Source organism: Streptosporangium sp. NPDC050148 (assembly GCF_055586505.1).
In genome coordinates, this window is the sequence record NZ_JBVJIA010000005.1 from 283,043 (window position 1) to 337,926 (window position 54,884).

The 54,884-nt window shown below is 72.5% G+C and carries 43 protein-coding genes (1 of these 43 cut by a window edge); 24 read left to right on the top strand and 19 right to left on the bottom strand.

Annotation, left to right across the window (positions count from 1 at the left end):
- The 8 genes from ACZ6RT_RS07670 to ACZ6RT_RS07705 all read left to right on the top strand — a co-directional run.
- Window positions 1-555 carry the 3' portion of an RsmD family RNA methyltransferase gene (locus ACZ6RT_RS07670; RefSeq protein WP_470152583.1) on the top strand. Its footprint begins 84 nt before the window's first position, so 555 of the gene's 639 nt are visible here — the last part of the coding sequence; the start codon falls outside the window, past its left edge; its stop codon occupies window positions 553-555.
- Between the two features lie 15 nt (window positions 556-570).
- Window positions 571-1,047 (top strand): pantetheine-phosphate adenylyltransferase, encoded by a 477-nt coding sequence (coaD, locus tag ACZ6RT_RS07675; protein WP_344894246.1) that lies wholly within the window; start codon window positions 571-573, stop codon window positions 1,045-1,047.
- A gap of 66 nt (window positions 1,048-1,113) precedes the next feature.
- Complete coding sequence (locus tag ACZ6RT_RS07680) at window positions 1,114-1,668, top strand: YceD family protein (RefSeq protein WP_470152584.1); 555 nt, start codon at window positions 1,114-1,116, stop codon at window positions 1,666-1,668.
- Between the two features lies 1 nt (window position 1,669).
- Entirely contained in the window at window positions 1,670-1,849 is a 180-nt protein-coding gene (rpmF, locus tag ACZ6RT_RS07685; RefSeq protein ID WP_012894381.1) for a 50S ribosomal protein L32, read from the top strand.
- A gap of 228 nt (window positions 1,850-2,077) precedes the next feature.
- On the top strand, window positions 2,078-2,809 hold the full coding sequence (rnc, locus tag ACZ6RT_RS07690; RefSeq protein ID WP_344894252.1) for a ribonuclease III: 732 nt from the start codon (window positions 2,078-2,080) through the stop codon (window positions 2,807-2,809).
- Window positions 2,810-2,831: 22 nt separating this feature from the next.
- Entirely contained in the window at window positions 2,832-3,698 is an 867-nt protein-coding gene (gene mutM, locus ACZ6RT_RS07695) for a bifunctional DNA-formamidopyrimidine glycosylase/DNA-(apurinic or apyrimidinic site) lyase (protein ID WP_470152585.1), read from the top strand.
- 53 nt (window positions 3,699-3,751) lie between these two features.
- Window positions 3,752-4,096 carry an acylphosphatase gene (locus tag ACZ6RT_RS07700; RefSeq protein WP_399186667.1) on the top strand — a complete coding sequence of 115 codons (345 nt, stop codon included), beginning with the start codon at window positions 3,752-3,754 and terminating at the stop codon, window positions 4,094-4,096.
- A gap of 191 nt (window positions 4,097-4,287) precedes the next feature.
- Complete coding sequence (locus ACZ6RT_RS07705) at window positions 4,288-4,482, top strand: hypothetical protein (protein ID WP_344894261.1); 195 nt, start codon at window positions 4,288-4,290, stop codon at window positions 4,480-4,482.
- Between the two features lie 82 nt (window positions 4,483-4,564).
- Here the strand turns inward: ACZ6RT_RS07705 and ACZ6RT_RS07710 are convergent, their stop codons facing one another.
- Entirely contained in the window at window positions 4,565-5,269 is a 705-nt protein-coding gene (locus ACZ6RT_RS07710; RefSeq protein WP_399186448.1) for an alpha/beta hydrolase-fold protein, read from the bottom strand.
- Between the two features lie 402 nt (window positions 5,270-5,671).
- Between ACZ6RT_RS07710 and smc the strand changes: the two genes are divergently transcribed.
- From smc to ACZ6RT_RS07730, 4 genes are all read left to right on the top strand, one after another.
- Entirely contained in the window at window positions 5,672-9,355 is a 3,684-nt protein-coding gene (smc, locus tag ACZ6RT_RS07715; protein WP_470152586.1) for a chromosome segregation protein SMC, read from the top strand.
- 169 nt (window positions 9,356-9,524) lie between these two features.
- Window positions 9,525-10,709, top strand: a complete 1,185-nt coding sequence (ftsY, locus tag ACZ6RT_RS07720) for a signal recognition particle-docking protein FtsY (RefSeq protein ID WP_399186446.1) — start codon at window positions 9,525-9,527, stop codon at window positions 10,707-10,709.
- 294 nt (window positions 10,710-11,003) lie between these two features.
- Window positions 11,004-13,406 carry a penicillin acylase family protein gene (locus ACZ6RT_RS07725; protein ID WP_470152587.1) on the top strand — a complete coding sequence of 801 codons (2,403 nt, stop codon included), beginning with the start codon at window positions 11,004-11,006 and terminating at the stop codon, window positions 13,404-13,406.
- 733 nt (window positions 13,407-14,139) lie between these two features.
- The gene (locus ACZ6RT_RS07730) at window positions 14,140-14,736 is read left to right on the top strand and encodes a sigma-70 family RNA polymerase sigma factor (RefSeq protein ID WP_399186444.1); all 597 of its coding nucleotides are present in this window, start codon (window positions 14,140-14,142) and stop codon (window positions 14,734-14,736) included.
- 103 nt (window positions 14,737-14,839) lie between these two features.
- On the opposite strand, the gene ACZ6RT_RS07735 is transcribed toward ACZ6RT_RS07730, so the two are convergent.
- Window positions 14,840-15,676: an EamA family transporter gene (locus ACZ6RT_RS07735; protein ID WP_470152588.1), complete on the bottom strand. Its 837-nt coding sequence runs from the start codon at window positions 15,674-15,676 to the stop codon at window positions 14,840-14,842.
- Between the two features lie 87 nt (window positions 15,677-15,763).
- Between ACZ6RT_RS07735 and ACZ6RT_RS07740 the strand changes: the two genes are divergently transcribed.
- Window positions 15,764-16,339 (top strand): helix-turn-helix domain-containing protein, encoded by a 576-nt coding sequence (locus ACZ6RT_RS07740; RefSeq protein ID WP_399186442.1) that lies wholly within the window; start codon window positions 15,764-15,766, stop codon window positions 16,337-16,339.
- A gap of 211 nt (window positions 16,340-16,550) precedes the next feature.
- Window positions 16,551-17,378 (top strand): polysaccharide deacetylase family protein, encoded by an 828-nt coding sequence (locus tag ACZ6RT_RS07745; RefSeq protein ID WP_399186441.1) that lies wholly within the window; start codon window positions 16,551-16,553, stop codon window positions 17,376-17,378.
- A 70-nt stretch (window positions 17,379-17,448) separates the two neighbouring features.
- Here ACZ6RT_RS07745 and ACZ6RT_RS07750 read toward each other — a convergent pair whose 3' ends face one another.
- The 5 genes from ACZ6RT_RS07750 to ACZ6RT_RS07770 are packed head-to-tail and all read right to left on the bottom strand — an operon-like array spanning window position 17,449 to window position 27,090.
- The gene (locus tag ACZ6RT_RS07750) at window positions 17,449-20,316 is read right to left on the bottom strand and encodes an NHLP bacteriocin export ABC transporter permease/ATPase subunit (RefSeq protein WP_399186440.1); all 2,868 of its coding nucleotides are present in this window, start codon (window positions 20,314-20,316) and stop codon (window positions 17,449-17,451) included.
- 14 nt (window positions 20,317-20,330) lie between these two features.
- The gene (locus ACZ6RT_RS07755; protein ID WP_470152589.1) at window positions 20,331-22,613 is read right to left on the bottom strand and encodes an NHLP family bacteriocin export ABC transporter peptidase/permease/ATPase subunit; all 2,283 of its coding nucleotides are present in this window, start codon (window positions 22,611-22,613) and stop codon (window positions 20,331-20,333) included.
- 14 nt (window positions 22,614-22,627) lie between these two features.
- Complete coding sequence (locus tag ACZ6RT_RS07760) at window positions 22,628-23,440, bottom strand: biotin/lipoyl-containing protein (RefSeq protein ID WP_399186438.1); 813 nt, start codon at window positions 23,438-23,440, stop codon at window positions 22,628-22,630.
- 6 nt (window positions 23,441-23,446) lie between these two features.
- Entirely contained in the window at window positions 23,447-24,844 is a 1,398-nt protein-coding gene (locus tag ACZ6RT_RS07765; protein ID WP_470152590.1) for a SagB family peptide dehydrogenase, read from the bottom strand.
- A gap of 17 nt (window positions 24,845-24,861) precedes the next feature.
- Window positions 24,862-27,090 (bottom strand): TOMM precursor leader peptide-binding protein, encoded by a 2,229-nt coding sequence (locus tag ACZ6RT_RS07770; RefSeq protein WP_470152591.1) that lies wholly within the window; start codon window positions 27,088-27,090, stop codon window positions 24,862-24,864.
- A 587-nt stretch (window positions 27,091-27,677) separates the two neighbouring features.
- Here ACZ6RT_RS07770 and ACZ6RT_RS07775 point away from each other — a divergent pair.
- Complete coding sequence (locus ACZ6RT_RS07775; protein WP_399186435.1) at window positions 27,678-30,140, top strand: AAA family ATPase; 2,463 nt, start codon at window positions 27,678-27,680, stop codon at window positions 30,138-30,140.
- 138 nt (window positions 30,141-30,278) lie between these two features.
- Here the strand turns inward: ACZ6RT_RS07775 and ACZ6RT_RS07780 are convergent, their stop codons facing one another.
- The 7 genes from ACZ6RT_RS07780 to ACZ6RT_RS07810 form a co-directional block, all read right to left on the bottom strand.
- Window positions 30,279-31,691, bottom strand: a complete 1,413-nt coding sequence (locus ACZ6RT_RS07780) for an NAD(P)/FAD-dependent oxidoreductase (RefSeq protein WP_399186434.1) — start codon at window positions 31,689-31,691, stop codon at window positions 30,279-30,281.
- A gap of 746 nt (window positions 31,692-32,437) precedes the next feature.
- Complete coding sequence (locus ACZ6RT_RS07785) at window positions 32,438-33,388, bottom strand: hypothetical protein (protein ID WP_399186433.1); 951 nt, start codon at window positions 33,386-33,388, stop codon at window positions 32,438-32,440.
- A 38-nt stretch (window positions 33,389-33,426) separates the two neighbouring features.
- Complete coding sequence (locus tag ACZ6RT_RS07790) at window positions 33,427-34,224, bottom strand: alpha/beta fold hydrolase (RefSeq protein ID WP_399186432.1); 798 nt, start codon at window positions 34,222-34,224, stop codon at window positions 33,427-33,429.
- Window positions 34,221-35,117: a Rieske 2Fe-2S domain-containing protein gene (locus tag ACZ6RT_RS07795; protein ID WP_399186431.1), complete on the bottom strand. Its 897-nt coding sequence runs from the start codon at window positions 35,115-35,117 to the stop codon at window positions 34,221-34,223. The genes ACZ6RT_RS07790 and ACZ6RT_RS07795 overlap by 4 nt, the downstream gene beginning before the upstream one ends.
- Window positions 35,114-36,328 carry a flavin monoamine oxidase family protein gene (locus tag ACZ6RT_RS07800; protein ID WP_470152592.1) on the bottom strand — a complete coding sequence of 405 codons (1,215 nt, stop codon included), beginning with the start codon at window positions 36,326-36,328 and terminating at the stop codon, window positions 35,114-35,116. The genes ACZ6RT_RS07795 and ACZ6RT_RS07800 overlap by 4 nt, the downstream gene beginning before the upstream one ends.
- Complete coding sequence (locus ACZ6RT_RS07805; RefSeq protein ID WP_399186429.1) at window positions 36,318-37,526, bottom strand: cytochrome P450; 1,209 nt, start codon at window positions 37,524-37,526, stop codon at window positions 36,318-36,320. The genes ACZ6RT_RS07800 and ACZ6RT_RS07805 overlap by 11 nt, the downstream gene beginning before the upstream one ends.
- Before the next feature lie 230 nt (window positions 37,527-37,756).
- Entirely contained in the window at window positions 37,757-38,146 is a 390-nt protein-coding gene (locus ACZ6RT_RS07810) for a hypothetical protein (RefSeq protein ID WP_399186428.1), read from the bottom strand.
- A 306-nt stretch (window positions 38,147-38,452) separates the two neighbouring features.
- Between ACZ6RT_RS07810 and ACZ6RT_RS07815 the strand changes: the two genes are divergently transcribed.
- The 5 genes from ACZ6RT_RS07815 to ACZ6RT_RS07835 all read left to right on the top strand — a co-directional run bounded on the left by ACZ6RT_RS07815 (window position 38,453) and on the right by ACZ6RT_RS07835 (window position 42,983).
- Window positions 38,453-39,706: a cytochrome P450 gene (locus ACZ6RT_RS07815; protein WP_470152593.1), complete on the top strand. Its 1,254-nt coding sequence runs from the start codon at window positions 38,453-38,455 to the stop codon at window positions 39,704-39,706.
- On the top strand, window positions 39,703-40,704 hold the full coding sequence (locus ACZ6RT_RS07820) for a class I SAM-dependent methyltransferase (protein ID WP_470152594.1): 1,002 nt from the start codon (window positions 39,703-39,705) through the stop codon (window positions 40,702-40,704). The genes ACZ6RT_RS07815 and ACZ6RT_RS07820 overlap by 4 nt, the downstream gene beginning before the upstream one ends.
- Complete coding sequence (locus tag ACZ6RT_RS07825; RefSeq protein WP_399186425.1) at window positions 40,701-40,886, top strand: hypothetical protein; 186 nt, start codon at window positions 40,701-40,703, stop codon at window positions 40,884-40,886. Before ACZ6RT_RS07820 ends, ACZ6RT_RS07825 begins: the two co-directional genes overlap by 4 nt.
- Window positions 40,887-41,094: 208 nt before the next feature.
- Window positions 41,095-42,036 carry an ABC transporter ATP-binding protein gene (locus ACZ6RT_RS07830; RefSeq protein ID WP_399186424.1) on the top strand — a complete coding sequence of 314 codons (942 nt, stop codon included), beginning with the start codon at window positions 41,095-41,097 and terminating at the stop codon, window positions 42,034-42,036.
- Window positions 42,033-42,983: an ABC transporter permease gene (locus ACZ6RT_RS07835; RefSeq protein ID WP_470152595.1), complete on the top strand. Its 951-nt coding sequence runs from the start codon at window positions 42,033-42,035 to the stop codon at window positions 42,981-42,983. Before ACZ6RT_RS07830 ends, ACZ6RT_RS07835 begins: the two co-directional genes overlap by 4 nt.
- 147 nt (window positions 42,984-43,130) lie before the next feature.
- Here ACZ6RT_RS07835 and ACZ6RT_RS07840 read toward each other — a convergent pair whose 3' ends face one another.
- Together ACZ6RT_RS07840 and typA are read right to left on the bottom strand one after the other, a co-directional pair.
- On the bottom strand, window positions 43,131-43,940 hold the full coding sequence (locus tag ACZ6RT_RS07840; RefSeq protein WP_470152596.1) for a superoxide dismutase family protein: 810 nt from the start codon (window positions 43,938-43,940) through the stop codon (window positions 43,131-43,133).
- Window positions 43,941-44,140: 200 nt separating this feature from the next.
- Window positions 44,141-45,994 (bottom strand): translational GTPase TypA, encoded by a 1,854-nt coding sequence (gene typA / locus ACZ6RT_RS07845; RefSeq protein WP_399186421.1) that lies wholly within the window; start codon window positions 45,992-45,994, stop codon window positions 44,141-44,143.
- Window positions 45,995-46,203: 209 nt separating this feature from the next.
- Here typA and ACZ6RT_RS07850 point away from each other — a divergent pair, with 209 nt between their 5' ends.
- The 3 genes from ACZ6RT_RS07850 to ACZ6RT_RS07860 are packed head-to-tail and all read left to right on the top strand — an operon-like array spanning window position 46,204 to window position 50,323.
- A complete protein-coding gene (locus ACZ6RT_RS07850; protein WP_470152597.1) occupies window positions 46,204-46,983 on the top strand; it encodes an alpha/beta hydrolase in 780 nt (259 codons plus the stop codon).
- A gap of 44 nt (window positions 46,984-47,027) precedes the next feature.
- Window positions 47,028-49,073, top strand: a complete 2,046-nt coding sequence (gene pta, locus ACZ6RT_RS07855; RefSeq protein WP_399186419.1) for a phosphate acetyltransferase — start codon at window positions 47,028-47,030, stop codon at window positions 49,071-49,073.
- On the top strand, window positions 49,070-50,323 hold the full coding sequence (locus tag ACZ6RT_RS07860; RefSeq protein ID WP_470152598.1) for an acetate/propionate family kinase: 1,254 nt from the start codon (window positions 49,070-49,072) through the stop codon (window positions 50,321-50,323). The genes pta and ACZ6RT_RS07860 overlap by 4 nt, the downstream gene beginning before the upstream one ends.
- 235 nt (window positions 50,324-50,558) lie before the next feature.
- Here the strand turns inward: ACZ6RT_RS07860 and ACZ6RT_RS07865 are convergent, their stop codons facing one another.
- Window positions 50,559-51,989: an aldehyde dehydrogenase gene (locus tag ACZ6RT_RS07865; protein WP_470152599.1), complete on the bottom strand. Its 1,431-nt coding sequence runs from the start codon at window positions 51,987-51,989 to the stop codon at window positions 50,559-50,561.
- A 351-nt stretch (window positions 51,990-52,340) separates the two neighbouring features.
- Here ACZ6RT_RS07865 and ACZ6RT_RS07870 point away from each other — a divergent pair, with 351 nt between their 5' ends.
- Complete coding sequence (locus ACZ6RT_RS07870) at window positions 52,341-53,252, top strand: coiled-coil domain-containing protein (protein ID WP_470152600.1); 912 nt, start codon at window positions 52,341-52,343, stop codon at window positions 53,250-53,252.
- Between the two features lie 100 nt (window positions 53,253-53,352).
- On the opposite strand, the gene ACZ6RT_RS07875 is transcribed toward ACZ6RT_RS07870, so the two are convergent.
- A complete protein-coding gene (locus ACZ6RT_RS07875; protein ID WP_470152601.1) occupies window positions 53,353-54,519 on the bottom strand; it encodes a tyrosine-type recombinase/integrase in 1,167 nt (388 codons plus the stop codon).
- Window positions 54,516-54,665, bottom strand: coding sequence for a helix-turn-helix transcriptional regulator (locus tag ACZ6RT_RS07880; protein WP_470152602.1), 150 nt, complete (start codon window positions 54,663-54,665; stop codon window positions 54,516-54,518). Before ACZ6RT_RS07880 ends, ACZ6RT_RS07875 begins: the two co-directional genes overlap by 4 nt.
- Window positions 54,666-54,884 lie beyond the last annotated feature (219 nt).

Below are 54,884 nucleotides of genomic sequence, written 5' to 3' on the forward strand. Positions count from 1 at the left end.
GCCAGGGAGGGGATCTTCTCCACGGTGGGGTCGCTGATCGGGCCGCTGGAGGGCTGCGCGGTGCTCGACCTGTACGCGGGCTCGGGAGCGCTCGGGCTGGAGGCGCTCTCCCGGGGGGCCGATCACGTGGTGCTCGTGGAGTCCGACCCCCGGGCGGTGCGCACGATCAGGCAGAACGTCGCGTCACTGGGCCTGGACGGGGCGCGGGTCGTCGCCGACCGGGTGGAGCGCCTGCTGGCCAGGGGGGCCGGGACGGGGCAGGATCCCGGCGCACCGGGGAACGCACGGGGCGACGCCGAGGGCGGTCCGGGGGGCACCGTGCGCGCGTACGACCTCGTCCTCGCCGATCCGCCGTACGCGCTGGGGGAGCAGGAGGTGCGGACGGTGCTGGAGCTGCTGCGCGACCGGGGCTGGCTGGCGCCGGACGCGCTGGTCGCGGTGGAGCGGGAGAGCCGGGGCGGCGACCTCGTCTGGCCGGAGGGGTACGAACAGGAGAGGGTCCGTCGTTATGGCGAAGCGTCCGTTTGGTACGGTCGCGCCTCCGGGAATCCTTAGAGCAGGGGGTCCACCTTGCGTCGCGTTGTCTGTCCGGGATCGTTCGATCCCGTCACGAACGGTCATCTGGACATCATCGGCCGGGCCTCCCGGCAGTACGACGAAGTCGTCGTGGCGGTGCTGATCAACATCGAGAAGAAGAGCCTCTTCACGGTGGAGGAGCGCATCCAGACGCTCCAGACGGTCACCAAGGAGTACGGGAACGTCCGCGTGGACAAGTTCCACGGCCTGCTGGTCGACTACTGCAGGCAGCAGGAGATCCCCGCCATCGTCAAGGGCCTGCGCGCGGTCAGCGACTTCGACTACGAGCTCCAGATGGCCCAGCTCAACTACCGGATGTCGGGGGTGGAGACCCTGTTCATGGCCACCGGTCCCGAGGTCTCCTTCCTGTCCTCCAGCCGCATCAAGGAGATCGTCAAGTACGGCGGCAGCGTGGCCGGGCTCGTCCCGGACCTCGTGCAGGAACTTCTGGTCGAACGGCTCAGGGGCTAGGCACTGGTATTCTCTTGTTTCGGCCTTGCACGACGGCGGTGATGCGCCATGCCTAATGAGAGTGAAATGAACCAGCGCAACCTTGACCCCCGAGCCCCATGGGTGATCTCGACCCATGACCTGGGGCGGCGGCCAGGGTCGATGCGCCGGATGAGTCTCGTTCTCCCGGCACCGGCGGACATCGGCGTCGACATGATCGGCGTCCCCAAGGACGCCGACGTCGAGATGGACATCCGGCTTGAGGCGGTCATGGAGGGTGTGCTCGTCACGGGCACTGCGCGGTCCCCGCTGCGGGGGGAGTGCGCACGCTGCCTGGAACCGGTCACCTCGCACACCGAGGTGGAGTTCCAGGAGCTGTTCTTCTACTCGGCAGAGGATGCTGCCGAGGGTGACTCGCTTCTCGACGGTGAACTTCTCGATCTCGAACCCGCGTTTCGCGACGCGGTCGTGCTCACGCTTCCGCTGAGCCCGGTCTGCAGTGAGGACTGCGCCGGGCTCTGTGTGGAGTGCGGGGTCAGGCTGGCGGACGCCGAGCCCGACCACGGCCACGAAGTCATCGACGCCCGCTGGGCCAAGCTGCAGGGCCTGGTTCCGGAACATAACAACGATCAGGAGAGCTGACGTGGCTGTCCCAAAGCGCAAGATGTCGCGGAGCAACACTCGCTCCCGCAGGTCGCAGTGGAAGGCCGCCGCGGTTTCGCTCGTGAGCTGCCCCCAGTGCCGCTCGCCGAAGCGTCCGCACGTGGCATGCCCGACCTGCGGCACGTACAACCGCCGTCAGGTGATCGAGCCCTCCGCCTGATCGCACTCTGACCGACGGCCGCCGGCCGGGCCCCCAGGGGTCCCGGCCGGCGTCACCGTCCTCACCCCTGCGATGGCGGTCCGCCCGCGGCTGTGGTGGACGCCGGGGTTCGCGGTAGAACGCGTACCTACTTTCCCGGCGCCCACCACGTCTTCGGGGTCTTCGGGCACTTTCTCCTTCATTGCTTCGCCATCGCGCATTCGATGACAGAACGTGCGAGGAGAAGTCATGGCCACGAGCGTCAAACCGGTCGCCGTCGAGTCCGTCAAGGACGAGCTGGAGCGCCTGCTGGCGGTCCATCTGGACGTCGCCATCCTGGAGCGGGCGCTGACGCACCGCTCCTACGCGTACGAGAACGGTGGCCTGCCCACCAACGAGCGCCTGGAGTTCCTGGGCGACTCGGTGCTGGGCCTGGTCGTCACCGACACCCTCTACCGCAACCACCCCGACCTGCCCGAGGGGCAGCTGGCCAAGCTCAGGGCCGCGGTGGTCAACATGCGCGCCCTGGCCGACGTGGCCCGCTCGCTGGGCCTGGGCCGTTTCCTGCGCCTGGGCCGGGGCGAGGAGGGCACCGGGGGCCGCGACAAGTCCTCGATCCTGGCCGACACCCTCGAGGCGCTGATCGGCGCGATCTACGTGAACAGGGGCCTGGAGGAGGCGTTCCGCGTCGTCCACCTGCTCTTCGACCCGCTCATCACCCGTTCGGCCTCGCTCGGCGCCGGGCTCGACTGGAAGACCTCGCTGCAGGAGCTCACCGCCTCGGAGTCGCTCGGCGTGCCCGAGTACCACGTCGAGGAGAGCGGGCCCGACCACGCCAAGTCCTTCACCGCGGTCGTGCGGGTGGGCGGGGAGGCATACGGCGCGGGGTCGGGGCGTTCGAAGAAGGAGGCGGAGCAGCAGGCCGCCGAAGCGGCCTGGAACCGGATCCGCCAGGACCGGGAACGACGCGACGTCGGCTGATCCACCGCCGGAGGAGGGGCGCATGCCCGAGCTGCCCGAGGTCGAGGTGGTCCGCCGCGGCCTGGAGCGATGGGTCTCCGGGCGGGTGATCGCCCACGCCGAGGTGCTCCACCCCAGGGCGATCAGGCGCCACCTTCCCGGTGCCGAGGAGTTCTCCTTCCGGCTCAAAGGCCGTACCGTCGGGGTCGCCGAGCGCCGCGGCAAGTACCTGTGGCTGCCCCTGGACGGGGCCGACGCGATCCTGGCGCACCTGGGGATGAGCGGCCAGCTCCTGGTCACCGAGCCCGGCTCGCCGCCGGAGAGGCACCTGCGCGTCCGGATCTCCTTCACCGACGGCGGCCCCGAGCTGCGCTTCGTCGACCAGCGGACCTTCGGCCACGTGCTGGTGACCCCGATGGCGCACGCGGGCGGCCGGGCGGTGCCCGAGCCGATCGCGCACATCGCGGCCGACCCGTTCGAGGAGCACTTCGACGACGAGGGGTTCGCCCGGCGGCTCCGGCTGCGGCAGACCGAGATCAAGCGGGCGCTGCTGGACCAGTCGCTGATCAGCGGGGTCGGCAACATCTACGCCGACGAGGCCCTGTGGCGGGCCAGGCTGCACGGTGCCCGCCCCACCGGGGCGCTGACCAGGCCGAAGATCGCCGAGCTGCTGGCGGCGGCCCGGCAGGTGATGACCGCCGCGCTCGCCGAGGGCGGCACCTCCTTCGACAGCCTGTACGTGAACGTCAACGGCGAGAGCGGCTACTTCGACCGGTCCCTGGCCGTCTACGGCAGGCGTGACCTGCCCTGTTCCCGGTGCGGCGCGCCGATCGTGCGCGAGGCGTTCATGAACCGCTCCTCCTACAGCTGTCCCCGCTGCCAGCCCCGGCCCGGAAGGGCCCTGCGGTGACGGCCACCGGAGCCGCCCGGGAGGTCGCCGGGACCGGGGCATCCGAGGCCGGTATGCCCGGTGCCAACGCCCATGAGGGCGACACGCCCGAAACCGACACGCCCGGGGCCGGCGCGGAGGGCACCCGGCGGGTGCGGCTCACGGCCTGGGTCCGGGGGCGCGTGCAGGGGGTGGGTTTCCGCTGGTGGACGCGGTCCCGCGCGCTGGAGCTCGGCCTGACCGGCTGGGCGCGCAACACCGCGGACGGCCGGGTCGAGGTGGTCGCCCAGGGGACGCGGCGGGCGTGCGAGGACCTGCTGGAGCTCCTGCGGGGCGGCGACACGCCCGGACGGGTGGACGTGGTGGTCGAGCGGTGGAGCGAGCCCAAAGGTAGTCCAGAGGGTTTCGTCGAACGCTGACCACTTCCCTAAACCACCCAAAATAAGATATATTTAGCCGTCGAGAGTGCCCATCGGTGCATCCATCCGGAGCGTTCAGCTTGACCGTCTCCCTCACCGGTGCGACTCTTGATAAAGAACCACGCGCACCCCTCCCGCGGCAAAGAAGTGCGCGAACCAGTCTGGTCACTCAGCGTGGAGGACCCTTTACTATGGCGAAGGCTCTACTCGGCCACGTCGGCGGTCCCGACCCTCGGATGGTCTCGGAAATGCGTCGTCTTCAGCAGCGCATCCGTGACCTGGAGGGAGAGCTCACCCGGCTCCAGGCCCAGAACGACGAACTCGCGGCAGGCAGTCGCGACGAGGAGTTCAACCGTCTGCAGGATCGCGAGCCGGCTCTCACCTAACGGGGGCCGGGGCGGAACACAGTCCAGGGACGCCTCGACGGGGCGTCCCTTGTCATATGACGACACATATACCTTGTTCAGGTCATGTGCGTTCTATATGCCGTGCCAGGAAGGTCAGCTGCTCGGGTAACACCCGGCGGCGGTAGGCCGTGTCCTGGCACCCGTCGGCGATCCCGCCCTCGGCCGTGGCGCCCAGGGCCTTGAGGGCCTTGAGCATGGTCTGGGTCTGCCGGGCCCACGGGTCGCGCTCGCCGCACCCCAGCCAGACCGGGATGTCCACCAGCTCGCGCAGCGGGGCCTGAGCCGCGCTCACCGCGGGCGACGCCGCCACGACCGCCCCCACCTGCTCGGGACCGAGCTCCGCGGCCAGCCTCAGCGCCCCGGCCCCTCCCGAGGACCACCCCATCAGGCCGATCTTCGCGGTGTCCATCCCGTTCGAGGTCAGATAGGGCAGCAGCGACCCCGGAATGTCGGCGGAGGGCCAGTCGTCGATCGAGGCGACCGCGAACCGGCCGCCGCCCGCGGCCAGGTAGCGGTGGACGGCGTAGACGCCGAACGGCGTGCGCGCGCTGCCCGCGGCCCCGTGCAGCATGACCACGACGGGAAGCCCGTCCTGCGCCCCCGGAGGCAACCCCACGATCACCCGCCGCCGGTCCACGCGGCTGCGCTGGATCGTTCCAGGCGACGTCACCGGGGGGCGGGGCAGCGCCCCGCAGACGATCTGTGCGTACGCGCCCCGGATGCCGTCCGGCCCGGCCGCCAGCGCGGCGGCGCCCAGGGCGAGCACGGTCAGCCCGCCCCCGGCCAGGAAGGCGCGCCGTCCCGGCCCCCGTGTCCCGTCCGCGGGTGAAGGGTCGCCGGACCCGCGGGGCCGGGAGCCCGCCGGTTCGCCCCCGGACGGCCCCGGCCTCGGTGGTCCCGGCCTCGGCGGGCACGGCCTCGACGGGTGCGACCTCGGCGGCTGTGACCTCGACGGGTGTGACGGAGCCTCGCTCTCACCGCGTTCCGCGTCCATGCAGGGCACCATAGGCGGTGCGCGGGCGGGCGGGGGTGAAGAACGGTAGTCTTCCCCGCGTGAACGGAGCCGCGGGCTGACGGGAAGGGACGCGCCCGTCGTCACCGGAGGGCGGCCGGGGGCAGGGGCGTGCCGCGCCGGGCGGCGCGGCCGGACCGGGGAGGGGATGCCGGGGTGTATCTGAAGACCCTCACCCTGCGCGGGTTCAAGTCCTTCGCCTCGGCCACCACGCTCCGGTTCGAACCGGGCATCACCGCGGTCGTCGGCCCCAACGGCTCGGGCAAGTCCAACGTGGTCGACGCCCTGGCCTGGGTGATGGGCGAGCACAGTGCCAAGTCGCTGCGCGGCGGCAAGATGGAGGACGTCATCTTCGCCGGCACCTCCTCGCGGGCGCCGCTGGGCCGGGCCGAGGTCACCCTGACCATCGACAACACCGACGGCATGCTCCCGATCGACTACACCGAGGTGACGATCAGCAGGCTGATGTTCCGGGCCGGCCAGAGCGAGTACGCGATCAACGGGGACACCTGCCGGCTGCTCGACATCCAGGAGCTGCTCTCCGACTCCGGCATCGGCCGCGAGATGCACGTCATCGTCGGCCAGGGCCAGCTCGACCAGGTGCTGCACGCCGGTCCCGAGGAGCGCAGGGCGTTCATCGAGGAGGCCGCAGGCGTCCTGAAGCACCGCAAGCGCAAGGAGAAGGCGCTGCGGAAGCTGGACGCGATGCAGGCCAACATGACCCGGGTGCAGGACCTCACCACCGAGCTGCGCCGCCAGCTCAAGCCGCTGGGACGCCAGGCCGAGATCGCCAGGAAGGCCGCGGTCATCCAGGCCGACCTGCGCGACGCCAGGCTCCGGCTGCTCGCCGACGACGTGCTCACCCTGCGCACCGCGCTGGAGCGGGAGATGGCCGACGAGGCCGCCGTGCTGGCCCGGCGCGCCGCGGTGGAGAGCGAGCTCGAACAGGGCCAGGTCGCCGAGGCCGAGCTGGAGGCCGCAGAGGCCCAGGCCCAGCCGCGCCTGGCCGCCGCCCAGGAGACGTTCTTCCGGCTGTCCTCCCTGCGCGAGCGCCTGCGGGGCCTGTCCACCCTCGCCGCCGAACGGCACCGCCACGCCTCCGACACCGCGGTGGAGCGGCGCGGGCGCGACCCGGAGGACCTGGAGCGCGAGGCCGAGGAGGTCCGCGAGCAGGAGCGCGTCCTGGCCGAGCTGCTCGCCCAGGAGCAGGAGTCGCTCGCCGAGGCCGTGGCCGGGCGCGCCGAGACCGAGGCGGCGCTCGCCGCGGAGGAGCGGCGGCTCGCCGCCGAGGCCAGGGCCATCGCCGACCGCCGCGAGGGCCTGGCCAGGCTCAGGGGACAGGCCGGGGCCGCGCGCAGCCGGGCCGCGGCGGCCGAGGAGGAGATCGGCAGGCTGCGCCGCGCGCTGGAGGAGGCCGAGCAGCGGGCCGAGGCGGCCCAGGCCGAGCACGACGGCCAGGAGAGCGCCGAGCCGGCCGCCGACCCCGCCCTCGCCGAGGAGCTGGAGATCGCCCTGGAGACGGTCGAGCAGGCCAGGGAGTCGGTCGAGGCGGCCAGGGCCGGGGTCGAGACGGCCCGGGCGGCGGTCGCGGGCCCGGACGCCGCGCTCGGAGCCGCCAGGGCCGCGCTGACCGCCGCCCGCGAGGCCGACCAGCGGGCACAGCGCCAGGTGGCCGCGCTGGAGGCCCGGTTCGAGGCGCTGGAGATGGGCCTGGCCCAGGGCGCCGACGGTGCCGCCGCGCTGCTCGCCGCCGACCTGGCCGGGATGCTCGGCCCGGTGGCCGCCAGGCTCTCGGTACGACCCGGCGCGGAGGTGGCCGTCGCCGCCGTGCTGGGGGCCGCGGCCGAGGCCGTCGCGGTCGAGTCGCTGCAGAGCGCCGCCGACGCGCTGGAGTTCCTCAGGAGCCGCGAGGCCGGCCGGGCCACGCTGGTCATCGCCTCGGGCGAGGCGGCGCCCCCGCGGGGCCCCGTGCCGCTCGACGGCGCCGAATGGGCCGCCGACCTGGTCACCGTCCCCGCCGAGCTGCGGGCCGCCACCGCCGCCCTGCTGGCCGACGTGCTCGTGGTGGACGATCTCGCGACCGCCGCGAAGACGGTGGAGCGGTTCCCCGGCCTGCGCGCCGTCACCCGGTCGGGCGACCTGCTGGGCGCCCACGCCGCCAGGGGAGGCTCGCCGGGCGGCACCTCCGCCCTGCAGATGCGGGCCGCGCTGGACGAGGCCGCCGCCGACCTGGCCGGGGCCCGGACCGCGGCCGGGCTCGCCGCGGCGGAGCTGGAGGAGGCCGCCGAGGTCGAGGCCGAGGCCCAGGCCGCGGTCGAGGCGGCCCGGGCGCGGGTCGCCGAGGCCCAGACCGGCGTGCAGAACGCCCAGGGCGGCCTGGACGCGGCGCAGGCCGCGCTGGACCGGCTGCGCACCAGGCAGCGCGAGGCCGACCAGCAGGTCGCCGCGGTGGCCAGGAGGCTCGCCCGGCTCGGCGCCGCCGCCAAGGCCGCCCGTGACGAGTGCGAGCGGCTGGCCGGGGGCGTACGGGCCGCGGAGGAGGCACGCGACCGGGACGCGGCGGGCCTCGCCGAGCTGGAGGAGCGGCTCGCCGCCGCCGTCGGGGCCGAGGAGCCCGAGACCGAACCGGCCACCGACCTGCGTGACGAGCTCGCCGGGATCTGCGCGACGGCCAGGCAGGAGGAGATGGAGGCCCGCCTCGCCGTACGGACCGCGGAGGAGCGGGTCCGCAGCATCGAGGGCAGGGCCGAGGAGCTGACGCGCGCCGCCGAGCGCGAGCGCGAGGAGCGGGCCAGGGCGGCCGAGCGCCGCGAGCGCCGCCGCGAGCAGGCCCGCACCGCCCAGGCGGTCGTCCGGGGGGCCGAGCTGACGTTGCGCGCCCTGGAGGCCTCGCTGGTGGCCGCGGCCGCCGAGCGCGACGAGGCGGAGCTGGCGCGCGGACAGATCGACGCCTCGCTCAAGGCCGTCCGGGTCCGCGTGCGCGAGCTCTCCGGCGAGCTGGACAAGCTGGTCAACCGGGCGCACGGCAGCGAGATGGCCCGCACCGAGCAGCGCCTGCGGCTGGAGCAGCTCCAGACGCGGTCGGTGGAGGAGTACGGGGTCGAGCCCGACACCCTCATCGCCGAGTACGGCCCGGCCGAGCCGGTCCCGGTGGACGACGGCGATCCCGTCCCCTACGACCGCGACGAGCAGCTCAAGCGGGCCAAGGCGGCCGATCGCCAGATGGCCCAGCTCGGAAAGGTCAACCCGCTCGCGCTGGAGGAGTTCGCGGCCCTGGAGGAGCGCCACTCCTTCCTGACCTCGCAGCTGGAGGACCTCAAGAAGACCCGCCGCGATCTGCTGCTGGTGGTCAAGGAGGTCGACGAGCGGGTCGAGCAGGTCTTCGGGGCGGCCTTCGCCGACGTGGCCCGTGAGTTCGAGACGATCTTCACGCGGGTGTTCCCCGGCGGGGAGGGCAGGCTGCTGCTCACCGATCCGGAGGACATGCTGACCACCGGCGTCGAGGTCGAGGCCCGCCCGCCCGGCAAGAAGGTCAAGCGGCTCTCGCTGCTGTCGGGCGGTGAGCGGTCGCTGACCGCGGTGGCGTTCCTGGTGTCCATCTTCAAGGCGCGGCCCTCGCCGTTCTACGTGATGGACGAGGTGGAGGCCGCGCTGGACGACACCAACACCCAGCGCCTGCTGACGCTCTTCGAGGAGCTGCGGCAGACCTCGCAGATCATCATCATCACCCACCAGAAGCGCACGATGGAGATCGCCGACGCGCTGTACGGCGTGTCGATGCGCGGGGACGGCGTCACCCAGGTGATCAGCCAGCGCCTGCGGGAGCACGAGCCCGCCTGAACGCGCCGGGGCCGCCCGGACACCGGGCCGCGCGCGCTCCGGACCGTCCGGGGACCGGCCCGCGCGCACCCCGGCCGGGCACGGGCCCGTTCGAACGCCCGTCCGGACGGGGGCCCGCCCGAACACCTGGGGAGCGAGCATCCCGGGGCGTCTGGAAAACTGTGGTCTTGTGGAAGCCTATCTCGGCATAATCGCGATCATCGCCGTCATCGCCCTGCTGACGGGCGGCGGCATGCTCCTGCTGTTCCGGTCGGTGCGCAGGACGCCGCCGCGGGTCGAACCGCCCGAGGCGCCGCCCGTCTCCGGGGTGCCGCAGGCCCCCGGGCGCGGCACGGCCGTGGACGAGGACGCGGCGACGACCACCGTGCCGCCACCGGCCAGGCCGATCGACCCCGCCGACGTCACGATCCTGCCGCCGGTCGAGGTCCCGCCGCCGTCCGCCGGCCGGATGGTGCGGCTCCGCGCCCGGCTGGCCCGCTCGCAGAGCACCCTGGGCAAGGGGCTGCTGGAGCTGCTCTCGCGCGACCGCCTCGACGACGACGCCTGGGACGAGATCGAGGAGACCCTGATCACCGCCGACGTCGGCGTGGCGCCGACCCGGGCGATGGTCGAGGAGCTGCGCACCCGGGTCAAGGTGCTGGGCAGCCGGACGCCCGAGGAGGCGCGCGCCCTGCTGCGCGAGCAGCTGCTCGCCCAGATCGGCACCGACATGGACCGTACGCTGCACGTCGCCCCGCACGGCGAGCGCCCGGCGGTGGTCCTGGTGGTCGGCGTCAACGGCACCGGCAAGACCACCACGACCGGCAAGCTGGCGCGCGTCATCATCGGTGACGGCGGCAAGGTCGTGCTGGGGGCGGCCGACACGTTCCGTGCCGCCGCCGCCGACCAGCTCCAGACCTGGGGCGACCGGGTCGGGGCCGGGGTGGTGCGCGGTCCCGAGGGCGGCGACCCGGCCTCGGTGGCCTTCGACGCCGTCGCCGAGGGCATCCGGGAGAAGGCCGACGTGGTCATCGTCGACACCGCAGGACGGCTGCACACCAAGACCGGCCTGATGGACGAGCTCGGCAAGGTCAAGCGTGTCATCGAGAAGAAGGCCACGGTGGACGAGGTGCTGCTCGTCCTGGACGCGACCACCGGCCAGAACGGCATGCGCCAGGCCCGGGTGTTCGCCGAGGTGGTCAACATCACCGGCATCGCGCTGACCAAGCTCGACGGCACCGCCAAGGGCGGGATCATCATCTCCGTCCAGCGCGAGCTGGGGGTCCCGGTCAAGCTGGTCGGCCTCGGCGAGGGCCCGGACGACCTGGCCCCGTTCGATCCCGAGGTCTTCGTGGACGCGCTCCTCGGCGAGTGACCCGCCCGCCCTCCCGCCCGCCTCGCCCGTACGGGCACCGAGGCCGGTGAGCCGCCCCCGGCGTGGACATCCCGGGGGCGGTAGGGGGCGGGCAGGGGGTGACGGGCCCGGCCGGTCCGCGCCAGAGTCGCGGTGAAGGCGCCCGAGGGCGCCGTGCGCCGTGCGCGGGGGCTTGCGCCGGACGTGAACGGCCGTGCCCCCGCGGGTGGACGCGTGCCGCGGGCGGGCCGTACGCCGTCGTTCTCCCGTGCACCGCCGGTACGCCGCGCGCTGCCGGCCGAGGGGAGGAGCGACATGCGGCGATGGAGGAGGACGGCCCTCATGCTGGCCGTCGTCAGCGGGGTGGGCGGTGCCTGCCTGCTGCCGCAGGCGGCCGGTGCCGGCACGGGGAACGGGGCGGGGAACGGGGCGGGACGGGCCGCCGGGCCGGGGCTCACGGTCGAGCCGGTCGCCGGGTTGACCAAGCCGGTGCAGATGGTGGTGGACCGCTGGGGCGTGCCGCACATCTACGCGCGCAACACCGCGGACCTGTATCTCGCGCAGGGCTTCAACGCCGCCCGCGACCGCCTGTTCCAGATCGACCTGTGGCGCCGCCGCGGCCTGGGCCTGCTGTCGGAGGTCCTCGGCCCCGGCCACCTCGCGCAGGACCGGGCGACCCGGCTGTTCCTGTACCGCGGGGACATGGACAGGGAGTGGGCGAGCTACGGCCCGGACGCGAAGATGGCGGCCACCCGTTTCACCGAGGGCGTCAACGCCTACATCGACCGGCTGCGGCGCTTCCCCGAGGAGACGCCGCCGGAGTTCCGCGAGCTCGGCTACGCCCCGGCCCGCTGGTCGCCCGAGGACGTGGTGCGGATCCGCAGCCACAGCCTGGTGGTGAACCTCGGCCCCGAGGTCGACCGGGCCCGTGCCGTCTGCGCGGGCGGCGTCGGCGTCGACCCGCTCATGCGCAGGCTCCAGCCCCACTGGAGGACCTCGGTGCCCGACGGGCTCGACCCGTGCGCGATCCCCGCGGACGTGCTGGGCGTCTACCAGCTCGCCACCCAGGGCGTCACCTTCAAGAACGGCCGGGTGCAGGCGGTGACCGAGCCGTCCGTCCCGGCCCCGGCCGAGGGCAGCAACGCCTGGGCCGTCGCCCCGTCGCGCAGCACCACGGGACGGGCGATCCTGGCCAGTGACCCGCACCGGGTGATGAAGGCCCCCTCCCTGCGGTACGTCACCCACCTGTCCGCGCCCGGCCTCGACGTCATCGGGGCCGGGGAGCCCGCGCTGCCGGGCGTCTCCATCGGGCACAACGGCACCGTGGCGTTCGGGCTGACCATCTTCGGCGTCGACCAGGAGGACCTGTACGTCTACCGGCTCGACCCCGCCGACCCGGGCCGTTACCGCTACGGCCAGGGCTGGGAGCGCATGCGCACCGTCACCGAGAACGTGCCGGTCAAGGGGGAGGCGGCACGCCCCGCCGAGCTGGCCTTCACCCGCCACGGCCCGGTGATCAAGGTGGACCGGGAGCGGAACCTCGCCTACGCCCTGCGCACGACCTGGTCGCAGCCGGGCACGGCACCCTACTTCGGCAGCATGGCGTACATGGGCGCGCGGAACTGGAAGGAGTTCACCGCGGCCATGCGCACCTGGGGCGGTCCGCCGGAGAACCAGATCTACGCCGACACCGCGGGCAACATCGGCTGGGTCCCCGGGGGGCTGGCGCCGCGACGGGTGGGCTACGACGGCCTGATGCCCGTCCCGGGGGACGGCCGCTACGAGTGGGACGGCTTCCACGACGGTGCGCTGCTGCCCCGCACCTACAACCCCCCGAAGGGGATCGTCGCCTCCGCCAACGAGTTCAACATGCCCGAGGACCATCCGGTGAAGGTCGGGTTCGACTCGTGGGCCTTCCCGTACCGGCATCAGCGCATCGTCGAGGTGCTCTCGGCGAAGCCGCGCACCTCGCCCGCGGACTCGCGGGCGCTGCAGAGCGACAAGCTCTCCATCCCCGCCCGCGAGCTGGTACGGCGGCTCGCCGGGATGAGCGCCACCGAGCCGTCGGCGGTCAGGGCGCTGGAGCTGCTGCGCGGCTTCGACGCGGTGATCGACGCGGACTCGGCGCAGGCCGCCCTGTTCGAGACGTGGTTCACCGCCCACCTGGAGCCGGCGTTCGCACGGGCGGTCCTGCCGGAGAACGTGGCGAATATGATCTTCATTCACGACCCCGTCCTGCTGATGGAGGCCCTGCGGGAGCCCGAGCGCTGGTTCGGCGCCGACGGCGCGGCCGTGCGGGACCGCCTCCTGCTCACCTCGCTGGCCGCGGCCTACGACGCCCTGGTGGTGCGGCTCGGCCCCGACCCGGCCGCCTGGAGGTGGGGCGACATCCAGAAGATGACGTTCGATCACCCGCTGGGCGAGAACGTGGGCCCGTTCCCCCGGGGCGGGTCCTGGAACACCGTGGACGCGTCGAACTACCTGCCCGGCTCCTACGCGCCCCTGTCGGGCGCGACGTTCAAGATGGTCCTCGACGTCGGCGAGTGGGACAGGTCGCGGGCGATCAACGCCCCCGGGCAGTCGGGCGACCCGGGCAGCCCGCACTACCGCGACCTGGCGCCCCTGTGGCAGAAGGGGGAGTACTTCCCGCTGCTCTACAGCCGCGCCGCCGTGGAGGCCAACGCCGAACGGCGCCTGCTGCTGACCCCGCTTCCCTGACGGACGGCCTCCCGGCCCTTCCCGCCCCCTCCCGCGCTCTCCCGCCCCCTCCCGGTCCGTCGCGGGACTCGCCCTTCCGCGACGGACCTCGCCCGGCCCGCCACCGACCGGTGGCGGGCCGGCCCTCTCCGGCCGATCACCGCCCGCGCCCTCCCGGCTCCCTGCGCCCGGCGCCCTGCGCCCGGCTCCCGGCTCCCGGCTCCCGGAGAATCCTCGCGGCCGTGACGAAGGGCCGAATGATGCGTCCTTGCAGGGCGAAGGGACGAAGAACCCGGTAGGACCCTCTCGAATGAACCGGTGGCACCGTCCGCCCGTTCCTCAGAGGGGAGATTAAGTCCTCGGCGCGTGGGAAGCGGGGAGACGTGAAGACGGGTGTCACAGCTTCTGCGGGGTCGAGGTCAGGTCCGGCGGACGGCAACGGCCGTTCGGCGGCGGGCCCCGGAGCCGTGCGTCCCGGCCTGTCACGGCACCCGAAAAACGGGCCTACCAGCGGTTATGTGATGATGGACACATCTCCGACCAAATCCAGAGAACGATGTTACGCTATTGAGACTTATCCGGCTGTAGGGCGTGTCGCACCCGCCGTGGACACAGTCGTCGATCATCCCCCTGACCTCTCAGAGCTTTTAACGGCCCCCTTACGGGGTGCCTGCGAGCATCGAGTACGCCGTCAGAAAGGGTGTGTCGCGACCGTGCCGGGCGGTAGTGGGGGGAAGAGTACGAGGGGGATCGAATGATCACGATGACGGAAGAGCAGCGCCAGGACTGGTTCGAGCGTGACGTCGTTCCGGTCACCAGCCAGCTGTACGCGTCCGCGATGCGTCTGACCCGCAACACCGCCGACGCCGAGGACCTGGTCCAGGAGACCGTCACCAAGGCGTTCACCTCGTACCACCAGTTCCGCGAGGGCACCAACCTCAAGGCGTGGCTGCACCGCATCCTGACCAACAACTTCATCAACGACTACCGCAAGAAGCAGCGTTCGCCCAAGCTCTCGGCCACCGAGGAGATCGAGGACTGGCAGCTCGCCGCCGCCGAGTCCCACACCTCCACCGGCCTGAAGTCCGCCGAGACCGAGGCGCTGGACCAGCTTCCCGACAGCGCCGTGATGAACGCCCTGCGCGCCCTGCCCGAGGACTTCCGGGTGGCCGTCTACCTGGCCGACGTCGAGGGCTTCGCCTACAAGGAGATCGCCGAGCGGATGGGCACCCCCATCGGCACGGTCATGTCGCGCCTGCACCGGGGCCGGCGCCAGCTGCGCACCATGCTGGAGGGCTACGCCCGCGAGGAGGGCGGCTTCCGCCTCTCCGCCGACGTCCAGGCGGCCTGACCCCCGGGCCCGTCCCCTCCTGCTCGACCCGTGGCCCGCTCCCCTGCCGGGGAGCGGGCCGCGGGCGTTCCCGGGGACGTCGAAGCGCCGGGTCGGGGGCGGGTCAGCCGGACGCGATCAGCGCGACCGCCCCGAGGGTGAAGCCCACCCCCACGACCTGCACGGTGTTGAGCCGTTCCCCGAGCACCTGGCGGGCCAGCAGCAGGGTGCTCGCCGGGTACAGCGAGACCAGGACGCCGACGAGGCTCAGCATCCCGCGCTGCTGGGCGAGCATGAACAGCACGTTCGCCACCATGTCGAGGATCCCGGCGCCCAGGATGAAGGCCGGCGCCCCGGGTGCCGGGCGCAGGGTGCGGCCGGCGGCCAGGGCCAGCAGCCCGATGGCCGCGACCGAGGCCACGCGGGCGCCGATCAGCGGCCAGATGCCGCCCCCCTCGGGAACCTGGGCGAGCAGGATGAAGAAGCCGCCGAAGCCCGCTCCCGCGGCCACCGAGGCCAGGACCGAGCGGTACCCGCCGCTCGACGTCTCCTCGGAGGAACTGCGGCTGACCAGCAGCACCGCCAGCAGCGCCAGGACCACCCCGCCGAGCGCGACCGGCGACGGGCGCTCCCCGACGGCGAGCCCGAACAGCACCGGCAGCACCGCCGAGACGGTCGCGGTGATCGGCGCCACCACCGACATCACGCCGGTGGCCAGCGCCCGGTAGAACAGCAGGACCGCCACCGCGCCGGAGATCCCCGAGGCCGCGCCCCAGGCCAGCGTCGCCAGGGTGGGCGTCCCGGGCAGGACCGGCAGCAGGGCCAGGGCCAGTACCAGCCCGGCGGCCTGGGAGAGGACCACCACCGCGAACACCTGCGCCCGGCGGGTCGCCAGCCCGCCGAGGAAGTCGGCGGTGCCGTACACCACCGCGCAGGCCGTCGCGAGTATCACTGCCGTCATTCGAGCCCCCCTAGTACAACACAGTGAACTTTCAGGACAATATATGAGGTGCAATGAAGTGCCAAACGGGTTCACTACACTGAACCCATGGACCCGGAGACGATCACCGCGGCGGTCGCCAACAACGTGAGGGCCCAGCGGGCGCACCGGCAGATGACCCTCGACGAGCTCGCCGCCCGCTCGGGGGTGAGCCGGGGGATGCTGGTCCAGGTCGAGCAGGCCAGGACCAACCCGAGCATCAGCACGCTGACCCGCATCGCCGACGCGCTCGGGGTGACGGTCGCGCGGATGGTGGAGGTCTCCGACACCCCCGTGGTCCGGGTGGTGAGCGGGGCCGACGTCATCACGTTCCCGCACGGGAGGTCCAGCACGGCGCGGCTGCTGGTCGGCACCGACGCCCCCGCCATCCTGGAGCTGTGGGACTGGAGCCTGGCCCCCGGCGACCACCACGACGGGGACGCCCACCCGCCGGGCACCCGCGAGATGCTGACCGTGCTGGAGGGGACGCTCACCCTGTCGGTGTACGGCAGGAGCCACCCGGTGCAGACCGGCGACGCCGTCGTGTTCAGCGCCGACCGCCCGCACCGGTACGCCAACGAGGGGGACGACCCGCTGCGGTTCATGATGGTGGTCACCGAGCCCCGGGAGACGCCCGACCGCTGAGGTCGTGCGCCCTGTCCGGTCACCGGCCCCCGGGTGCCCCGGACGTACGCGGGAGGCGGGAGCGGATCACCGCGGACGTGGCGCCGCGGTGGCGCGTCGGAGAGGTGAAACGGCGGCCGATGTCCCATCCTGGTGGAGTGCCCGGCCATGATCGCGCGGGGGGACCCGGCCGGGATCGATCATCACCTCCGCGTCGCTTTCGGGGGGAAGCATGCGGGTCTGGACGGTGCCCATGGTGGCGCTGATCGCGGTCGCGGGGAACACCTCTCCGATCACCCTGGTGGGGTCGGTGGAACCGGCGGTGACCACCGTGGCCGCCGGGGCGCCCCCGTCGGCGGTCCCCGCGGGCTCGCCCCCGCCGGGGACGGCCGGAGTGCGGGCCTCCAGGCACGAGGCCCGGCCGCCCGTCCCGCCCCCGGCCCGCCGCGTCGACTGCGAGCGGGTCAGGTGCGTGGCGCTCACCTTCGACGACGGCCCGGGACCCTACACCGGGTGGCTGCTCGACCTGCTCGCCGAGCGCCGGGTGCGGGCGAGTTTCTTCGTCGTCGGGCGGATGGTCTCCGAGGAGGACGAGGCCGTCCTGCGCAGGATGGTGGCCGAGGGGCACGAGCTGGGCAACCACACCTGGAACCACCCGCAGCTGACCCGGCTGGACCCCGGGGAGGTCAGGGAGGAACTCGGCCGTACCCAGTGGCTGGTCAAACGGGTGACCGGGGTCACGATGGGCCTGATGCGCCCGCCGTACGGGCTGACCGGCCCGTGGGTGGCCGCGGAGAGCCGCCATCTGGGGCTCGCCCAGATCCTGTGGAACGTCGACACGCGCGACTGGCACGACCGGGACGTCTCGGTCGTCGCCCACCGCGCGGCCGGGGCCGGGCCGGGCTCCATCGTGCTGCTGCACGACATCCACCCCTCCACGGTGCGGGCCGTCCCGCGCCTGCTGGACGACCTGGCCGGCAGGGGCTACCGGTTCGTGACGCTGTCGGAACTGTACGGGCGGCGCCCCGTACCGGGGCGAAGGTACTACTACAACCCGTGACGCGGACCTGCGCGGCGACCGTCCCGGGACGCCTCCGGTGGAGCGCGGGCGTCCCGGGGAACGGGCGTCCTCAGCAGAGCTGGCGGGCGGCCAGCTGGGCGAAGAGCCCGTCCGGTACGGCCAGCAGCTCCTCGTAGGTGCCCTGCTGGACGATCCGTCCCTCGTCCATCACCAGGATGCGGTCGGCGTCCACCACGGTGGAGAGCCGGTGGGCGATCACCACCCGGGTGGCGTTGAGCCGGTGGGTGCTCTCGGCGACCAGGCTCTGGGTGGGGTTGTCCAGCGCGCTGGTGGCCTCGTCGAAGAACACGATGCGGGGCCGGGCGATCAGCGCGCGGGCGATCATCATGCGCTGCCGCTGGCCGCCGGAGAACGTGGTGGTGCCCTCCGACAGCACGGTCTGCATGCCCATCGGCATGGCCTTGATGTCGGCGGCGAGCCCCGCCATCTCGGCCGCCGCCCACGCGTCGTCCACGGTGTAGGTGCTGCTGCCGATGATGTTGGCCTGGATGCTGCCCGCCTGCAGCGCGCCGTTCTGCAGCACCACCCCGCACTGGCGGCGGACGGCGGAGACGTCGAGCTCGGCGAGGTCCTGGCCGTCGTACAGGACGGTGCCGGACAGCGGGGTCTCGAACCCGAGCAGCAGGCGCAGCACCGTGGACTTGCCGCTGCCCGAGGGGCCGACCAGGGCCACGAACTCGCCGGGCTCGATCGACAGGGCGATGCCGTCCAGGGTCAGCGGGCCGTCGGTGCCGTACCGGAACGACACCCGGCTGAGCGCCAGCCGCCCCGACAGGTCGCCGGGGTCGGCCTTGGTGCCGTCGGTCTCCGGCCGGGCCTCCAGGATGGGCTTGATGTTCTCCATCATCGGCACCACGCCCATGGCGGTGACGGCGGCGGCGGTGAACTGCAGGCTGGAGGCCAGCAGCAGGCTGAACGCGGTGAAGAACGGCAGGAACGCGGCGATCGGGACCTCGCCCTTCAGCGGGCCCGCCACCACCGCGAACACGACCGCCGTGCACACCAGCGGGAACCCGGCGTTGAACGTGGTCACCACGTTCTGCACGCGGCGGGCCGAGGCGATCAGTGTCCGCCCCCTGGTGACCTCGCGCGTCCACTCGGCGAACGCCCGCTCCTCGGCGGCGGCGGCCCGCAGCTTCGGCATCGCGGTGAGCATCTGGAAGACCCGGGACGACAGGACCTGCTCGTGCCGGTACGCCTGCCGCTGCCAGCGCAGCTGCGCCCGCCCGGCGCCGAGCGCGAACCCGGCCCCGCACAGTGTGAGCCCCATGGCGACCAGGGCCAGCCGCACGTCGTAGAAGAACACCAGGATCAGGTTGGCCGACCCGGTGAGCAGCCCCAGCGTGGCCGTGGTCAGCATGCCCGACAGCATCTCCTGCGCCGAGCTGATGCCCAGCACGGTGGTGCCCAGCTCGCCGGTGGAGTAGCGGGTGAAGAACCCCGCGGGCAGGGAGAGCAGCCGGGTCCACAGGCCCGACTGCATGGCGGAGGTGGAACGGCTCTCGATCCTGAGCACGGCGATGTTCTGCACCACCGACAGGGCCGCGATCACCACCCCGGAGGCGATCACCACCAGGGAGCCGTGCACGATGAGGTCGACCTCGGCCCGGACCGTGAACACGCCGAGCACCTGGCCCGTCATGATCGGGACGATCAGCCCGAGCAGGGCGACCAGCACCCCCATGGCCGCGAACCGCAGCAGGTCACCGCGGTTGCCGCTGAACAGGCCCAGGCGCAGCAGCGCGCCGACGGACCTGACCGAGGCGGGCAGCGGACGGTACAGCACGTGGGCCCGTTCGGTCACGTTGCGGGCGACGACCGCGGTGACCGGGGTGACCACGCCGTCGTCGACCATGACGTAGCCGCGGCTCAGCGGGAGCAGCGCCACGTGACGGCCCGTGGAGTGGGTGCCGACCATCGGCCCCAGGTCCTTGGTCCACCACCTGCCCTCCAGCCGCACGACGCGGGTCCGCACGCCGGAGGCCAGCGCTATCGCCTGCAGGTCGTTCACGCTACGGCCCTGGCCGCCGTGCCGTACCGGAGGCCGGACGTCGAAGCCCAGGTGCGCCCCGACCAGCCGGGCCGAGGCCAGCGAGGGCGGGTCGGCGGCCACGTCGGCCACCCGCACCGGGGAGTCGGTGTCGCGCAGCACGGCGTCGAAGCTCCGCACGGCCTGCGTCAGCACGGTGCCGTCGCGTTCGCTCAGCGCGGCCAGGGCGGCGCGCTCCTCGTCGCGCTGCCGGTCGATGCGCCGGTCGATGCGGGTCAGCAGGCGGACGGCGTGGGCGGCCAGCAGCTCGCCGAGCGCCCCGTCGCCCTCGCCGGAGACGGAACGCAGCGTGCGGGCCCGCAGCCGGGTGCCGGTGCGGGCGACCAGCCACTCCCCCTCGGTCAGGCAGACGTCGTCGCCCGCGCCGAGCAGCACGCCGTCGCTGTCGCCGATCTCCAGCTCGCCCGCCTCGACGCGCACGCACAGGACGCCGTCGACCGACCGCACGGTGGTGTCCGCGTCCAGCTCCGCCGTCCCGTCGGCGGGCAGCGGCACGAACTGGCGGGGCGGCAGGGTGCCGGGCAGCGCGCCGGCCAGCAGCTCGACGCCGTGGCCGATCCCCTTCATCAGCCAGTCGGTCGCGTCGGCGGGAAGCCCCCCCATCTCCGTGACCAGGACGTCGGAGAGCACGGCGCCGGGCACCGGCCGGGCCACGATCACGTGCCGCGGTCCCGAGCGCACCCCCCAGGCCAATACCGTGCCGGTCTCGGCCCGGCCCAGGAAGTTCCAGCGTCCCTCCAGCTCGCCGCCCGCCGTCCGCACCGCGAACAGGTCCACCGCGCCGGCCTCGACCAGCAGCAGGAGCCGGGGGTCGTCGAGGATCATGAATCGTTCGGTGCCGAGGTCCACCCGGGTGGTGGCCCTCACGAGCCCGGCGGGGATCACGCGCCGCCCCCGGTCTCGAACAGCCGCGCGTACGGGCCGCCGGCGGCGAGCAGTCCCTCGTGGGTGCCGCGCTCGGCGATCCGGCCGCGGTCCAGGACGATGATCTCGTCCGCGTCGCGGACGGTGGACAGCCGATGGGCCATCAGCAGGCAGGCGCAGCCGCGGCGGCGCAGGTTGTCCATGATGACACGTTCCGTCTCTGGGTCCAGGGCGCTGGTGGCCTCGTCGAGGATCAGCAGGGTGGGTTCGGCGGCCAGGGCGCGGGCCAGCTCCAGCCGCTGCCGCTGACCGCCGCTGAAGTTGCGGCCGTCCTCGCGGACGAACGAGTTGATCCCGCCGGCGCGGGCCTGGACGGTGTCGAAGACGGCGGCGTCGCGCAGCGCGGCGAACACCACCTCGTCGGGGACGGCGTCGTTCCACAGCGTCAGGTTGTCGCGCACGGTCCCGGAGAACAGCGCGATCTCCTGGTCGACGTAGGCCATCGAGGCGGCGAGCACGGTACGCGGGATCTCCTCCATCGGGCGGCCGTCCAGCAGGATCCGGCCGGAACGCGGCTCGTACAGGCCGGTCAGCAGGCGGCCCAGGGTGGACTTGCCGCTGCCCGAGCCGCCCACGATGGCGATCCTGCTGCCCGGCATCACGGTCAGCGAGAGGTCCTCGATCATGGGGGCGGCCAGCGGGCCGTACCCGAAGGTGATGTTCTCCAGGTCCAGGCGCCCCTCCAGGCGGGTGGCTAGCACGACGCCGTCCGCGCCCTCGCCCGCGCCGCCCTCCGCGCGCTCGAAGCGGCGGGCGATCGGGTAGCGCTCCACGTCGTGGATGCGCCTGATGTCGGCGGTGAGGTCCTGCAGGCGGCTGCCGAGGTTGGTGAGCTGGGTGACCGGCCTGCTCAGGGCGGCCAGCAGGGTCTGGAAGGAGACCAGGATGCCGATGCTCAGCACGCCCTCCACCACCCGCAGCCCGCCGACCAGCAGCATCAGGCCGGTGTTCACGGTGGCCAGCATCGGGGGGACGACGATCAGCAGCGCGGTGGGCACGCCGAGCCGCTGCTGCGCGGTCACGGCCTTGGCCAGGAAGCCCGCCCAGCGGGTGAAGGCGTCGGGCTCGCCGCCGGTGGCCTTCACCGTCTCGATCATGCTGAGCGTGGCGAAGGTCGTGCCGGTGAGGTTGCCCCGGTCGTTGCGGAGGGTGGAGACCGCGTCCTTGCGCACCCGGGAGACCCAGCGCAGCACCACCATGTTCAGCGCCGCCATGCCGACGCCGATGACGCCGAGCAGCACGTCGTAGCGGACCAGCAGGGCGGCGTAGAAGACCACCAGCACCAGGTTGATGACCGTCAGCGTGAGGTCGCGGGACAGGACCTCGGCCACGGTGTCGTTGGTGGAGACCCGGCGCGACACCTCGGCCGGGCGGCGTTGCAGGAAGAACTCGATGGGCAGCCGGAGCAGGTGGCGGAAGAAGCGGGCCGAACCGGCCAGCCCGATCCTGATCTCCAGCCGTAACAGGTAGAACTGCTGCACGGAGGTCAGCACGAAGACGGCCAGCGCGGTGAGCACCATGGCGACCAGCAGCGCCGGCAGGTAGCCCGGCGAGTGGCCGCTGAGCACCTGGTCGATGAAGACCCGCGAGTAGGCGGGGCCTGCGATGCCGGGGATCACCAGCAGCGCGCTGGCCAGCAGCACCAGCGGCAGCGCCCGCCCGCTCGGCAGCCGCCACTGCAGCAGCGCCTTGCCCAGCCGGCTGCGCTCGCCGCCGGGCGTGAAGTCCGGGCCACGCTCGAACGTCAGCATGATCCCGGTGAAGCCGGAGTCGAAGTCCGACCACTCCATCAGCCGTGGCCCCCCGGAGGGGTCGTTGACCGCGACCATGGTGCGGCCGAACCGGGTCGTCACCCCCTCGACCACCAGGAAGTGGTTGAACGCCCAGAAGATGATGACCGGTCCGGTCTGGTCGCGCACGTTCTCGGCCTCGACCTGGAAGCCGCGGGCGACCAGACCGTAGGAGCGCGCCGCCGCCATCACCGAGGACGCCCTGGAGCCGTCCCTGGACACCCCGCATCGGACGCGCAGCTCCTCCAGCGGCACGTGCTTGCCGTAGTGACCCAGGACCATCGCCAGCGCGGCCGCCCCGCACTCGACGGCCTCCATCTGCATCACGGTCGGCACCCGGTGGGGGCGTCTGCGGCGCGGGCGTGAGAGCCGCCGCCCCCGTTCCCGCCCGGGTGCGGGGGTGGGAGCGGGTACGGGCGGCGGCGCGGCGGGCAGGGTGGTGTTCGTCATCGGTGGCTCCTTCGTCAGCGCCCGAGCAGCAGGTCGAACGGCCTCTGCCCGCCCAGGTGGATGGAGGCCGACACGCTGACCTGGGAGTCGAGCCGCACGGGTGGGCCCTGCGTGGTCGACCAGGCGTACCCCGAGCGCGTGTCCGGGTCGGGGATCAGGTCCACGATGATCATCAGGGGGGCGTGGCCGGCGCTGTACTTCCTGGCGGCCAGCTCGCCGCCGACCATTCCGGCCAGTGCCTCCTCGGTCAGCGGGTAGCGGCTGACCGAGGTGACCTTGCCGCGCAGCAGCCCGAAGACGGCGGCGGGCGCGGTGGCGACCGACAGGTCCACCAGGCGGCCGGGGGTGATCAGTGCCGTCCGGTCGGCGGGGACGAACAGCATCGCGACCAGGCGGTCACCGGCGACGTCGGTCCGCTCGACCGTGGCCACGGTGGTGCCGACCGGGACGACCTGGCCGTCGCTGATCGTGGTGTCGACCACCTGGCCCGCGAACGGGCTGGTCACCGTCCGCCGCTCGCCCTCGGCGTCCCGCAGCTCCACGATGGCCTGGCCGACGGTCACCGGGTCGCCCGGCTTCACCAGGACGCGCTGGGCCATGCCGGTGTGCAGGCTCTGGATCCGGGCCGTACCGCCGGGGTGGGTGAGAAGCCCCGGGGCGCTGACCGAGATGCGCAGTTCGTCGGCGAACGACCAGAACAGCCCGCCCGCCATGGTGATCATCACCACGAACACCGCGATCCAGCCGCGCGGGGTCACCAGCAGCGTGGGGGAGTCCAGCTCATCGGGTTCGCGGGCCCGCTGCAGGGCCTTGTATCGGAATTGCAACGCGGTTCACCCTTCCATGCGGGGGCGGGAGCCGAGCACGAGCTCCCCGACGGTGCCTTCGAGGAGCGGGTCGCGCCCCGAGGCGGTGGCGAAGGCCGCGGTGTCGCCGCCGCCCAGGCCGCACACGGCCAGATTCATCGCGGTGGCGACCAGGTAGAGGGTCTGGTAGAGCACGCCCACGTGCTTGAGCACCAGGGGGTAGGCGACGGTCTCGTACTTCCACATCACCCGGCCGAACCGGGCCGCCACCAGCAGCACGACCTGCGGGTCCGCCTCCAGCATGGCCGCGCCCCGCGCCTCGGAGACCAGCGCCGCCGTGGCCTTGTCCGGCTCGGCGACCAGCTCCAGCTCGTGCCGGTCGGTCGCGTAGTGCCACAGTCCCGCGGGCACTCCCTCGCACGCCGTCACCAGCGGGTAGACCTCCAGCTCGTGCACGGCCCCGCCGCTGGGGTAGGGCCGGTCGGCCAGCTCCTGCCCGTCGCCGCCCGTCATGGTGCCCCGCCTGCGCAGGGACCGGTAGAGCAGCTCGCCGAGCTGGTCGAGGGTGATCGGCGCGTCCATGTCGTGCGCGCGGATCGAGCGGCGCCGCTCCAGCACCTCGGTGAACGAGGGGTCGGCGGCGGCGATCCGCTCCAGGTCCGGTACGGGCAACGCGACCGTCCGGGTGCCCGCGGGCGCAGGGGAGACCGGCTCCGGCGGGAAGCGGTCGCCCAGGGGATGGGTGCCGCCGTAACCGGAGGCCGAGGCGGGGGTGCGGGTACGGGCGTGGAAGGCCAGGTCGCCGGGGTGCCACTGCGCGTGGGAACGCTCGGTGGTCTCGACGTCCTCCTGCGGGCCGCCCGGGGCCAGCAGGCCGGCCGTGGCCAGCAGCCGCAGCACCGGGGCGGGCACGCCGGTGCTCCAGGTCGCCAGCTCACCGATCAGGCCGGCGGCCCGCGGCGCCAGCTCGACGGCCAGGTGACGGCCCGGGGCCTGCAGGGTCGGCATGCCGTCCACGATCCGCGCCTCGGCGAAGCGGGACAGCCGCGCGGGACCGGCCGGGACCGGGGCGAGCAGCGTCGCCCCCCGGCCGACCAGACGAAGCCTGGCGATGATCTGGCGGATCTGGCGGATCTCGCCGACCTCGCCGGTCCGGCCGCCTTCGCGGACGGCATGCTCGACCAGCCCGGAGGCGTTCAGCCCGCGCAGCAGCATGTGCCAGCGCAGCAGCCCGGTCTCGCCGTCCAGCGCGGTCACGGCGACGGCCAGCTCGGCGTCGTCGTGGTCGCCGTCGGCCAGCAGCTTCAGGGCCGCGCCCTGTCCGGGGGTCAGCGTTCTGAGCTCGACGGCCCTGCCGGCCACGTCGAGGTGTTCACCGGTGAACGACACGTCACGGCGCAACCGGGAGACGAGGGTGGGGTTCATGTGTCCGGCCGCCCGTCTCAGAAGAACACGTTCCAGGAGTTCATCTCCTCCTGGGGTGTGGGGCGGTCGAGCCAGCCGAGCTTCACCGGCGTGTCGTAGATGCGGCCCGGGCCGAGCCTGCGCCAGAAGTGCCGCAGGCCGGGCGCCATCACCTTGACGACGTTCAGTTCCAGGTCGGGGCGGGTCTGGTCGACGACGATCACCTCGGAGCCGGCCTCGGCGATGGTGTCCACGCACCGGCGCACGACGGCGGCCAGCTCGTTGGGGGCGGGCTCGCCGACGGTGGCCGGCGCGAGATCGGGGTGGGGCAGCAGCCAGGGCTCGGAGGCGACCTTGGCCTCCTTGCACCAGTTCAGCAGCCCCGGGTCGTCGGCGCGGTACTTCGTGTTGCCCTGCTCGTCGCGTCCCTCGATGGTCGGCAGGAACTGGTTGAGCTCGGTGAGCGCGCGGAACGCCGCGATGCGCGAGTCCGGGTGGGCGCCGAAGCCCACCATGACGTCCTCCACCTCGTGGCGGCGGCGCGAGAGCGCGGCGTACACCGGGATGCCGAGGTCGGTGGTGAGGTCGAGCATCCACAGGTCGCGGTCCATGCCGTCGTAGAAGGACCGCAGCTCGCCCACGTAGGGGTCGTTCAGGGAGTCGAGGTCGAAGCCGCGGACGCGCGCCCGGTTGTACCACCACAGCGCCACGGAGTCTCGCTCGACCAGCTCGCACAGGCCCTGCAGGATCGCCTCCTCCAGGGTGTTGCCGGCCGCGCTGCCGTTGGAGTCGCCGATGCAGAAGAAGTGCCGGTTGAGGTCGGGGTGGCCGTACCAGGCGTAGGCGGCCGGGACCAGCCGCTCCTCGTCGCGGGTCAGCGACCAGGCCCGCGACCAGTCGAACGGCGCGGTCTCGTCGAAGGGGTCGGGCACCAGCTGCAGCCGGTGCGCCGGGTCGGCGTTCCACTCCTTGCGCCCGGTCCGCTGCTCGTCGGAGAAGAGCAGCAGCCGGTCCGGGTGCACGGCCGTCGCCGGGTCCAGGTCGGCGAAGGCGGCCCGGACGACCGGCTCGTCCCCCCGCCACACGCCCGAGTAGCGCTCGATCGCCTCGCAGACCGCGCTGACCTTGGCCTGGATCTCCGAGCGTCCCTTGCCGCCGCTCTGCCCGCGCAGGTTGCGGCGGAGCAGGTCCATGCTGTCGTTGACCATGGCGAAGTTGTGGCCGGCGGCGTAGCTGTAGGTCAGGCCGTTGGCCTCGTCGCCGATCGGCATCAGCTTGGTGATCGCGCCCAGCAGCGGGCTGATGTGCTTCTGCAGCCGGTCCAGGGTCTGCTGCGGCTTGTCGACGCGGTAGCCGCCGTCGGTGGTGTGGCTCGCCTGCCGGGGGGCGAGCACGATCTTGGGGTTGCGCTCGACCGGCACACCGCACGAGGGGCACTGCGGCTGGCGGATGAGGGAGTGCCTGGCGGTCTCCAGGGTGCTCATGTCGAGGGTGACCATGGTGCCGCAGATCGCCCCGGGCTCGCCGGTCGCCACGATGCGGGCGATCTCGGACGCGAGCATCCCGGACAGCGCCAGCGGGCCCGCCGCGGCCCGCGCCCGCGCCGGGTTGTACGGCACCCGCTCGCCGCGCTTGGAGGCCAGGTAGCGCTCCAGCTGGCGGTTGCCGGCGAGCCGCTGCTCCAGGCACGACCAGCAGCCGGTGTGGTCGGGGTCGAAGAAGGGGCCGAGCCAGGTGCTGACGCCGCCCGGCCTGGCCGGCAGCCAGGGCCGCCCGGCCGCCAGCTGCAGCGTGTTGCGGTGCTCCAGGGCGCGGTCGAGGTAGTCGTCGACGAGCACCACCGACACCCCCTCGGCGGGGACCTCGCCGATCGGGCCGGAGCGCACCGTCAGCCCCAGCGCGGCCAGGGCGTCCATGACCGGGGCGGGGTCGACCCCCTCGGCGGCGGAGACGGTGACCGGCGCGCCCGAGACGACGGCGGCCGGGTCGACGTTCAGCGCGTCCCAGTAGGCCAGCACCTCCTCCGGCAGGTCGGGCCTGCCCTCGGCGAGGTGACCGGCCGCCTCGTAGCGGCGCAGCGTGGCCAGCACCGTGGTGAACGGCAGGGTCCCGGCCAGTTCCTGGACGATCTCGCTGACCGTCCTGCGGCCGTCGAGGTAGGGCAGCACCGCCACGGCGGCCTTTCCCGGTACCAGGAAGTCCTTGCCCTCGGCGAACAGGAACACCCGTGCACCGTCCACGACGTCCACATGGAAATGAGCTTTCAAACGCGGGCTCTCCATCGGCATTCCCCTTTTTCCACGCTTCCGGACAACCGGCTTCACGCGAATTTAAACACGGCGGTACGGGGCGGGAGAATGCGTAAAAATCATACGCATCGCCCGGCGCGATACTTAGGTACCGGCGGTCCGGCCTCAGTATCGGTACGGTCGGTGAGGGGTCCGTGCCGCTCCGGATGTGCCCCGCCGGACCGGGGGCGCGTGCCCGCTCCGTCCGGGGTACGTGCCGGTCCCGCCCGGTGTCCCCCGGTGGCGCGGGCGATGTCCCCCTGTGGCCGGACGCGGCCACGGAGGACGTTTCCGCTGGTGGAGGCAGGGCTCGAGCGGCGGGTGCGGGGTGGGGCGGCCAAGGGCCCGGGGTCGGGGGGACGGGCGGGGCGGTGGCACGGGGGACGGGCGGGGCGGCGGCGCGGGCCGGATGCCGGGAAAAAACGGGCCCGGCCTGGGAGAGGGGGTGTGCGGGCCCGTACGCGAGGCCCCGTTCCACGACAGGAGGCTGTCAATAAAACGTACGCTTTTCTGTCATTAGCAAAAAGTTCGTTGAGATCCGGAACGCGGTAATGGACGATGGGCCTATGGCCCCCCTTCTCCACAGGGACAGAGAACTGGCTGTATTTCGTGAGGCTATCGACGAGCTCCGTATCGGCCGGCCGACCGTCGCGGCGATCCAGGGGGAGAACGGAATCGGCAAGAGCGCCCTGCTCAGTGCCGTGACCGATCTGCTGCCCTCCCGCAGCCTGGTGCTGCGGGCCCGCTGCCATCCCAGCGAGAGCCGTTTCGCCTACGGGATGGTCCGCCAGCTCTTCGATCCGGTGCTGTCGGCCGGCGGGCGCCCCCGCAGGCAGTTCGACCGTGCCGCCACCGACGACGGCGTCGCCACCTACGATCTGCTGACGGACCTGTTCCACATCACCCGTGACCTGGTCGCCGAGCAGCCCGTGGTCATCGCGATCGACGACCTGTCCTTCGCCGACCTGCCGTCGCTGCGCTGGTTCTCCTACATCGCCCGCCGCCTGGACGACCTGCCGGTCATGATGATCGCCACGTTGCGCGACGGCGCCCCGTCCGGGCCGCTCGCCGAGCTGACCAGGCTGCCGTACGCGCGGTTCATCCAGCTCCGGCCGATCTGCGCCACCTGCACGGCCGACTTCGTCGGGCAGACCCTGGGCGCGCCGCCCGACGAGGAGCTGTCCGGGTTCTGCCACACGCTCTCCCAGGGCAACCCGCGGGTGCTGCGCGAGCTCACCACCCGGATGCGGCACGCCGGGGTCAGCCCCGGCCTGCCCGACCTCGACCGGGTGCTGGAGATCGGCGCGGCGGCCCTGTCCGACACCGTGCTCGAATGGCTGCACGACGACGACGCGGTGGCCTCCGACCTGCTCACCCAGCTCGCCGTCATGGGCCCCGACACCGACGTCACCGTGGCGGCGATGCTCTCCGGCCAGGGAGAGCTGGAACTCCAGCAGGCCCGCCGGACGCTCGTCCAGGCGGGCCTCATCACCGCCGAGCCTCCCGTACGGTTCCGCAGCACCCTGGTCCGGACGGCGGCCCTGTCGCGCATCGACACCCGGACCCGGCTCGACCTGCACGAACGGGTGGCCGCGCTGCTGGCCAGGACGGGCGCGCCCGCGGCCCAGACCGCCGAGCACCTGATGCTCACCACCTCGGCCTGGGGAGTCCCGGTGCTGCGCTCCGCGGCCACGGAGGCGGTCACGGCCCGCAGGTACGACGACGCGGCCCGCTACCTGCGCCGCGCGCTGTCCTGCTCCGACGACCCCGTCGTCGTGCACGAGCTGACCCTGCAACTGGCCAGGACCGAGCTGCACCACGACCTGGACTCCTGTGCCCGGCACGCCGAGGCGCTGGTCACCGACGCGCCCGACACCGTCGAGCCGGCCAGGTCGCTGCTGTACCTGGCCAGCCCCGCGCTGGCCGCCAGCACGGTCGGAGCCCGGCCGTTCGTCGCCGTGGTGCAGGAGATGGCGACCACGCCGGACCCGCCCCGGGAGCCGCTGCTCCGGCTGAGCGCGCAGGTCCTGCTCTCGGGACATCGCGCCGGCCTGCGCGGGGCCGCGCGGCTGGCCGTGACGGGCCCGCCGGACGCCGCCTCCAGGGAGTTCTCCGGCGCGCTCGCGGCCATGGTCGCGGCGGGCGGACGGCATCCGGGCACCGCCGGGCGGCTGGCGAGGCGGGCCACGCTGCTCGGCTCCCAGCTGGGCCGTTCGGACGGGAGCGGGCTGGTGGGCGCGGCGCTGGCGTTCGCCTGGACCGGCCGTCCCGAGGAGGCGCTGGCGACGTGTTCCAGGATCCTGGAGCACTCCCGCGCCTGGCGTCAGCCGGAGCTGCGCGTGCTCGGGCTGCTGATCCGCTCGGACGTCGGTTACCGGCGGGGCGACTCGGCCGACAGCCTGCGGGACGCGATCGACGCGCGGGACGGGGCCGAGCGGATCGGCGCGGGCGCGCTGACCGCGGCGGCCCGCGCGTGCGGCGCGCGCGCCCTGGTCCAGATGGGCGAGACGCAGGACGCCACCGCGCTGATGCGCGAGACGACGATCCCGGTGGACGCCCACCCGCTGATCAAGAGCCTGATCCGGGAGGCCCAGGGGATGATCGCCGCGGCGGCGGACGACCACGTCACCGCGCTGAGCCTGTTCCTCGACTGCGGGCAGCGCCTCTCGGCCCGCGGCATCACCAACCCCACCTGCCTGCCCTGGCGCGCGCACGCGGCCAAGGCGTACACCGCGCTGGGCGAGCACGCCGCGGCCCGGACGATCGCGGCCGAGCCGCCGGCGGTCGCCGACCACGTGCCGGACGCCCCGCGGGCGCAGGACCGGGCGCCGGAGCGGACGCGGAGCCAGATCCTGCTCACCCCCGCCGAGCAGCGCGTCGTCGAGCTGGTACGCCAGGGCATGAGCAGCCTGGAGGTCGCCGAGCGGCTCTGCCTGAGCAAGCGCACCATCGACACCCACCTGGGCCGCATCTACCGCAAGCTCGGCATCCGAGGGCGGCACCAGCTGGCCGCCGCCCTCGGCGTCTGACCGGACGACCCTCCGGACGGGAACCGGGTGCCCGTCCGGGCGAGGACCGCGTGTCCGACCCTGCGACCGACCGGACGACCGTACGACCTGATGAGGACCGCGCCGGACGGCGCGGTCCTCATCAGGCCGGGGGGAAGGTCAGCGCGGCGCCGCCGGTTCGGTGGCGCGCCCGATGCCCAGCCGGGGCTCGGTGACCAGGTACAGCCCGGCGGCCGATTCCTGGCGGACGCCCGGGTCGGGCTCGGGCGCCTGTGGGGCCACGGCGTCCCGCGCGGTCAGCTCGGTGGCCAGCACCATCGCGTCCAGCGGGGCCGCGCCGCCGGAGCGGGTGGCGTCGTCCAGGTCGGTCAGGCCCGAGGTGATCGAGGCGAAGGCGCTGTCCGGGGCCACCGCCCCGCCCCTCTTCTGCATCAGCTTCGGGTACTGGCCCCTGGCCAGGCGCTGCGCCAGCCAGAAGTACTCGGCCTTGCCCCGGTACTGCTCGTAGAACCCGGCGACCATGGAGAACATCCGGCCGTAGGCGTTGCGGTACAGGGACTCGTAGAACCCCAGCGCCTCGGGCTCGGTGACCTCCCCGGCGTGCGTGGACAGGATGGACGCCGCGGCCAGCGTGCCGCTGTACATGGCCAGGTGGACGCCGGTGGACAGCAGGGGGTCCAGGAAGCAGGCGGAGTCGCCCGCCAGGAAGTAGCCGGGGCCGCAGAAGCTGGCGGCCGAGTAGGAGAAGTCCTGCTCGACGCGGACCTTTCCCTGGAACGCTCCGCCGGAGATCAGTTCCGCGACCGTCTCCGACTCCGCGACCAGGGCCAGGAACATCTCGGTCGTGGAGGAGAACTCCGGCTTGCGGGCCAGGAAGTTGTCCTGGTGGGTGACGAAGCCCACGCTGTAGACGTCGCCGCTGAGCGGGATGACCCAGTACCAGCCGTGCGGGGAGGAGATCACGTTGATGCCGCCCCGGGGGGTCCTGGGCAGCAGGTCGCCGCCCTGGTAGTAGCCCCAGATGGCGACGTTGCGGAAGACGTCGAGCTGGGTCCGGTCGCGGAAGTGCTGGGCGGAGAGCACCCCGGCGCGGCCGGAGGCGTCCACCACGTAGTCGGCCGCGCTGTGGCGGGCCTGCCCGTCGAGCACCCAGTCCACGCCCACCGCGCGACCCTCGTCGAAGCGGACCTTCTTCACGTGGGCGCCGTGGACCACCTCGACGCCCTGCTCGGCGGCGTGCTTGAGCAGGACGTCGTCGAAGTCGGCCCGGTCGACCTGCCAGGAGCGCACCTTGTCGCCGAAGAGGTCGGGCCAGTTGATGGTCCAGTCCCGCTCGGCGCCCCAGCGCAGCAGCAGGCCCTCCTTGACGGTGTAACCGCGGGCCTCGATCTTCTCCCGTACGCCGACGAGGTCGATGATGGCGCGGCAGGAGGAGGAGATCGACTCGCCGACGTGGTATCGCGGAAAGGAGTCCCTTTCCAGCAGGCGGACCCGGGCACCGGCCCGCGCCAGAAGGGCCGAGGATATCGATCCGGCGGGACCCCCGCCTATCACCACTACGTCAGGCGCCATGAAATTCCCTTCCCACGCGATGACCACTGCAGCGAATTCTCGCAGGAAGGTATGAATTTAGTTAATACGCATTTATACGCATTTCAGTGCTCATTTCCCCTGGGGGGCCACGGTGGTCGCGGGGGCCGCGACGGAGACGGCGGGACCGGTCACCGGGTCTCCGGCAGGGGCTCCGGCAGGGGCTCCGGCAGGGTCTCCGGCGGAGCCTCCGGCCGCGCCTGTGGCGGGGGAGACCGCGGCGGAAAGGCCGAAGATCGCGCCCAGCGGGTCGGCGAACAGGCCGGCCCCCAGGGGACGGGCCCCGGCCGCCCGGGCCGTCCGGGTCACCTCCTCCGCCCCCGGGTCCCCGGTACCGAAGAAGGGCACCCAGACGCCCCGGGGAGAGGAGCGGATCACCGGCTCCGACCCGCCGTACAGGCCCCGGTAGAACTGCGCCGCCGTGTCCGGGGCGGGAGTGTGCAGCTCGGCGGCGCACAGGGCGCCGGGCTCGTCGACCAGGACCACGCCCTCGTCTCTGCCGCCCTCCCAGAAGCCGACCGCGGCGCCGGTGGGGTCGACGGCCAGGCAGAGGCGGCCGTCGTCGCCCGCGGGCACCGGGCCCATCACCACGCGCCCGCCCAGGCGCCCGACCTCGTCCCGGGTGCGGGCGAGATCCTTGGAGGCCAGGTAGACGTTCCAGGACGAGCCGAAGGCCGGGCCCATCGGGCTGGGACCGAGGCCGCCGATGATCTCTCCCCGCAGGGTGATCAGGTGGTAACCCCGGCCGTTCTTCTTGACGAACTCCCAGCCGAAGAGGTCACCGTAGAACCGTTTCGCGCCGGTCGGGTCGACGGTGATGTGATCGACCCAGCAGGGTGTTCCAGGGCCGTACGAGAGCCGCCGGGGCATGAGAACTCCTTCAGGAGCCGGTCGTCGATGAGCGCCGCGGCCGCCTCGGCGCCGCCGGACTCGGGCATGCGCAGCCGGTAGCGGGGCGCGCCGGCCAGTTCCGTGGCGGCCGGGGGCCAGACGTGCGCCTGGAAGTCCGACGGCTCCAGCCTGCAGCGGTCGCTGTCTCCCTGGCAGAGCCTGATCAGGGTGGGCGGGGCGAGCCTGGCGGTGATCGGCACCGGAGTGCCCAGCCGCTCGGGGCGGACCAGGACGGACTGCCCGGCCAGCGTCGGCCGGGCCGGGCGCCACAGGCCGGGGTCGGCCTCCAGGCCGATCAGCCCGCTCGCGCGGGCCGCGTCCAGGGCCTCGCCGCGCAGGTTCAGCGGGGTGAGGAAGGGGAGCGTGTGGCCGGTGGCCCGGTCGACCACGAGGAGCTGTCCCGAGACCGGCCGCCAGGACTGCGCGGCCAGCGAGACCGCGACCTCGGCGCAGGGCGAGCAGGCGCTGCCGATCAGCGCGACCGTCGCGTCACCCTTGGCCAGGACGACGGCGCGCATCACCAGGAAGTGCTCCTCCAGCACGCCGAACGGGGGGACGGGTGGCGGCATGGTGCCCCACCCCCGGAACGCGCGGCGCTGCAGCAGCACCCCGTCCTCCCGGTGGACCAGCAGCTCCCCGCCGGACGCCTCGTTGCTCACGAGCTTCACGGTCAGCTGCGGTTTTCCGGCCTTCACCAGGTGGGAGCCGAAGAGGAAGGCCATCTCGGACGAGTCGATGTGCGTGACGGCGAGCACGGTCAGGCCGAAGAACTCCAACAACAGGGACAATCTGCTTCCCCTTACCAATTCTCGTTCGACCCATACGATCAGATGACTTTTCCTACCATCTCAGGTGATGACAGCCCCTGAAATACGGCATCAGCTGCTATTTCTGGACGTTCCAGTAGGGGAAGATGTGCCGAATCGGGGATGACCCGCAGCTCACATCCGGGAACGTTCCTGCGCAGGGTCTCGGCGTTGGCCGTGAACGCGGGCATGTCGGAGTCACCGACGATCACCGTCGTCCTGGCCCTGACCCGGGCGAGGTCCTCGGGCGGGTGCCGGTGCATGCCGAGCATCGCCATCGCCCCGGTGTCCAGCTCGGCCCAGGAGTGCCTGCCGATCACCTCCCGCAACCGGGCCCGCAGCGCCGGACGCGCCTCGGTGCCGCGGAAGATGTCCGGCGGGGAGGCCATCCACAGCTCGGCCATCTGCTCTGGCGCGCCGCGCGCCCGGCGCAGCGTCATCAGCTCCAGGTACCGCCGCCTGGCCGCGGGGTCGGGCGGCGCGCCGCCGAGCGTCGGCGCCGCGAGCACCAGGTTCCGCACCACCTCGGGCGCCTCCAGGGCCATCTGCAGCGCGACGCCGGAACCGAAGGAGAGCCCCACGACCCGGTGCGCCCCCTCGGCGCCGGCGAGCCCGGCCAGCCGCAGGGCGAGCTCGGGCAGCGTCTGGCCGCGCCGCAGCGGCTCGGACCCGCCGTGGCCGGGAAGGTCCACGCCCAGGTGCCGCCAGCCCGGCAGCAGCTCCCACAGGGGCTCCCACAGCGTGGAGTCCATGGTGTAGCCGTGCACCCACAGCACGGCCGGGCCCGACCCCGACTCGATGACGCGCAGCCCGCTCACGCCTGCTCCCCGAAGGTCGCGCAGAACTCCCGGTAGGCCACCACGGCCGCGTCCCTGGCGTCCAGGCGCGGTGTCACCCGCGGGTTCAGGCGCTCCCAGATCACCGCGTCCTCGTCCAGCGCCCGCTCGCTGCCCTGGACGAGCAGCGGCAGTTCCTCCCGCTGCTCGGCGCGCACCCCGATCGCCACCCGCACCGCGCACCCGCCCTTCTCCCGCGGCACGGCCGCGGTGACGATGACCTGCTCCCGGCCCGGCGGCCCGAACAGGGTGACGACCACCCCGGGGCTGTAGGCGCGGGCCAGGAAACGCGAACCGACGACCCGCGGCGCGCCGCCCCCCCTGGTCGGCATGGAGGCCATGACGAACTCACCCTCCATGACCAGCTCGCCCTCGTCCCCGTCGCGGTGCGCCATCGCGCGCACCCTGGGCACCTTGTGCACCTCGGTGAAGTGGTCGATGTCGAAGGCGTTCTCCACGATCAGCAGGGGGTCGGCGTCCATCGACCTGCTCACGGCCGCGGTCAGCGGGTGGCCGTCGGCCAGCTCCTTCATCGCCCGGGTGAACCCGCGGTCGTCGTCGGGGCCGTCCGAGAGCCGCACGAACACGGCCTCACCGAGGACGAGCACGTGGTGCTCGGCCACCGACAGCCGCCGGGAGGGATCGCCGAGCCCGATCCGGCGGCCGTGGAACGGGCAGACCAGGCAGCCGTCGGCGAGCCGGCCCCCGTACCCCAGGTGCGCGCCCCGGTGCGGGCAGTCGGCGTCGAAGACCCGTGTCCCGGTCTCGTCCCGCACGGCCACCAGCCGCCGGGTCCCGAGCTCCAGGGGGGTCACCTCGCCGGTCAGCTCGGAGGTGAAGACCGGCAGATGCCAGCCGGAATGCGGTGCCGTCATCTGCTCATCGCCTTCAGTAGCCGTTCGGCGGCGTTCGTCCCGCTGACGATCGCTCCCTGCACCCACGGCGGCCGCGTTCCCGAGACCGTCGCCTCCCCCGCGAAGAAGAGCGTGTCCTCGACCGGTTCGGCCCAGCGGGCCGGGGCCCGCTCGGCGCCGAGCCTCGGCGCGGTGAACGCGCCCCGGCTCCACGGGTCGCCTCCCCAGTCGGCGATCTCGGTGTCCAGCACCCGGGCCCCCGCACTCCAGGGCAGGGCCACGGTGAGCATGGCCGCCAGGTCGGGGCCGGTGGCGGCCCGTACGCAGGCGGCGGCCGCGTCCCTGGCCACGATCAGCACCTCGGGGCGTCCCTCGCGGCAGCTCACGAAGCCGCTGACCCCGTCCGCGTCGAACACCGACGCCGTCTCCGGCGCAGGGACGGACAGGGTCGCGACCACGCAGCAGCCGTCCCCGGGCGTCAGCTCCCGCGCGGCCTCGGCCTTGTCCGCGGGAAGGTCCTCGATGGTGAGCGTGCCGCAGGCCACGACGGCGGGCGGCACGGTCACGACCACCCGGCCGGCCTGCACGGTCCCGCGGGCCGTCCGCGCGCTGACCCGGCCCGGCGACCAGCCGAGCACCTCGACGGGGCGGCCGACGTGCACCTCCAGTCCCCGCGCCAGCCGTCGCGGCAGGCGGTCGAAGCCGTCGGAGACGACGAACTCGCCGTGCCCGGCGGTGTCGCCGCGCTGGGCCGCGGACACGCCCCGGGCGCTGAGCCGGTCCGGGTCGGCCGCCCAGATCTGGCGGAGCCACTCGCTCGCCACCGGGGCCGGCCCGCCGTTGTCGCGGAGCCAGTCGTTCACGGACACGCCGTCGGCGGCGCCCTCGGCGTTCAGCCGGGCCTCCATCGTCCACGGCGGGCACGGCGTACGGGCCAGCGTCCCCATGGGGCGGCCGACCCGGCCGCTGATCACCCGCGCGGCGGCGGGGCGCGGCGCGGTCTCGGTCTCCACGAGCGCGCGGGCGGGGTTGCGGTCGCCGTGCACGACCTGCGCGCCCAGCTCCAGCGACGGCCCGCCGTCCGCGGGACGGAAGGTGCGCACCCGCCCGCCGATCCGCGGCCTGGCCTCCAGGACGACGGTGCGCACCCCGGCCCGGTCCAGGATGGAGGCGCAGGTCAGCCCGCTGACCCCGGCCCCGATGACGAGGACGTCGGCGACGTCAGCGCGCATCCCCGCCTCCCAGGTCCACCGGGAGGGCGCGCAGCCGCCGGGGGATGAGCGTCGAGGCCCAGGCGGGCCGCGGGTCGGCCAGCGACGCGGAAGGGAAGCGCTCGGCCAGCCGGGCCAGCAGCACCGCTCCGGTCTGCCGGACGAGCTGCGCCGCCAGACAGAAGTGCGGCCCCCCGCCGAAGGCCAGGTGCGGGTTGGGCGTCCGGTCGAGCACCAGCTCGCCGGGCCTGTCGAAGACGGCCGGGTCGCGGTTGGCCGCGGCCACGATCGCCAGCACCCGGGCGCCGCGCGGCACCTCGCCGCCGGGCAGCGTCACGTCCGTGAGCGCGACCCTGGCGGTGAAGGGGATCGGCGCCTCCAGCCGCAGCAGCTCGTCCACGGCGGTGCGCGCGAGCTCCTGGCCGCCGGTGCGGAGCGCGGCCAGCGCCTCGGGCCTGGGCAGCAGCCAGTACATCGCGTTGCCGATCGCCTCGGCCAGCGGCTGCCATCCGCCCACCACGGCCAGCCCGAGCACCCCGAGCGTCTCGGCGTCGGTCAGCCGGTCGTCGGCGACCAGGCGGGCCAGCGGGCTCGGCGGACCGGCCGCGTCCGAGGACAGGGCGGCGCAGTGCGCCTGCAGGAAGCGGGTCAGCTCCTTCATTGCGGACCGGCCCAGGGCCGCCACCTGCGGCCCGGCCAGCGGGTCCAGATTGATCGAGGCCGCCTGGGCGAGCTGCGAGAAGGCCGTCCGGTCGCTCTCGGCCAGCCCGAACAACCGCAGGAAGACCGAGGTGGCCAGCGGGCTCCCGATCCGCGCGATCGCGTCGACCACGGTCTCGGCGGCCAGGCCGTCGAGGAGGTCGTCCACGTCGGCGGCGATCCCGTCGGCCACCGAGGCGATCGCGGCGGGGCCCAGCAGCAGCAGGCCCGGCGTGCGCAGCCTGGTGTGGTCGGGCGGGTCCGTGGTGAGCATCGACGGCGGCAGGTCCTCGTCGCGCGCCCGTCCCTGCTGGCCGGCGCTCGCGGAGAAGGCCCGGTCGCGCAGGACGGCGGCGCAGTCGGCGTGCCCGGTCACCAGCCACAGCCGCGCCACGGGGTCGTGGTGGACCGGGGAGCGGGAACGCAGCCAGTCGTAGGCCGGGTAGGGATCGACCCGTCCGGCCGGGGAGAACGGGTGGGGGATGTGGGCGGGAAGGCGGACCTGGGTGCTGACCGTCACGCGGGGAACTCTCCTTCGATATGCACGGACGGCACCGGGGTCCACGCCCGCGACGGGCGGCCACCCCCGACCGGCGCCCGTCGTCCTCGCGGGTCCCTGACCGGATTCTGGCCGAGGACCCGTACCTCTTCACCGCTCTCGTCATGCTCCGGCGGGGATGCCCGGGGTACCCGGGATCCCTGCGATGCCCGGTATGCCCGATATATCGGGGATGTCGGGGATGCCGGGGATCAGGTGCAGCAGCAGCAGGGGCAGCAGCAGTAGTAGCAGGAGTCGGAGGGCAGCTGCGTGCCGGCCGTGACGGCGGCCAGGTCGCCCTCGCTCAGCTCGGTCGCGTCGACCACCGGGGTCTCCGGGATGTGAAGCTCGAAGACCCCGCTCTCCATGCCCTTCTCCCAGAGGGCGACCTGGACGTCCATGTTGCCCTCCTCGTGCCCGTCGGGGATGTGGCGCACGATGACGACCTCGCTGCCCGAGGGGATCGTCAGCCCGGACTCGGCCAGCGCCTCACGCGGGTTCGCGCTCAGCCTGGCGGAGTAGCTCTCGTCGGACCACGCGTTGATCAGGGTGCGGGTGTAGGAGTTGATGAATTCCGCTCGCTCCTGCTGCGCAAGTGCCATGCCATTCTCCTTTGTTTTTCGCCGGCGCTCTCCGTGTCGGCGACTGATTGAACTGTTGCATGACCTGCGCCGCATACCAAGACTTAATTCTACGCCATTAATGTAAGTATTGATACCTTCGTCAATGCGGTGTTACATTGCAAGCATCCCATAGTCGGGATCGGCCCATCAATGACGAGCAATACGTATATCCGGCACCCGTGAATACGTATTAAAGATACTTACGTACGCCATCCGGAGGTGTCGGTGACGACCGTCAGCACGAAAGCACCCCCCGGTCCGCCGGGCCCGGTGGACATGGAACGCATGCGTGACGACCCCCTGGGGTTCGTCACCGGCCTGGCGCGCGACCACGGGGACGTCACCGTGCACGACGCGAACGGCGAGACCGTGTTCATGCTGCACCGCCCGGACCTCGCCCGGTACGTCCTCAAGGAGAACGTGGCGAACTACACGAAGGAGAACACGCCCGACGACCACATGCTGCGCCCGCTGCTCGGCAACGGCCTGCTCACCAGCGACGGTGAGGAATGGGCGCGGCAGCGCAGGTTGTGCGCACCGGCCTTCCGGCGCAGCGAGGTCGCCTCCTTCGACGGGATCATCGTCGAGGAGACCGAGGCCCTGCTGGCGCGCTGGCGCGCCGCCGGGGCGGGCGTGTCCCAGCCGATCGACCACCAGCTGACCTCGCTGACCCTGTCGATCCTGACCCGCGCGGTGCTCGACGTGGACCTGGGCGCGGCCGGCGACGGGTTCGGCCGCGCGGTGGACGCGGTCAACCGCTACATCGGCCACTACGTCCCCGACCCCGACCCCGACCCGGCGGACACCGCGGACCGGCGTCAGGGGTACGTACGTGCCCGCGCCCTGCTGGACATGGTCACCCGCACCGTCATCGCCTCCCGCCGCTCCTGCCCGCACGCCACCGGCACCCTGCTCGACAGCATGCTCGGCGCCCTCGGCGACACCGACCTGCGCGACCAGGTGCTGACCCTGATCATGGCGGGCCACGAGACCACCGCCAAGTCCCTGACCTGGACCTTCTACCTGCTCGACCGTCATCCCGAGGAGGCGGAGCGGATCCGCGCCGAGGTCGACCGGGTCCTGGGCGGCCGTCCGCCGACGGCCGCGGACCTGCCCGACCTGCCGCTCTGCCGGCGGGCCGTGCAGGAGGCGATGCGGCTCTACCCGCCGGTCTGGCTGATCTCGCGCCGGGCCACCGGGCCCGACGAGATCGACGGCCACCACGTGCCGCCCGGCGCGCTGGTCTGCGTCAGCCAGTGGGTGCTGCACCGCCACCCCGGCTACTGGGACCGCCCCGACGAGTACGTACCGGACCGTTTCGACGACGCCGACCTGCCCAGCCACCTGTACCTGCCGTTCGGCGGCGGCGAGCGCGTCTGTATCGGCCAGCACCTGGCGCTCATCGAGGCGACGCTGGTCCTGGCGACGGTCTCGCAGTCGGTACGGCTGGAGCTGGAACCCGGTTTCCCGGTGGAGCCGGAGGCCCTGGTGACGCTGCGCCCCAAGTACGGCATGCGCATGGTGGTGAGCCTTCGATGAGCATCGACACCCCGGCGACCGCCGCCACTCCCTCCACCGCTCCTCCTGCCGTGCCCTCCACCGCTCCTCCCGCTGCTCCTCCCACCGCTCCTCCCGCTGCTCCTCCCGCTGCTCCTCTCGCTGCTCCTCCCGCCGCTCCTGTCGGCGCTCCGAGACCGGACGCGGGCTCGTACGATCCCTCCGCCACCACCGCGGGCGGGCTGGCCGGAGAGCTGGCGCGGCTGGAGGCGCAGGCCGAGCTCTCCTTCGAGGAGGAGCTGTGCCTGCTCCGCGAGCTGGGCCTGACCTCGTCCAAGGGGCCGCTGGTCGAGGTCGGCGCGGGCTCGGGCGCGATCACCAGGCGGCTGCGGCGGGCCATGCCCGACCTGTCGCTGATCGCGGTGGACATCGACCCCGGACTGCTCGCCCACGCCGAGGGTGCGGGCGCGGAGCTGATCGTCGCCGACGCCGCCGACCTTCCCCTGGAGACGGGGAGCGCGGGATACGTACTGCTCAGGTACGTCCTGCAGCACCTGTCCGACCCCGCCCCGGCCCTGGCCGAGGCCCGCAGGATCCTCCGCCCGGGGGGCCGCGTCCTGATCACCGAGGTGGACGCCTCCTGCTGGGGGCTGGCCGACCCGGTCCACCCGGAGCTGGCCGGCGTCCACGCCAAGATCGCGGCGGCCCAGCAGGCCGCCGGTGGCGACCGGGCGATCGGCCGCCGTCTCACCCGCCTGCTCCGCGGCGCGGGTTTCACCGAGGTCTCCATCCGGCCTTTCGCCACCACCAACGACACCCGGCCAACGGACGATTTCGCCCCCCACCTCGGCCCGGGACGGCTCCAGCCGCTCCTGGCCTCCGGTGTGCTGTCCTTTCAGGAGGTGGCTCTCGCCGCCGATCGCTGGAACAGGTTCCGGTCAGACCCGGACGCCTGGGTGATGCTCCTGGGCTTCACCGCAGCCGGCACCGCTCCCGGCCCCCTCCCCGCAGGGCGCCCCCCCACCGAAGGAAGCACATGAACACCAACGTCAAGATCTTCATCACGATCTTCTGCTACATCAGCGGGGTGATGGGCGTCGTCACCGCCGTCATGCAGGCCAGCGCCACCCCCGCCAACAGCACCGCGGCGCTGGTCGCCGGGGTGATCGGGGCCCTGTTCCTGGTGGCGGGGGTGGCCCTCAGCCGCAGGCCCCGCTACTGACCCGCACCGGCCCGTCCGGTCCGTTCCTCCGGCCCACCCGTCCGCAGGCCCGCCCCGGCCGGCGGGCGGATCGGCGGGGGCGACTCACGGGACGCCGGGTGAAAGAAGAAGGTCCATGGGAGTGACGCCGATGAGGTCGACGATGGCGAATCCTGCATTTCCGATCCTGACGGCGCGCCGGAGGCGCGTCGAGTTCGAGGGGTAGACCATGTCCGCTGCCGAGGCTGACGGCCCCATTCATGTGCGGTCGCTGGAGAAGAGTTACGGTTCGACGGTCGTCATAGACAAAATCGATTTCGAGGTACGTTCCGGCGAGGTCTTCGCGCTGCTGGGCCCGAACGGCGCGGGCAAGACGACCACGGTCGAGATCCTGGAGGGGGTACGCCGCAGGACCGGCGGCGACGTCCGCGTGCTGGGGCGCGACCCGGCCGAGGACGACCCCTCCTGGCGGGCGCGGATCGGGGTGGTGCCGCAGACGACCGGCGCCTACCTCGACCTCACCGTACGCGAGGTGGTCGAGCACTTCGCCGCCTTCTACCCGGCGCCGCTCCCGCCCGACGAGGTCATCGACATGGTGGGGCTGACGCCCCAGCGGCGCAGGCAGGCACAGCAGCTCTCCGGCGGCCAGCTGCGCAGGCTGGACGTGGCCGTGGGGGTGGTCGGCGACCCCGACCTCGTCTTCCTCGACGAGCCGACCACCGGGCTCGACCCGGTCGCGAGGCGGGAGGCGTGGGACCTGGTACGGAACTTCACCGACCGTGGCAAGACCACCGTCCTGACCACGCACTACCTGGACGAGGTGGAGGCGCTCGCGCAGCGCGCCGCGATCATCGTCGCCGGGAGGATCGTGGAGGCCGGGCCGATCTCGGAGCTGGGCGGCAGGAAGACGGACCGCTCGGTGATCGGCTTCGCCGCCACGGGCCCGCTCGACGGCCTCCCGCTGCCCCCGCTGCCCCCGGACTCGCGGGCGCACCTGGAGGCCGGGCAGGTCACGGTGCACACCCACCGGCCGACGGAGACCCTGGCCGCGCTGCTGCCCTGGGCGCACGCGGCGGGCGTACGGGAACTCGACGGGCTGCGCATCCACCGGCCGACGCTCGAAGAGGTCTACCTCCAGCTCATCAAGGACCGGGGAGAGGGTGCCCGATGACGACCGAACAGCATGTCACCGGCGTCGCCGCGGGGAGGGCCGCGTCCCCGGCGTCCCCGACGTCCCCGGCGGCCACAGAACCCCCGGCGAGCACGGAACCCCCGGCGACCGTGGCACCTCCGGCGACCGCGGGCTCCGCGGGCTCCGCGCGTCCCGGGCTCTGGCGCGCGTCGGTCGCGCGGTCGAAGGTCGAGCTCGCGTCGTTCTTCCGCAACCGGCAGTCCCTGATCTTCACGCTCGCCCTGCCGATCCTGCTGCTGGTCGTGCTGGGGTCGATCTTCTCCGGGACGGTGGAGGGGACGACGGTCGACTTCAAGCAGGTGTTCATCGCCGGGATCATCGCCAGCGGCGTGATGAGCGTCAGCTTCACCGGGCTGGCCATCAACATCGCCATCGAGCGGGACACCGGGATGATCCGCAGGCTGGCCTGCTCGCCGATGCCCAAGTCCGCGTACTTCATCGGGAAGATCGTCCGCGTCGCGGTGACCGGCGTCATCGAGACGGTGATCCTGCTCGGGGTCGCGCTGGCGCTCTTCGGGCTCCCGCTGCCCGCCACCGCCGGCGCCTGGCTCACCCTGCTCTGGGTGCTCTTCCTGGGCGCGGTGGCCTGCTCGCTGCTGGCGATCGCCTTCACCGCGCTCATCCCCAACAGCCGCTCGGCCTCGGCCATCGTGACGCCGCCGTTCCTGGTGCTGCAGTTCATCTCCGGGGTCTTCTTCCCCTTCAACCAGCTCCCGCTCTGGATGCAGAACACCGCCGCGCTCTTCCCGCTGAAGTGGATGACCCAGGGCCTGCGCTCGGTCTTCCTGCCGGAGGCGTTCGCACGCGTCGAGCCGGCGGGAAGCTGGGAACTCGGCCGGGTCGCCCTGGTGCTCGGCGCCTGGTGCGTGGCCGGCCTGCTGCTGAGCGTGCTGACGTTCAGCTGGCGCGGCCCGAACGTCAGATGAGCCCCGGCCGTGACGGTCGCTCCACCCCGGCCGTTCCACCCCGGCCTTTCACCCCGCGTTCCATCCCGGCCGTTGCACCTCGGCGGGAACCCCCGTTCCCTCGCGGACACGGGGGTTCCCGTCCGTTCCCGTCCCGGTGAGGCGCCGTCAGCGCCTGGTGATCACCCCGCAGGCGACGCGGCCGCCCGAGTCGCCGGTCGCGCGGGTGGTCTCGTCCACCCCCTCCTCGGCGTAGCGTTCGGGGACGTTGGCCTGGTTGTCGGCCAGGGCGTGCACGACGATGGCGCTGCCGTCGCCGTCGAGCAGCTGGGCCACCGTGAAGCGGTCGGTCATGACGATCGTCCCGCCCTCGCCGTCCCGGCCGACCAGCAGGTCGGGCAGGTCGCCCGAGTGGCTCGGGTGGTCGCCGGGGCGGAGACTGAAGTGCGGGCCCGCGCTGAAGAAGGGGCTGCCGGTCGCCGGGTCCTTGGACGCGGCGTCGCAGATGCCCTTCGTGTGCACGTGGAAGCCGTGGTAGCCGGGGGTCAGCCCCTTGACGGTGAACGTGAGCCTGGTCCTGCCCGGCGCCATCTCCTCCACGACCAGCTCGCCGAGCGTCTCGCCCTTCACCCCCTTGACCTCCGCGCCCGCCGCCCCGGCTCGCGGGGAGCCCGCCGTCCCGGAGGGGGACGGAGACTCCGGCGCGACGGGCGGCGCGGGCGATCGCGACCCCCGGACGGCGACCGTTCCCGGGACGGCGACCGTTCCCGGGACGGCGGCCGGGACGGTTCCCGCCGAGCCGACGGCCGAGACGGCGGCCGGGGCGATGCCCACGAAGCCGGCGGCCGAGACGGCGGCCGGCGGTGCGGCCGTGCCCGGCGGGACGGCGCCCGGCGGCACGGTGCCGGCCGATGCCGAGGTGGCCGTACCCGCGCCGAGCGCGACGGCCAGTACCAGATGACGTGCAGGATGGAACATGAGATCCCCCGATCCCCGTGACCCCGTCGCCCCTCCGCGGCGCCGAGGAACCGCGACGGTTCTCCTCCCATGAGTATCAGACGGCGGGCCCACCGTCCCGGTGACCGGGGTATACATCGGCAACGGGAGGGCGGGACGGCGAAGGCGCCGCCCCGGAGGGGACGGCGCCGTGGCGTCGTGCGAGAGGCCGATCCGCGCGGTTAGTTGGACCGCTTGGCGCGGGCGGTGGTCCGGGCGCGGGTCGTGGCGTCCAGGACGACCTTGCGGATGCGGACGTTCTCCGGGGTGATCTCCACGCACTCGTCCTCGCGGATGAACTCCAGCGCCTGCTCCAGCGAGAGCTGACGCGGCGGGATCAGCGTCTCCGTCGTGTCGCTCGTCGAGGAGCGCATGTTCGTGAGCTTCTTCTCCTTGGTGATGTTCACATCCATGTCGTCGGCGCGGGAGTTCTCGCCGACGATCATGCCCTCGTACACCTCGGTGGTCGGCTGGACGAACAGGACGCCGCGCTCCTGCAGGTTCAGCATGGCGAACGGGGTCACCGGGCCCGGCCGGTCGGCCACCAGCGAGCCGTTGTTACGGGTGCGCAGCTCGCCGAACCAGGGCTCGTAGTCCTCGAAGACGTGGTTGACGATGCCGGTGCCGCGGGTCTCGGTGAGGAACTCGGTACGGAAGCCGATCAGGCCCCGGGCCGGGACCACGAACTCCATCCGGATCCAGCCGGTGCCGTGGTTGGTCATGTGCTCCATGCGGCCCTTGCGGACGGCCAGCAGCTGGGTGATCGCGCCCAGGTACTCCTCGGGGCAGTCGATGGTCACCCGCTCGACGGGCTCGTGCACCTTGCCGTCGATGACCTTGGTGACCACCTGCGGCTTGCCGACGGTCAGCTCGTACCCCTCGCGGCGCATCTGCTCGACCAGGATGGCCAGCGCCAGCTCGCCACGGCCCTGGACCTCCCAGGCGTCGGGACGGTCGGTCGGCAGGACCCGCAGCGACACGTTGCCGACGAGCTCCTTGTCGAGCCGGTCCTTGACCATGCGGGCGGTGACCTTGGAGCCCTTGACCCGGCCGACCAGCGGCGAGGTGTTGGTGCCGACGGTCATGGAGATCGCGGGCTCGTCGACCGTGATCAGGGGCAGCGGGCGCGGGTCCTCGGGGTCGGCGAGGGTCTCGCCGATCATGATCTCCGGGATGCCGGCGATCGCGATGATGTCACCGGGGCCCGCCTCCTCGGCGGGCTTGCGCTCCAGCGCGTCGGTCATCAGCAGCTCGGTGATCTTCACCCTCTGGATGGAGCCGTCGGTGCGGCACCAGGCGACCTGCTGGCCCTTCTTGATGGTGCCCTGGTGGATGCGGCAGAGCGCGATCCGGCCCAGGTAGGACGAGGCGTCCAGGTTGGTGACGTGCGCCTGGAACGGGGCCTCCGGGTCGTACACCGGAGCCGGGATCGTGTTCTTGATGACCTCGAACAGGGGCTCCAGGTCTTCCGAGTCCGGCATGCCGCCGTCGTCGGGGCGGTTGATCGAGGCGCGGCCGGCCTTGGCCGAGGCGTAGACGATCGGGAAGTCGATCTGCTCCTCGGTGGCGTCCAGGTCGATGAAGAGCTCGTAGACCTCGTCCACGACCTCCTTGATCCGGGCGTCGGGGCGGTCGACCTTGTTGATGCAGAGGATGACCGGCATCTTCGCGGCGAACGCCTTGCGGAGCACGAACCGCGTCTGCGGGAGCGGGCCCTCGGAGGCGTCGACGAGCAGCACCACGCCGTCGACCATGGACAGGCCGCGCTCGACCTCGCCGCCGAAGTCGGCGTGACCGGGGGTGTCGATGATGTTGAGCGTCATGCCGCCGTGCTTGACGGCGGTGTTCTTCGCGAGAATGGTGATGCCCTTCTCGCGCTCGAGGTCGTTGGAGTCCATGACACGGTCGTCAACGTCCTGGTTGACACGGAACGCGCCGGACTGCCAGAGCATGGCATCCACGAGAGTGGTCTTGCCGTGGTCGACGTGCGCGATGATCGCGATGTTCCGCAGGTCGTCGCGGCTGTTCAAAGGCATGATGGAGTCTCACTCTGTGATCGTGGAGGCTGGCCGCGGACCGTGCGGCCCTCTCATTTTAGTTGATCCGGACAATCGCTCTCACGTCTTCGGGACATGAAGTGCGCCAATTCACCCTCCTCGTCCCCTTTTTCACCCTCCGGACAGCCCTTTTTCACCCCGGGGGAGCCGTGAATCCCCCGGGCCGTATCTCTCCTAAGCTCGGACGCATGCCACTCGCGCCCTCCTTCCCGGTGACGCTCAGAACCCGCGACGACCTGCGGATCGACGCCGCGCACACCCCCTCGCGCGGGGCGGACGATCTCGGGATCGTGCTCGCCCACGGCTTCACCGGCTCGCTCAGGGAGCGCTCCAACCGCCGGATCGCCCACGTGCTCAGCGGGTTCGGCGGGGTGGTGGCCTTCGACTTCCGAGGGCACGGCCGCTCGGCGGGCAGGTCCACCGTGGGCGACCTGGAGATCTGGGACGTGGAGGCGGCGGTGCGGCACGCCAGGACCATCGGGTACCGCAGGGTGGCCACGGTCGGGTTCTCCATGGGCGGGGCGGTGGCCCTGCGGCACGCCGGGATCGTCGGCGGGGTGGACGCGGTGGTGTCGGTCAGCGCGCCCGCGCGGTGGTACTACCGGGGGACCCGGCCGATGCGCCAGGTGCACTGGGTGATCGAACGACCGGTGGGGCGGCTGGCCGCGCGGCTGGGCAAGCGCACCCGGATCATGAAGGGGGTGTGGGACCCGCTGCCGCTGGCGCCGTACGAGGCGGTCGCGAAGATCTCGCCGGTGCCGCTGCTCATCGTGCACGGCGACGCGGACGGGTTCTTCCCGCTGGAGCACGCCCACCAGCTCCACGACGCCGCGGGCGGGACCGCGCAGCTGTGGATCGAGCCCGGGTACGGTCACGCCGAGAGCGCGGCGACCCCCGATCTGGTCCGCCGCATCGGCGCCTGGGCCGCCGCCCGGTCCCGTCCCCAGGACGGTGTTTACTCCTCTTGACGAACGGCGGGGCGGGGCGTGACGGCGCGCGAAGGAGAGGGTTCATGCGGAGCATCTACGTGGCGGGTCTGGGGCGGGGGGACGGCCGGCAGATCGTCGACCTCGGCCTGATGGAGCTGCTCACCCGGCGGGCCGACCGCATCGGGGTGTTCCGCCCGATCACCGGGGGCGGCGAGGACCGCACCCTGGAGCTGCTCCGGAGCCGGTACCGTCTCGCGGCCTCCGCGACCGGGGTGACCGCCGAGGAGGCCGCGGAGATCTACGCCGAGAAGGGCGCCGAGGAGCTCATCGGCGCCCTGGTCGCCCGGTTCCACACCCTGGACCGCGAGTGCGACGCGCTGTTGGTGCTGGGCAGCTCCTTCGACACCGACGACCTCCCGCGCGAGCTGGCCTTCAACGCCCGGCTGGCCGCCGAGTTCGGCGCCCCGGTGATCGTGGTGGTGGGCGCGCACGGCGACGGCGCCGAGGGGATCGCCACCGAGATGCGCACCGGCCACCAGGTCTTCTCCGACCTCGGCTGCACGGTGCTGGCGGTGATCGCCAACCGGGTGCCCGAGGGCACGGTCATCGAGTGCGACCTTCCGGTGCCCTGCTACACGATCCCCGAGCGCCCCTCGCTCTCGGCGCCGACCGTCGGGCAGGTCGCGCAGGCCGTGGACGCGGAGACGATCCAGGGCGACGAGGACGGGCTGCTGCGCGACGTGCTCGGCTTCGTCTTCGGCGGGGCCACCCTGCCGGTCTTCCTGGAGCATCTGACCGACGGCGCGCTGGTGATCACCCCGGGTGACCGCGCCGACCTGCTGCTGGCCTCGCTGGCCGTGGAGGCGGCCGGGACGGCGCGACCGGCCGGGGTGGTCCTCACGGTGGGGGAGAGGCCCACCGAGGCGGTACGGGCCCTCACGGCCCGCCTGGCGCCCGGCGTGCCCGTGCTCGCGGCCGAGGCGGACAGCTTCACGGTCGCGACCACCCTGGCCGGGCTGGAGGGACGGCTGACCGCCGACAACCCCCGAAAGATCGAGACCGCCCTGGGGCACTTCGAGGCCCACGTGGACGCCGCGGCCCTGGCCGACCGGATCGAGCTGACCCGTTCGCAACGGGTCACCCCGATGATGTTCGAGCACACGCTGCTGGAGCGGGCCCGTGCCGACCGGCGGCACATCGTGCTGCCCGAGGGCGAGGAGGACCGCATCCTGCGGGCCGCGGACATCCTGCTGCGGCGCGGCATCGTCGACATCACCCTGCTGGGCCGCGAGGACGTGGTGCGGCGGCGGATCGGCGACCTCGGCCTGGACCTGTCGGGCGTGACCGTCGCCGACCCGATGACCTCCCCGCTGCGGGAGTCGTTCGCCCGCGAGTACGCCGAGCTGCGCGCGCACAAGGGCGTCACCCCCGAGCGGGCCATGGACGTGGTCGCCGACGTGAACTTCTTCGGCACGATGATGCTGCACCGGGGCCTGGTGCACGGCATGGTCTCCGGGGCCGCGCACACCACGGCCGCCACGATCCTGCCCGCCTTCCAGATCATCAGGACGGTCCCGGACACCTCGATCGTCTCCTCGGTGTTCTTCATGTGCCTGGCCGACCGGGTGCTCGTCTACGGCGACTGCGCGATCAACCCCGATCCGGACGCCGAGCAGCTGGCCGACATCGCGATCTCCTCGGCCCGCACGGCCAGGCGCTTCGGCGTCGAGCCCGCGATCGCGATGCTGTCGTACTCCACCGGCGAGTCCGGCAGGGGCGCCGAGGTCGACAAGGTCCGCGCCGCCACCGCCCTGGTCGCCGAGCGCGCGCCGGACCTGCTGGTCGAGGGGCCCATCCAGTACGACGCCGCGGTGGACGCCCGGGTGGCCGCCGCGAAGCTGCCCGGCTCGCGGGTCGCCGGAAAGGCGACCGTGCTGATCTTCCCGGACCTGAACACCGGCAACAACACCTACAAGGCCGTGCAGCGCTCGGCCGGGGCGGTGGCCGTCGGCCCCGTGCTGCAGGGCCTGCGCAGGCCGGTCAACGACCTGTCGCGCGGCGCCCTGGTCACCGACATCGTGAGCACCGTCGCCATCACCGCCGTCCAGGCACAGGAGGTCACCCCATGAGCGATCACGCGGGCCGGGAGCGCACCGGCGAGGACCGTACCGGCGAGGAGCGCGACGGGCGGGACCGTACCGGCCACGACGGCGGGGACGGCGGCGGCCGGGAACGGGAGGGCGGTCCCGGGCGGGTGCTGGTCCTCAACTCGGGCTCGTCCTCGGTGAAGTACCGGCTCCTTCAGGGCACCGAGCGGCTGGCGTCCGGGACGGTGGAGCGAATCGGCGAGGACGGCTCGCCGGTGCCCGACCACCGGGCGGCCCTGGAGAGCGTCGCCGACCGGCTCGCCGGCGAGGGGCTGGGGCTCGACTCCCCGGAGCTGGCCGCGATCGGGCACCGGGTGGTGCACGGCGGCACGGCCTTCACCGAACCCACCCCGATCACCGACGAGGTGGTCGCCGGGATCCGGGAGCTCGTCCCGCTCGCCCCCCTGCACAACCCGGCCAACCTGGCCGGCATCGAGGTCACCCGGCGCCTGCGCCCCGACCTGCCGCAGGTCGCGGTCTTCGACACCGCCTTCCACGCGACGATCCCCCCGGCCGCCTCGACGTACGCGATCGACCGCGAGCTGGCCGGGCGGCTGGGCGTGCGGCGCTACGGCTTCCACGGGACCTCGCACGCGTACGTCTCCCGCGAGGCCACGCGCCTGGCGGGTGACCCGGACGCGCGCGTGATCGTGCTGCACCTGGGCAACGGCGCCAGCGCCTCGGCGGTCTCGGCCGGGCGGTGCGTGGACACCTCCATGGGGATGACGCCGCTGGAGGGGCTGGTGATGGGCACCCGCAGCGGCGACCTGGACCCGGCGGCCGTCCTGTACCTGGCCCGCACCGGGGGCATGTCCCTCGACGAGATCGACGAGCTGCTCAACCGGCGCAGCGGCATGCTCGGCCTGTGCGGGGACAACGACATGCGCTCCGTGACCGAGCGGGTGGAGGCCGGGGACGAGGACGCCGAGCTGGCCGTGTCGGTCTACTGCCACCGGCTCCGCAAGTACATCGGCGCCTACTACGCGGTGCTGGGCACGGTCGACGTCATCGCCTTCACCGGCGGCGTCGGGGAGAACTCCGCGCCGATCAGGGCGAGGGCCCTGGAGGGCCTGGAGGCAATGGGCATCGCCGTGGACCCGGCCCGCAACGCGCGGGGCGACACCGTCGTCTCGCCCGACGGCTCCCGGGTGAAGGTCGCGGTGATCCCCACGGACGAGGAGTACGAGATCGCCCGGCAGACACTGTCGGTCATCTCCCACCACGCCGGGTGAAAGTACCTCCACCCACAGCGGATGGATGAAACCCCTCAGGGGAAGCCTGCCAGGCAGGAATCAGTGTTCGGCCATCGTCATGGGGCATACTTCGTGTGACCGGACGGTCGCCCAGCGTCGCGGGGGCGTGCAGGATCGCCCGTCCGGCCGGTGTCCCCGCGGCGTGAGGCGGCTCCGGGGACCGGGACGGGGGCGCTCCGGCCCGGCCCCCGGAGGTGAGGTGCCGCGACCGGCGTCACATGTGGGCGATCGACTTGTACTCCAGGTACGCGGCGAGCCCCTCGGGGCCCAGCTCGCGGCCCAGGCCGCTGCTCTTGAAGCCGCCGAACGGCGAGCTGTTCTCGATCATGTAGAGGTTGACGCCGTAGGTGCCCGCGCGCACCCGGCGGGCGATGTCCAGGCCTCGCTGGGTGTCGGCGGTCCACACCGTCCCGGCCAGGCCGTAGTCGCTGTCGTTGGCGATACGGACCGCGTCGGCCTCGTCCTCGTACGGGATGACCGTCAGGACCGGGCCGAAGATCTCCTCGCGGGCGATGCGCATCTCGTTGGTGGCGCCGGCGAAGACGGTCGGGGCCACGTACCAGCCGCGGTCGTGCGGCCGGTCCAGCCCGCCGACGACCGGCTTGGCGCCCTCGTCGATGCCGATCCTGATGTAGCCCTCGACCCGCTCCTGCTGGCGCCTGGCCACCAGCGGGCCGATGCCGGTCGCCGGGTCGGACGGGTCGCCGACCTGCATGCCGCGCACCATCGACGCGACCGCGTCCACGACCTCGTCGTAGCGGTCGCGCGAGGCCAGGATGCGGGTCTGGGCGACGCAGGCCTGGCCGTTGTTCATCAGCGTGGCGATCGACAGGAAGCCCATCGCCGAGGGCAGGTCGCAGTCGTCGAGGATGATCGCCGCGGACTTGCCGCCCAGCTCCAGGGTGCAGCGCTTGAGCTGCTCGCCGCAGATCGACGCGATGCGGCGCCCGGCGGCGGTGGAGCCGGTGAAGGCCACCTTGTCCACCCCGGGGTGGGAGACCAGGTGCTCGCCCGCCTCGCGCCCGGCCGCGACGATGTTGACGACCCCGTCGGGGACGCCGGCCTCCTTGATCATCTCGGCCAGCAGGTAGGAGTCGAGCGGGGTCTCGGGGGCGGGCTTGACCACGACCGTGCAGCCCGCGACCAGGGCGGGGGCCAGCTTGATCATGATGACGAACTGCGGCACGTTCCACGGGACCACCGCGGCGACCACGCCCACCGGCTCGCGCCGCACGGTCACCGTGCCGAACGTGCCGGGGCGCTCCTCCTCGACGGGGAAGGTCGCGCCGAGCTCGGCGTAGTACTGGAGCATGCCGAGCGGCTGGGGGGCCTGTGCCATCTGCGAGAAGGTGATCGGCGAGCCCATCTCCTCGGTGATGATCTCCGCCATCTCGCCCTGGCGGGCCGCGTAGAGCTCGGCGAGCCTGCCGACGACGGCCGCGCGCTCGGCCATCGTCATCCTGGGCCACGGGCCGTGGTCGAACGCCTGGCGGGCGGCGGCCACCGCCCGGTCCATGTCGGCGGGCGTGCCGTCGGGCACCCGACCGATGATCTCCTCGGTGTGCGGGGAGACGACGTCGATGGTGCCGGTCCCTGCGGGGGCCACCCAGTCGCCCCCGATGAAGAGCGTGTCGTGCTGGCGCATGATGTGTTGCCTCCTGGTGGGCGGGCCAGAGCCAAAATTTGAGCGAATGCTTGCTTGGACAAGTGTCATCCGCCGGAAGGGAGGCCACAAGGCCTCCGGCCCCTTCAGACCGAATCATGTTCTGTCGCCGGTGGCAAGAGGTGGGAGGCCGGATCCGTGGGCGTGGTGGGGCGCGTTGTGCGAGGATTAACCCCAGTGAAGCGTGTTATCTCCGTTGATTTTGGCCAAATCACCTTAAAGTGGTAGATAGTTCGTCAATGGTGTGCGACTTCCTCCGTTCCGGTGGCGAGCTTCAAGATCGTCTCCTATAGTTTCGCTCCGTCCGCGAGGGGCTCTGGAGGTGAGCGAAGCGTGAGGCCGACCCGTCCGGTCGCGCTGGCCGCCATGCTCGCCGCGCTGCTCCTGGTGCCGGTCGCGGCCGACGCCGCCCCCGGCCGTGCCGCGCGGCCCAATCCCGAGGTCGAGCTCAGGAAGCTCACCAAGGAGGCCGCGCAGATCAACAAGGACTACCGCGGCCAGGTGCAGAGCCTGGAGGAGACCCGCGTCCAGGCCAGCAAGGCCACCTCCAACGCCAAGAGCCTCAAGCGGGCCCTGGCCGACGCCGAGACCGACGTCGTCCGCTTCGCCCAGACCAGCTACATGGGCGCCGCCCTGGGCGACGGCACCCTGCTGAGCCTGCAGGGCGACGCCGGTTCGGCCCTGAGCCAGGCCGCGACCATGTCCTACCTCGCCAGCCGCCGTACCACCCAGCTCAACCGGGTCAAGGAGCTCATCAGGAAGGCCAGGGCCGCCGAGAAGGCCGCCGACGCGAAGATCGTCAAGCTCAAGAAGGACATCGCCGACCTCAAGAGCCAGCGGATCAGGATCGAGAGACTGCTGGCCAAGTACGGCTTCCAGACCCCCTCGGGCAGCGGCGGCCTGACCCCCCGCACGATCACCATGCGCAACACGGTGCTGCAGAACTTCCCCATGCCCTACGGCTACGGCTGCCTGCGCCCGGGAGACCCCGGCGACCACGGCAGCGGCCGGGCCTGCGACTTCATGATGAGCACCGGTGGCCGCGTCCCCACCCCCGACGCCCTGGACCGCGGCAACCGCCTCGCCCAGTGGGCCATCGACAACGGCCAGAAGTACGGGGTCATGTACATCATCTGGCAGCAGCGCTACTACGACGTCCGCACCGGCGCCGGCTGGAGGATGATGTCCAACCGCGGCGGCAACACCGCCAACCACATCGACCACGTGCACATCTCGATGTTCTGAGCTGTCAGGCTTCTGACCTGCGGTGATCTCGTTTTGTGGGGCTCTCAGGGCACATCCAGGGCACTTCGGTCCGTCGCCCACGCGTCTTCGATGACCTGCCTCATGCGGTCTTCGCTGGAGGGCTTAGGTGCGTGTAGGTCCGCAGGGTGAACCCGGGGTCGGCGTGCCCGAGGAAGTCGGCCACGGCCTTGATGGACACGCCTCGCTCCAGGAGCACCGAGGCGAAGTGGTGGCGGAGCATGTGGAAGCCGTTCTCGCGGGTCGTCGGGATGCCCGCCTTGATGAGGGTTGGCTTCCAGACGAAGCGGTTGAACTCGTTCCGGTTGATCAGGCTGTGCAGCCTGGTCGTGAAGATCAGTTCTGCCGAGTGCGGCGGCCCTTCCGGTGCCCGCCAGGGCAACGTGATCTCGATCGGCGGGAAGGCCAGTTGGTGATCGGAGAGGCGCAGGGCAAGGCTCTCCGGTATGGGAACGTCGCGGACCTTGCCGCCCTTGGGCGGGGCGAAGAGCATCTGACGGCCGTTCAGCATCTTGACCTGTCGCCGTACATGGACGACTCCAGCCGTCAGGTCGATGTCGTCGACGGCCAGGCCGAACGCTTCACCTTGACGGAGTCCGAGCGTCGCAGCCGCTTGGACCATGACCTCGTAACGTCGTGTGACAGCACTGGCGACGGCCTTCACCTGCTCCACCGACCATGGCGTGATCTTCTTGGACTCCGCTCTCGGAGGCTTCACCGATCCCGCATGACAGGGGTTCTTGGGGATCACCCCGTCATCCACTGCGGCGTTCAGAAGCGCGGAGAGATGGGCGAAGACAGTCCGGACGTAGTTCGGGGCGAGCTTCTTCTGAAGACCGCGCAACCACGCCTGAAGAAGGCTGGGACGCAGGGCCCGCAGCTCTCTCTCCCCAAGGATGGGGTAGACGTGCAGCCGTAGACGGATCTCCACCAGCTCGTACGACGACCGGTCGAAGGTCTGAGCCTCAAGCCAGTTCTCGCCGTACTCCCTGACCGTGATCTTTCCGGCGTTCGGATCGATGTAGGTCCCGCGGTTCAGCTCGTTCGTGATCTGCGCGTCGAACGCCTCCGCGCAGGTGTTCGCGTCCTGGCCGGCCTTCTTGGCGAAGTTCCTCTTGCGCTGGCTTCCGGACTCGTCGCGCCAGCGCACCTGCCACCGATCGCCGATGCCGTACTCGGAGCTGCGGACCTTCTTCGTGGTGCCGTCAGGCTGCTTCACCATCTTGTGCCAGCGGTCGTAGACGGTCACGGCTGCCTCCGCACCCAGGCCACGACGTCTTCCGGCAGGTAGCGGACGTGACGGCCGACCTTGTGACCCTCCGGACCGGTACCGCGGTGACGCCACTGGTAGAGGGTCGCCACCGGTACTCCCAGGTAGCCGGCTACTTCGTCCACCGTCCAGAGATGATCAAGCGTTTTCATCGCTGCCCTCCGGGGTCGGTCAGAGGGACGCCGGTCAACGCGGCGGCGAGGAGTGCGTCACCGAGGGAGTGGCCCTTTCCGGCGTACTCCCATTCGGGGGTCTGTCCAGTTAACGGTGTAACTCGATCTTGATTGGTTATCGGGTGGTCGGGGTGAGGCGGCCTTCGAAGGTGATGGCGAAGGCGTTGAGGG

Bases quoted from the DNA above. Each gene is read 5' to 3' on its own strand.
- ACZ6RT_RS07680 (WP_470152584.1), top strand. From the start codon at position 1,114: ATGAACCAGCGCAACCTTGACCCCCGAGCCCCATGGGTGATCTCGACC.
- rnc (WP_344894252.1), top strand. From the start codon at position 2,078: ATGGCCACGAGCGTCAAACCGGTCGCCGTCGAGTCCGTCAAGGACGAG.
- mutM (WP_470152585.1), top strand. From the start codon at position 2,832: ATGCCCGAGCTGCCCGAGGTCGAGGTGGTCCGCCGCGGCCTGGAGCGA.
- ACZ6RT_RS07700 (WP_399186667.1), top strand. From the start codon at position 3,752: ATGCCCGGTGCCAACGCCCATGAGGGCGACACGCCCGAAACCGACACG.
- ACZ6RT_RS07705 (WP_344894261.1), top strand. From the start codon at position 4,288: ATGGCGAAGGCTCTACTCGGCCACGTCGGCGGTCCCGACCCTCGGATG.
- ACZ6RT_RS07725 (WP_470152587.1), top strand. From the start codon at position 11,004: ATGCGGCGATGGAGGAGGACGGCCCTCATGCTGGCCGTCGTCAGCGGG.
- ACZ6RT_RS07730 (WP_399186444.1), top strand. From the start codon at position 14,140: ATGATCACGATGACGGAAGAGCAGCGCCAGGACTGGTTCGAGCGTGAC.
- ACZ6RT_RS07735 (WP_470152588.1), bottom strand. From the start codon at position 15,676: ATGACGGCAGTGATACTCGCGACGGCCTGCGCGGTGGTGTACGGCACC.
- ACZ6RT_RS07740 (WP_399186442.1), top strand. From the start codon at position 15,764: ATGGACCCGGAGACGATCACCGCGGCGGTCGCCAACAACGTGAGGGCC.
- ACZ6RT_RS07745 (WP_399186441.1), top strand. From the start codon at position 16,551: ATGCGGGTCTGGACGGTGCCCATGGTGGCGCTGATCGCGGTCGCGGGG.
- ACZ6RT_RS07755 (WP_470152589.1), bottom strand. From the start codon at position 22,613: ATGACGAACACCACCCTGCCCGCCGCGCCGCCGCCCGTACCCGCTCCC.
- ACZ6RT_RS07765 (WP_470152590.1), bottom strand. From the start codon at position 24,844: ATGAACCCCACCCTCGTCTCCCGGTTGCGCCGTGACGTGTCGTTCACC.
- ACZ6RT_RS07775 (WP_399186435.1), top strand. From the start codon at position 27,678: ATGGCCCCCCTTCTCCACAGGGACAGAGAACTGGCTGTATTTCGTGAG.
- ACZ6RT_RS07780 (WP_399186434.1), bottom strand. From the start codon at position 31,691: ATGGCGCCTGACGTAGTGGTGATAGGCGGGGGTCCCGCCGGATCGATA.
- ACZ6RT_RS07795 (WP_399186431.1), bottom strand. From the start codon at position 35,117: ATGACGGCACCGCATTCCGGCTGGCATCTGCCGGTCTTCACCTCCGAG.
- ACZ6RT_RS07800 (WP_470152592.1), bottom strand. From the start codon at position 36,328: ATGCGCGCTGACGTCGCCGACGTCCTCGTCATCGGGGCCGGGGTCAGC.
- ACZ6RT_RS07810 (WP_399186428.1), bottom strand. From the start codon at position 38,146: ATGGCACTTGCGCAGCAGGAGCGAGCGGAATTCATCAACTCCTACACC.
- ACZ6RT_RS07815 (WP_470152593.1), top strand. From the start codon at position 38,453: ATGCGTGACGACCCCCTGGGGTTCGTCACCGGCCTGGCGCGCGACCAC.
- ACZ6RT_RS07820 (WP_470152594.1), top strand. From the start codon at position 39,703: ATGAGCATCGACACCCCGGCGACCGCCGCCACTCCCTCCACCGCTCCT.
- ACZ6RT_RS07825 (WP_399186425.1), top strand. From the start codon at position 40,701: ATGAACACCAACGTCAAGATCTTCATCACGATCTTCTGCTACATCAGC.
- ACZ6RT_RS07830 (WP_399186424.1), top strand. From the start codon at position 41,095: ATGTCCGCTGCCGAGGCTGACGGCCCCATTCATGTGCGGTCGCTGGAG.
- ACZ6RT_RS07835 (WP_470152595.1), top strand. From the start codon at position 42,033: ATGACGACCGAACAGCATGTCACCGGCGTCGCCGCGGGGAGGGCCGCG.
- ACZ6RT_RS07840 (WP_470152596.1), bottom strand. From the start codon at position 43,940: ATGTTCCATCCTGCACGTCATCTGGTACTGGCCGTCGCGCTCGGCGCG.
- typA (WP_399186421.1), bottom strand. From the start codon at position 45,994: ATGCCTTTGAACAGCCGCGACGACCTGCGGAACATCGCGATCATCGCG.
- ACZ6RT_RS07850 (WP_470152597.1), top strand. From the start codon at position 46,204: ATGCCACTCGCGCCCTCCTTCCCGGTGACGCTCAGAACCCGCGACGAC.
- pta (WP_399186419.1), top strand. From the start codon at position 47,028: ATGCGGAGCATCTACGTGGCGGGTCTGGGGCGGGGGGACGGCCGGCAG.
- ACZ6RT_RS07860 (WP_470152598.1), top strand. From the start codon at position 49,070: ATGAGCGATCACGCGGGCCGGGAGCGCACCGGCGAGGACCGTACCGGC.
- ACZ6RT_RS07865 (WP_470152599.1), bottom strand. From the start codon at position 51,989: ATGCGCCAGCACGACACGCTCTTCATCGGGGGCGACTGGGTGGCCCCC.